Consider the following 57,428-nt stretch of genomic DNA (forward strand, 5'->3'; position numbering starts at 1 on the left):
GCTTCGTCCAGCTCGCCCCCGAGGTCGCCTTCTCGTACGACGGCTCCGGCTCCGGCACGGGCTCCTCGCCCGCCGGCGCGTTCCTGGGCCTCACCGGCGACTGGGCCTCCCAGTGGTCGCTGAAGGGCCGCGCGGCCGGCTCGACCGACGGCAAGCCGATCCGTATCCCCTTCGCCGAACTGCACGCCGACCCCGTCATCCAGGTCGGCCCGGTCCCGATCGTCGTCAACCTCGACCTCGTCTGCTACTTCCAGGTGGACGCCGACGGCCGCGTCACGGTCGACGTCGAGCAGGACCTCAAGGGCGACTTCAAGGTCGGCGGCAACTTCACCTGGTCCAAGGGCTGGCAGGGCGTCAGCGAGTCCCACATGACGGGTGAACCGCTGAAGACGACGGTCACGGCGGTGGGGGACGTGAAGGCGGCCATGGGCGCCGAGGCGACGGTCGGCCTCTACGGCACGGTCGGCGTCACCGCCGACGTGGCCCCCTACCTCCGCGCCGAGGCCGACGCGACCGTCGAAGGCTCGTCCGACGGTACTGGCTCCGCCTCCGGCTCCTGGGCCCTGTACGGCGGCATCGACCTCACCGGCACCCTCAACATCCAGCTCTCCGTCTTCGGCACACCGATCTTCCAGAAGAAGATCCCGCTCGGCGCGCTGCACGAGGAGTGGCTGCTGACGAAGGGCGAGGCGAAGACGTAGTAAGCCGCCCTGTTCCATGCGGGCGGGCCCTGTCCCCTACGGAGGGCAGGGCCCGCGGGACGGGGACCCCTCACCCGCGCGGGGGAGAGAATCACGCCATGGGGACCCCGAAACTCACCGCCCGCGCACTCAACCGTGCCACTCTGGCCCGCCAACTCCTCCTCGCACGCGAGCCGTTGACCGTACCGGAGGCGGTACGGCGAGTCGTGGCCCTGCAGGCCCAACAGCCGGCCTCCCCGTACATAGCCCTCTGGAACCGCCTGTCCCCCTTCGACCCGGCGGCCCTGGACGCGGCGCTCACCGACCACAGCCTGGTCAGGGCGACCCTGATGCGGATCACGGTCCACACCGTCCACGCGGACGACTACACGCCGTTCCGCGAGGCGATGGAACCCACCCTCCGAGGCTCCCGCCTGGGCGACCCCCGCTACCGCGCCTCCGGCCTGACCCCCGCCGACGCCGACACCTTCCTCCCACCCCTCCTGACCTACGCGGCCGGCTCCACGCGCACCGCCGCCGAACTCAGAACCTGGCTGGAGGACCACCTCGGCACCACCACCGCCCTGGACACCGGCGGCCACCGCATGCTCCGCCACTACGCGCCCCTGTGGCACGCCCCCACCGGCGGCCCCTGGTCCTTCGACACCCGCCAGTCGTACGTGGCGGCCACCCCCCGCCCGGCCCTCACCGACCCGGACGCCGCCGCCGAGGGCCTACGCACTCTCATCCGCCGCTACCTCCAGGGCTTCGGCCCGGCGTCGGTGGCGGACATGGCCCAGTTCGCACTGGTCCCACAGCGCCGCATCAAGACGGCACTGACCGCCATGTCGCAGGAACTGGAAACCCTCAAAGCCGCCGACACCGACCAGACCCTCCACGACATCCCGGACGCCCCCCGCCCCCCGGAGGACACCCCCGCCCCACCCCGCCTGCTGCCCATGTGGGACAGCACCCTCCTGGCCTACGCCGACCGGGGCCGCCTCCTCCCCGCCGAGTACCGCAGGTACGTGACCCGCATGAACGGCGACGTCCTCCCGACGCTGCTGGTGGACGGCTATGTGGCGGGGGTATGGCGCCCGCTCGCCGACGGGATCGAGGCCACGGCTTTCCATCGGCTCCCGGACGAGGTCTGGGAAGCCCTGGAGTCGGAGGCCACCACCCTGCACACCTTCCTCACCGCCCGCGGAGACGCGACCCCGTACGGCCGCTACGACCACTGGTGGACCAAGCCGTTCCCGGAGGCGGCGGAGACTCGGCTGTTCTCACTCTGAGAGAAGCCGGACCGTACTGAGCGTCCCCCCGCAGCAGCTCAAGAAATGCTCTGAACCGGGCTGGAACAGGGTTGTGCGCACCCCCGCCCGGCGACACTGCCGACAGCTGAAGTGCTGCGAAGGGGGGACGAGGAATGCGTCTGTTCCGGCGGTCGGCGGTGGTCGTGGGGGAGTCCGAGGCCCTGGACATGTATGACCTGGCTTTTTTGGCGGGTGGGGTGCAACGGGTTGCAGACAGCGCGGTGATCGCGTTGTCCGAGGCCGGGTTGCTCAGAATTCGTGCCTCACGGGTACGGGCTGTGGGCGAGGTCCGACCCGAGCATCCGGTCGAGCAGGCCGTGATCGCCTGGTGCCCGCGCAGCCGGACCGTCGCCTCCGTGTCCACCGCTCTGCGGACCTCCCCGGAGATCGAGGAGATCGGCCGTCGGCTGGCCGCACGAGGCCTGGTGACGGGGACCCGCCGCCGCCCGACCCGGGCGGGCAGACGGCGACTGCGGTCAGCCCAACACGACGAGAACCTGCCCACCTACGTCCTCGACGGCCCCGCAGCGCTCTCGAACGGCCCGGTCCGACGCGGCGTCCTCAGCGCGCGTCCCCTGCCGTCGGGCCTCGGCCGCACGCTGACCCGCATGGGCAGGGCCCTGGACCGCGACTCAGACCTCGACACCGACTCCACCCCGGACTGGGGCGGGGGCTTCAGCTGCGGGGGCGGGGGCGGGGGTGGTGGCGACTGAGGCCAGGCGCGTGGGGACGTAACCGTTCGGACGCGCCTGCGGGGTCACGCGAAGAGGAGGCTCGGCTCGGCGAGGATGTCCCGCCCCAGTTCGCTCTTGTAGATCACGGCTTCCTCTGCCTCAGAGCATCGATAAAGGGGCGCCAAGCATCACTGCCGACGGCGATGACGTGGCCGTTCGGATTTTTGGAGTCACGTATCAGTGCGTGATCGTCGGATATTGCGCACTCCACGCACTCGCCTCCCGCGCCGTTGCTGTACGAGGACGTGAACCACGTCGGACGGTCGTCGTCGCCGGTCCCTGCGATGTTCATCTGGCGCATTCCTTCAAGACGGACTTGATCAACTGGGCGGACCGCTGAGGGCTCAGAGCTGCTGCTCGCAGACCGTCGAACGCCCTCGTGTACTCACGAACATGATGCTCGCCTTCCAGGTAGACGGCATCGGTGATGCCGTCCCGGTAGACCAGATCAGGGTCTTCCGGGGCAGGGAAGCCGAGCATCGTGAACGAGCCTGTCGCCGGACAGGTCCCCGAGTCGAAGGGGAGGACCTGCAAGGTGACGGACGGCAACTCGGCGGACTCCACGACACGCTCCAATTGTTCCCGCATCAGCGCCCGGTCCCCGACGACGTTGCGCACGGCCCCTTCGTTCACGACGAACCAGGCATCGGGCGCGTCGGGACGAGCGAGCATGGCCTGGCGGTCCATGCGAACGCGTACGGCTCGGTCGATGTCCTGAACGGACATGTGCGCACCCGTCGTGTGGAGTTCGCGGGCGTACCCCTCGGTCTGCATGAGGCCCGGCAACAACTCGCACTGATACTGGCGGAGCACCGAGGCGTCCTGCTCCAACCCGATGTAGATGTTGAACCACTCGGGGACGCCCGCACCGTGCACCTGCCACCAGCCGCGGGTCTTGGCCTGCCGAGCCAGCGACTTGAGGAACTCGCGCAGCTCGTCGCTCGTGCCGTGGAACCGGCACAGGGCATCAATGTCGGACGGTTGTACCCGTCCGCTGCCCGTCTCCATCCGGTTGACCTTGGAGCCGCTCCAGTCCAGCGCCGCCCCGACCTGGGCGCACGTGAGACCGCTCTTCTCGCGAAGTTTCTTCAGCTCGATCGAGAGACGGCGACGTCGCGCCGTCGGTGAGCCGGCCATTTCAATCCCTTCAACCATCTGTCGACTAGCGGGCGTTCAGTCTTGCGCCAAGGGGTGTGCCTGCCAATCACTCGGAAGTGGGAATCCCGCCGTGCACATTGCATAGAGGGATGAGCTGGCTGCATTCTTGCTGCGGACACTACTCACTGTGAGTAGGCGTGACACTCCGTCGAGTGGGCGCGGTCGGGGTGGAGTGGGCAACCGACGAAAGAGGTTCCAGTGATCCAGAATCCGTGTGTGTCTCGGCAACCGTGGGACTTGACGTTCACAGCCGATCCCGAGGAAGTCGCCGCCCTGAGGCGCCTGCTGCGTCTGCACCTGGGACTCTGGGGCCTACGAGAGATCGCCGACGAGGCGCAACTCTGTGTCAGCGAACTCGTGTCGAATGTCATTACGCATGTCGGTCCCGGCACCCCGGCCATCCTGGCGGTCTCGATGAGTGGCGCCCGCCTGCGCATCGAGGTGCATGATCCCGACACCCGGGCCCTGCCCACACTCGTGATCGCGGATGCCGATGCGGAGTGCGGCCGCGGCATGGCCCTCGTCGATGCGGTGGCCGACCGCTGGGGTGTGCAGCTTCACGACGGCCGGAAGGTCACTTGGTGCGAGTTGGACACGGGGGTCATGCCGCCGATCGGTCGTTTCGACGGCCCTGGGGTGTCGAGAGCCGAGACGTTGCTCGGTGTGTACGCCATGACGAAGTCGCCGCCCGCTTCGCCCGTCGACAACAGGCTGAGCACGGCCATGGCCGAAGAGGCGGTGATCGGTGTGATCACCGACCTCCTGCACTGGCTCGGGGCACGCGGCAAAGACCCGGAGCAGGTTCTGGACCATGCTCAGACCAGGTTCGAGGCCCAGATTCACGCAACCGAGAAGACACGGCGCTCAGGCCAGAACCGTCCCGTGAAGACGCGGAGTTGACGGCGGGCGCGGAGCTTTGCGCCGTGCGGGCCGGCAGCAGGCTCAGCCTTCTCCTTCTGTCGGCCCGCACGGCACTGACGTCACTGGTCCAACAGACTTACGAAGAAGCCCAGACGAGGATCCTCGGGCGTCCCGACGAGCAGTGCGCGATCGAGCAGGATGTTGTTCTGCTCGCAACTCGTCTCAGGGAGCAACACGCACGCGTGGCACGCGGCGAGATTGGTTCCGCCCGTGCCGGACGCCTCGGACTCGATACAGAGCGGGTCGGAGGAGCACCACGCGGCACGGTGGACAGCCGAGCGGATCGCCTGGTCGAGACGCCTCGGCTCGCCCTGTGCGACGAGCCCGCCGAGGCTGCCTGCCGAGTCGCTCGTCGCGGTGTAGATGAGCACTCCGGCCATGTCGTCGGCGGTGTACAGGCGCTCGCGCAGGGAAGCGGCCGGATAGCCCGCGTCCAGGCTCCACTCGTTGATAAGTACATGCGCCAGCGTGTGCAGCAGCACCATGCGTGGGGTGGCCGGGGACGGGACGACGTTGATCGGGTCCCCGGCTCGCTGCTCCAGTACCCGCTGATGCGCGGTGCGCATCCGCTCGACCCGCGCGGCCACCGCCGTGGCCCTCTCCCAGGTGCCGAGCCGGTCTTCGTCCAAGCGGAAGAAGACCCCCTCGCCGCGCACCTCCATGGCCGGGAGCCAGCGCAAGGGGGAGCCGGAGAGCGGCATCTCCTTCGACTCGGTCGTGGAGTCGGGGTCGGCGAGTCGGGTGAAGGCTTTCAGGGCACGTACCTCGCGGAGCTTCTTCACCAGCATCGGCCCCGTGACGCCGAGCGGGCCGAGAATGCTCTCGTCGCCCAGCGGGGTCTCACAGACGAACTGCTCCTCGTGGGAGTCCTCACCCTCGTCGTTGCCCGAGCGTAGACGCTCGTACTCCTTGTTGCGGAGGGCGAGATAGCGATGGTCGAAAGTGGGGCCCGCTTCGCCGTCGGAGTCCTCCTCGCGCTCCGCGTCGAGAAGATCCATCACGTCGTCCAGAGGTACGGGACAGTCGCCCTTGAAAACACCCTTCAGATAGATCTCGACGTGCTCGCGGCTGTCGTACACGCGGAGCGCGTCCCAGTGCTCGGCCAGCGGGTCCGCGCGGCCGTTGCTCCAGGGAGGGATGGACAGCGCCGACTTCAGCACCGGCTGCCAGACCGCCGAGGAGCCGCGCTGAAGGGTGCGCAGCGGGAGCCCGCACTCCCGGGCGGGAGCGCCTGTGCCGAGCCACGGCCGGGGTCCGAAGCACTTGAGGCCCAGATCTTTCAGAGCGTTCCTGCGGAAGCAACCCTCCATCGAGACCTCGGGAGCTTTTCCGCAGGTGCAGGAGACGAGGATCGAACGGAGTGAGGACGTACGCCCGGACGTACGCAGCTTGAGCTTTCCCCCGCACTGCCCGCTCGTCGAGGCGCCCCGGTCCTTGGAACGGTGCACCCACTGCCAGTACGGGAACTCGCCGAGGTGCCCGGCCTCGCACGCGACGACGAAACGGGAGGGGACGAGGTCGACGTCACACGTGCCGCACACGCTACGACCGGCCAGCGGATTGAAGTCACGGTGACGCTGCAGATCGTTGCACTCGGGGCAGGAGTGCATCAAGGGGAAGCGCCGGACCCTGAGACCGTCCTTGCTGTTGTCTCCGGACGCGGGCGGCAGCCGGAAGTAGTCGACGCCGAGCAGGCGGGCCAGTCGTCGTTCGTGGATCCGAGGCGATTCGTCGGTGCTCCAGCTCTGATCGGCTTCGTCCAGGCCGGAGACGACGAAGGACTCCGCGTCGACGGCGATGAGCGATCCGATGCCGTACGTGGTGATCGCCTGGGCGCGGCGGACCGCACCGCGTCGCGGGAGGTTGTGGGCGGGGACGGACCCGTTCGCGCCGGTCCGACGGCGGCGGGCGGGGGGCGGGGTCATCGGGTTCCCTCCATGAACAGGGCGGACTCGGCGTCGACGTCGCGCAGACTCCACAGCGTGGCCCAGGCCTCGGCGTCCTCGGACTCGTCGTCGTACGCCTTCAGGAGCGAGGGAGCACGGCTGCCCCGTTTCGGCTCGAACAGCAGCTCACTGTGGTTGCTCGCCTCCTTGCACCACCACTCGACGAATTCGTCGAAGGCATGGGACGTGGCGTCGACCTCCTCGGGGCTCACCGCTTCCACGCGCTTCAGGAGCACGGACTTGATGCGACCTCGGAGGATGGGTTCGTAGGACTCGACCTTGCCCGCGTCAGGATTGTCGCGAGCCTCACGGATCAGGATGCGGGCCAGGGCGACGATCACGGCGTGCAGGCCCCGATCGCGTGCACGCGCGGAGAACGGTGTCACCGAGGTGGACTCGACCTCCCGGTAGAGCGCCCCGTGGAAGTGCTGGAAGCTCTCGTAGTGGGAGCGGTCCCGAGACCGGGTCGAGTTGAGCATGACTGTGACCAGGCCGGGGTGGGCGCGGCCGACACGGCTCGTCGCCTGGATGTACTCGGCGGTCGTCTGCGGCTGGCCCATCACGGCCATGAGACCGAGGCGCTCCACGTCGACACCGACGGCGATCATGTTGGTGGCGAGGAGAACATCCACGGCGTCATCGTCCGGGTACCTCTTCTCGATGCCTTTGAGCCGGGTCGGAATCTCGCTGGCGTCGACACGGCTCGTCAGCTCCGAGTAGTTGACGACCGGGCGGACCGCCACCCCCTCGCGCGCGCCGAGCAGCTCCAGATAGGCCACCACGTCGTCGTGGACCTGGAGTTCGGCTGCGGAGAGCAGCCGGAGGCTGTTGAAGTAGCCGACGAGACTCCAGTAGGCGTCACGCACCTCGTCGGTGGTCTCCGCTTGCTTGGCCCGGTGCAGCAAGGTGGCGTACGTGCGGATCAAGAGGGTGGACTGGCTGGTGCCGGGCGCCAGGAGACCGACGTAGCGGCGGCTCGCCTTCTCCTCACGTGGGGTCTCCACGGCGAACCACGAGTCACGGGCGTCAAGGCCGGCGGGAGGGAACTGGCGCACGTCGCGTGCGAAGAGGTGGCGCCCCTGGTCGGCGGCGCGACGGATCGTCGCCGTGGAGGCGATCACCTTGGGGCGGTCCGCCAGCGCGTCCACGGCGGTCTCGTACAAGCCGGTAAGGGTGCCCAACGGACCTGAGATCAGGTGGAGTTCGTCCTGAATGATCAGTTCCGGGGGCGGAGTGTCACTGTCCAGGTCGTCGAGGTTGAAGAGTGCCGCTGTCTCCGGACGCCACGGCATCGACGCGAACTTGTCGACGGTGGCGATCACCAGTGTCGGCCGTGCCTTGTACACCGCCTCGTCGATCAGGTGCACAGGCAGGCCGTGGGTGAACTCGCAGTCCGCGTTGGAACAGCGGACATGCATCCGCTTGGCGTCCACGTCGGCCTTGTAGTTCCGGGCGTCCAGGCGGGTTCCGCACCAAGGGCAGGCGTGCAACTGGACGGGGTTCTCGGTGGCGAGGCGCTTGTCGAGGTTCTTGCGCAGCTCGTCGAGCTTCTGGTCCGCCACGGCCAGTTTGTTGGGTGTGGCCGAGCGGCCCACCCACATGCCGATGGAGAACTCCTCGTGGCCCAACTCGGGAGTGCGGCGCCGCATGTTCTCCATGGCGCAGAGCAGGATCGCCGCGCGCTCGAACTGCTGGAGAGTCAGCAGCCGCAGCGTGTAGCGCATGAGGACGGTGACGCCACCGCCGTCCGCGCCCTTGCGGATACGACGCAGGAACGACGTGAGGGCGATAAGACCGAGATATGCCTCGGTCTTGCCACCACCGGTGGGAAACCACAGCAGGTCGGAGACATCGCGGTCTCGGTGCCCGGGGTCGTGGATGCCTGCCAGGCAGAGCAGCACGAACGCGATCTGGAAGGGGCGCCAGCGACCCGCGGCCGGGTCGGGGGCTCCGACCCGCCCGCTTTTCACCCAGGCACTGCGGGCGCGTTGGTCGGCCATGGCCTGGTTGGCGAGCCGGAACGCCCTCATCAGGTCGGGCTCGGTCCGCAGCAGCTCGATGCCCTCCCGGATCCGGTCGAGCGCCTCACGACAGGCCTCCACCTGGTCCAGCGCGGGCTGCTCGTGGGTGTCGCCCGTCAACGCGTCCGCTTCCGTCGCCTTCCGGTCGATCCAGGCCTCATATCCGGTGGCGAGATCCTCCAGAGCGGTCAGGACGTCGATCTCGGGCTTCTCGGCGAGCCCCAGCATGGACAGCGCCGAGCTGTCGATCTCCGGATTGGAGTCGGTGAGCAGTACTTCCACGGAAGGCACGAACTCGCTCCGTACCTCCGCGACCGCGGCCCTTCGGGTGTCGGTCATACCGACCGGTGGTGGCGTCCAGTCCCATTCGGCCGCGCAGCCGTGGCCGACAGCGAAGGTCGGAGCGTGGCGGTGCAGCAGCCTGCTGGTGGCGACCTCCGGGTCATGGGCGAACGTCGGCGCGGGGCGCTCGACGAACGCCGTGGAGCCGTTGACCGCTCGGACGGTCAGGCCGCACTGGAACAGGGAGAAGGCGTCCTGGAGTTCGCGTTCGCCGACCTGGTGGGTGTTGACGAGTGTGACGGTGACGGTGACCGTGCCGGTGGTCGGGTGGGGGTGTCGGACGTTGACCCTCAACCGGACCCCCGCACCGAGCTCGAACTTCCTGTCGGGGGCGGGAGCGGTCACGTCGACCTCGATATCCGGAAGCTCCAGTTCCCTGCGCCGCCACTGCTCCCGCTGGTCGGACGTGGTCCGAGCCTCGGCACGCCGTGCCTCGATCGGCTTGCCCTCCGGATCGGTGGGTTCGTAGAGGGCGGCTCGTGCCGAGACCACGATCGCGTCGCTTATGGCCGGGTCGACCGCGAAGGTCAGCCCCATCGACGACGGACGGCGGGAACCCGCGGCACCCACCTCCTGCGCCGTACCGGATTCCTCTACGCTGTCACCCGTACGCAGCGGAGCGATGTCCAGGCCGTCCTGCTCGGCATCGTCCTCACGGATCCGCTGCTCCGCGGGTGCGTCGGCCGATCGCGGATAGAGGACCCCGGTCAGGTACCGGTCGATCGGCGCGTCCTGGGCGAGGATCTCGTGTCGATCCTCAGCCGTGGCGTCCACAGCGGGGCCGAGAAGCTCGCGGCGGAGCCCTGCCAGCAGATCCTGGTCCCTGACCCGATAGTGCTCGGAGTGTCGGCCTGCCACCTGCGTCATGCGCGCTGCTCCTCGTTCTCGTCAGCCCGTCGGTACCTTCCGATGCCGGTGATCCGGGGGGCGATCCATGCCCCACGGTCACCGAGACCGGCGTTGGCGCCGGCCGCGGCGCTGCCCGTCACCGTCTCCAGGGTGTCGATCCGGGTGCCGTGGATCTCGTCGGGCCACCAGGGTTCCCATGTCCGGTTCACCTTCTGCACCTGGAACAGCTCCTCGCGGAACCGCTCCGACGCCTCTCCGATCTCCCGGCCGCCGTGCAACAAGGCGTACGGCGGGCTCTGGTACTCACCCATCGGTACATCGTGCCGCTTGCGCAGCACGACTTCCTGTCCGGGGCCCACCTGCGCCAGTAGGTACGCCTGGGTCGCCACCGCGTCGGTCTCGTGGCCCGGTGGGTTGTCCCGGCAGACGTCCCCCGCCTCGGCCACGAGGCCGAACCTGTCGTACGACCGCCATCCGCCGACATAGCGTCGGCCGTTCCTGCGCCCGCCGGCCCTTTTGAAGATCGGTAGCTCGGGTGTCCCTGCGTGATACAGGTCCTCGCGGGCGCGAGTCATCGCTACGTACAGGGCTCGGGCCTCGGCGGGGAGGTCCAAGTCGTCCTTGTGCTGCTTGCGCAGCTCGGCGATGGCCGGTGGGGTCAGAACGATCACCCGGTCGAATTCGAGCCCCTTGGCCCGATGCGCCGTGGAGACTACGAGGCGCGCCGTCTCCGGGTCGGCAGCGTCGTCGGGGAACCTGCCGTCGGCGACTGTATGCCGCAGCCGCTCCAGATCGAGCACACTGCGTCCGGCCGAGCGGGCGACCCGCCGCAGGACCGTCCACAGGACGCTCGTGTCGGGCTCGTACGGCAGAGGGATCTCCGCGAGCAGTGTGCGGAAGCGGTCCTCGGTGAGGCCGGTCGCCTCGGTACGGCGCAACAGCTCGGCCACCCAGTACGGCACCGGCCGCTCTTCCAAGGGACGCCGCAGCCGGTGCTCGACGCCGTGCTGGTGGAGCAGCTCGGAGACCACCAGGGCCTGTCGGTTGTCGCGGGTGAGGATCGCGCAGGTGTCGGGGAAGGTCCGCAACCCTTCCAAGGTGAACGGGTCGGTGAGGTCGCCCATGTCGTTCGTCGGATCAAGGAGCAGTTCGCGCAGTTCCTCGTACGCGTTCGCCGCCTCGTCCGCGTCGGTGACCCGTTGGAGCCGGTGACCGTGCGCCAATGCGATCCGCGCCTCGGGGGTGACGGCACGGAAGTTCTGTGTGAGGCGCAGCTCCACGAGTTCGTCCGGGTAGGAGACGCGCAGCCAGTCGAAGAATCGACCGGTCTCGTCGGCGCGTTCGGTCGGGTCCTCGATCTGGAAGCCGTAAACGGACTGGGCGGCGTCGCCGACGACGGTGAAGCCGGAGCTGTCCTGGTACCGGTCGAGCAGGGCCTCCACCAGCTCTCGTCGCCCGCCCACCAGGTCCTGTACCTCGTCGATCACGACATGGGCGGGCGGGACGGCGTCGCCGGTCTCCAGCGCGCCTTCCTCGACCGCCTGCGCGGCGGCGCCGATCCGCTCGTCGAAGCCGACCGCACCCCACTCGCCGTCCGGCCGCCACTGAAGGAGCACTCCGTACGCCCAGGCGTCGAATGTCTGCGCCCGTACCCGCCCGGCCCGCTCCCCGTGCCGGGCGATGCGCTCGCGCAACTCGCGGGCGGCGGCCCGGGAGAAGGTGAGCACCAGGATCTCGGCAGCTTCCAACGCCTCGTCGGGGTCCTCATGGCCGCACAGCGCGTCCAGCCGGCGCACCAGCGTGTGTGTCTTTCCCGCCCCGGCGCCCGCGGTGACCAGAACGCGTGCGTCCCAGGGCTGCTCGACCACGGCCCGTTGCTCGTCGGTGAGCGGTGGGCTGTCGAGGTAGGCGTCGGTCACTTACGGCTCCAGAGGTGCTCGAACTGGGTGAAGGCGAGCTGGGTGTCGAAGTTCGCGATGTTGTCGCTGACGTTGAGGATCAGGCAGGTGTCCTTGCCGCCGTTCTTGGGACCACGCAGGCCGCGGCCGATCATCTGTTGGTAGACGTTGGTGCTGTAGACCGGTCGTGCAACCACCACGGCGCGGGTGGCGGGTGCGTCGAAGCCCTGGGTCAGGACACCGTAGTTGGTGAGCACTCGGATGCGTCCGTTGCGGAAGTTCTCGATGCGGGTACGACGGTCCTGCGCACTCGTGGTCGAGTCCACGGCGGCGGACGGTACACCCCGGTCGTTGAGCATGGCCGCAAGGTACTTGGCGTGGTCGACCGAGGTGGCGAACAGCAACGTTGGCCATCTGTGCGGCAGGTCGGCCACCGAGTCGACGATGCGCATGCTGCGCGCATGGTCGTCGGCGAGCCGCTGCTCGGCGGAACGGGAGAGCATCGCCATGCGATCGGCGTGGGTCTTCTCGTCCTGGGTCAGTTCGATCCGACCGCCCTCGAGGGTGCGGTGCTCGACCTGGGCGAGCATCCCCCAGTTCTGGAGGTCGCGATACGGGTCACCTGAAGGGAAGACCCCTTGGTCGAGTCGCTTGTTGCCGAAGCGACTGACCAGACGTCGGGTCTCGTCCTCGTTGGTGTTGCGGAACGGGGTGGCGGTCAGCCCGAGCAGATGTCGACCGGTCTCGTACTGGGTGAGTCCCAACCGGCCAAGAATCTCGGTGTACCGCTTGGAGATGGCGGTGTGCGCCTCGTCCACGATCACCAGCGCGGCTTCGCGCAGCCAGGCGTACTGGTCGAGTCCCAGGCACCGCTCCAGCTTGGCGTCGGTGGCGATCACCAGGTGGGGCTGATCGACGACGTTCCCGACCTCGTTGCTGCTCCACAACCGACTGATGGTGAGCGAACGCTCGGCACCGACCTTGCTCCAGACGAACTTCCAGCTCTGGACGGCCTGCTCGCACAGCTCCTCGGTCTGCGCGATCCACAGCAGCGGACCCTTGAGGTCCCCGACGCGCTTGACCCAGCGGATCACGGCCTCGGCGGTGACCCGGGTCTTGCCCGCTCCCGTGGGCAAGGACAGCATGCCGCGCTGGGGAGCCAGCCGGTCGAGCATGGTGGAGATGTGCCGGACCAGGTCCTCCTGGTACTCGTGGAGGCTCGGGAAGTCCCGAGGGCCTTCGACGGTCTCGGAAGGCGGCGGCGACGGAGTCCTCGAACCGGCGAACGCGACAGGCAGCCTCAGTTCCGAGACGAACGCGATGGCCGCCGATGAACCCCCGTACGCGACAGGCGCGTTGGGGAAGCGTGCCTGGATGTCACGGGCGTGCTGTTGGAGCACCCCGTCGCCGTGCGCGTTGAACGCCATCTGCGCGATCCGCCGTCCGGACGGTTCCTCGCCGTCGGTCATATGGAGTTCGGCCTCCAGCAGCCCCTCGGGGAGGCCGGTCAGAAGTGCGTCCGCGCCGATCAGCAGCTCGATCTTGGCCACCACGTCCTCGGCCTCGCGTACCGCCTTCTGCCTGGCCTTCAGTTCACTGTCCCGGGCCATGCGCTCCTGGTGCTCCAACACCGAGCGGCAGCCCGTCGCGCCGAGGCCGAGGCCGAGTTCGCGGTCGACGAGACGCAGCATCGGCTCGGGCTCCAGAGGCACGCGGACCTTCACGACGCCGTCCTGGCGCACGGCGTCCAGAGGGGAGGCATGCGTGCCGTGGGGTGTGCGGGTGACCTCCTCCAGTTCGGTGCACCGTTGCACCATGCTGCCGCGGTTCCCGCTGTTCAAACGCTGTCGGAGAGCGGGGAACAGCTCGACCAGAGCCACGGGATCGCCCTCCGGGACCTCACGTGTCTCCCGGCTGATCACATCGGCAAAGCGGAGCATGCCCCACTTCTCGGCCATCAGCTCGGCGTCCTCGACGGTCGGTACGAGCAGCGCCGGGAGCTGCTCGGCGCGCAGGGCCCGATACTCGGCGGTGCCGACGGCGACAGTGATCTCGTCGTCGGGGCGCGTGTCCCAGACGTCACCGATCCGGCAACGCGTCAGGGAGTCCTCGGGGAAGTCGGCACCGAAGCGGGTCAGCATCACATAGGTGGCTCCGACGAAGGAGTCGTCCTCACTGCGGGACACCTCGCCGAGGAGCGCGTTCCAACGGTCCGAGGGAACCTCGTCGACGGTGGTCGGGAGGCGCAGCTTGCGGGCCTTCTCGGGGGAGATGTCGGCGACCGGCAGGACATCACGATAGGCGGCGAGTTGGGGACCGACGGCCTCCTTCAACGGCTTGATCCCCTGCGAGGTGGCGACCGTGCCGTACTTCATCAGCATCCACCGGATCGGCGAGGCCACCGCCTGCCGGGTACTGGCCTGCGCGCCGACCTGGCGCGTCCAGTTGTCCACCACGGCATCGTCGGGCAGCACCCTCAGGAAGGCGGCGCGGGACTCCTCGGAGAGGGCACGGAAGAGGTGGAGCGAGCCACCGATCGCTGCGCCCTCGACCTTCATCCTGTTGAGGGTGGGCCGGGGGGCTCGGGAGTCCAGGCCGCGCAGGTAGACAGCGTGGACGGCTTCCCGGTACTCCTCGAACCAGGCTTCGTCCGCCTTGGGCTGCACCCCGCCCGCAGGGCGTTCCTCCAAGCCGACCTGGGAGAAGAAGGCGATGTCGTCGGAGTGGAAGGACATGTCGACGGCGACGCTCGGGTCGCGCTGCGCGTCGACCACGACACCCGGCAGCATGCAGTCCTCGATCGGCCGGAACCTTCCACCGGCTGTCCGCACGCGCAGGGTCGAACGGGGCGCTGACACACGCTCCAGGACCTTGTGGGCCAGCCGACGAACCCCGGCCCGGCGGAACAGCTCCCAGAACCGCTTCCAGTCCGAGTCGCCGTAGTGGTCGAAGCCCTGGTCGAGAACGCTGACGAACCGGCCCTCGACGTCGGCCTCCCGGACACCGAGGACGTTGAGCGCGTGAGCCAGAGACGGGTCCTGTGCGAGGCCGTCGACCACGTACACGAGGGACTCCCGCAGTCCGCCCTCGTCGGCGCGGCGGAACACCTTGCCGTGGACGGGAGCGACGAAACCATGCTCCTCGGTGAGGACGATGCGGGCCTTGCGGGCCTCTTCGGCATACGGGGAGTGGGCCTCGACCATGTCCGCGAGGATCCGAACGGCCACCGCCGACGACTCCGCGGTACCGCTCTCCACCAGAGCCTCCAACCACGAGCGCACGTCGGTCCGCTCGTGTCCGGCCGCGTTGAGGACGTGCTCGACCTTGCCGGAGCGCAGTGCGTCCGCCTCGACGCTCGGGTGCAACCAGTTCGAGGGGCGTCCGGGGCACTCGTGCCACATCCGCAGCCAGCCGGACAGCTTCTTCGGATCCCCGAGTCGCGGATGGACCCGCAGCTCGGTCGGAACGCGCAGGACGCCGTCCTGGTCGGGCAGCGAGGGGTGGTTCGCGGTGCGGGCCCAGATCTCCCGGGTCAGGAATTCGTCGGCCCAGCTGATTGCCTCCTTCACACGGCCCGGGAGGAGGGGGAGATACGCGGCGGGGTCCTCCGCGGGGGCGAGGTCGGGAAGAGAGTCGATGACCAGGGCCGCGGCCATCCTGATCATCTCCTGGTTGAAGGGGGAGGAGTCGAGGAGGTTCTGACGGTCCTCGTTGGTCTTCCACGCGCCGTTGACGATGCCGCTCAACGACATTTCGTACTTGGTGGGGAAAAAGGACCAGAACGTGCCGCGGCCACGGGTCCGCGGGTTCACGTACAGGCCGGACTCCGGGTCCTTGCGGAGGGCGGGAACGGCCCAGGACAGATCGAGGGAGAGGCGGTCGTGAAGTTCGCCCGCGTCCGCGCGGGCGGCGGGCCCGGGCTCGTGGGAGATGGTGAACACTCGCCAGTCCTCGGACACGCCGACCTTGCCGGTCCTCTCCTCGACCACGGTGTGCAGATCACCCGACTGCCGCGTCGTGAGGACCCGTCGAGCCACCGGAAGGGGACGATGGTCCTCCAGGACAACCGTCGCGACGTGCGGTGAGAAGAGCTGGAAGCCGGTGGGGAACTCGTCGCGGGGCAGACCGTGGTCCTTGGCGCGCCCTCCGTGCATGTCCTTGCCCAGTCGGTCGGCAGCCCCGCGCAGCAGAGGCAGGCGGACGACGGTGGTGGCCCACGCCAGCAGCTCGTGCAGGACGGGGTCGCCGGCCCGCTCTGCCTCCATGTCCAGAGGGCGTGCCATGCGCAGTACGGGCGCGTCGAATTCAGATCCGAATCGGGCTGCCACATCGGGTACCGAACGGATCTTCTCGTAGGACCAGGCGCGATCGAAACCGAAGCTTCCGGTGATGCTGAAGAATTCCGGCGCATCGGTCACCACCAGGACAGACTTGACGCCGACACCGAACCGTCCGATCTGGCCGCCGCGCTTTCTCGACATGCTCATCCGCAGGATTGTCTCCGCACCCTCCGGAGTGACCGGATCTCCCTCGTTCGCGCAGTACAGATGGGTTTCCGTGAGGACCACGTGTACTTTTCCACCGGGCTCGGCGGCGATCTCGTCAGCTGCGTTCTGGACGAGTTCGAAAAGCTGTCGGTCGCCGTAGCCGCCTTGGGTGATGCGCCGTTCTCCATTGGCGTGCTCGGCGACGAGGCCGGGGTCGACGGCATAGGTCTGCAGGACACGGTTGGACTGTTCGAGAACAGTTTCGATGACAGAGGGGGACGGCGGTGTCGACATTTTTTCCTGCACTCCTGTTCAGGTAAAGATCCGAGAGAATGGGCGGGAGTGCGGGCCGGCGGTGTCATTCGCCGGCCCGTTCGCTTCCGTGGTGTCGCGTCGCCGGACGCCCCCCATCGCTCCGGACGTCAGGAGGGAGGGTGTGGTTCCGAACAGCGGCTTTGACGGTCAGAACTTCACTCAGGGGTGGGACGCTAGTCGGGCAGGTCGGCCACCTTCGCCGCCAGCTCGGGGAAGGTGTTGATGAAGTACTCCTCGGTCGTCACGAACCGTTCAAGGATGTCCTTCACCTGCACCTTGCTCACCGCCATCCAAATCTCCAGCTCGAAAGAGCTCAGGTCACGGTTCGAAAAAAGGTAATCGTCGTCGCTCTGTCCACTCATAATCGTGTAAACCCCCGCATCGATGCCGAAATCCCTGAATTTTGGACACGGGGGCTGCATTTAGGCATGCCAAAACCCGTGGATGAGTTGCTCTTTCTCGTTCGAGACGCTTACTGGAATTCCACGGTAGCGGGTCCGTATGGTGTTCCGCCAGTGCGTTGGGTGAGTGCTGATCGGCGGCGATTATGGAGTTGCTTCAGGCGCGAGAAATCTGGCGATGGACAGAGCTCTGGATATCAATCGACTGTCTTCTCTTGTGGAGAGACGGACGAGGCCTGGGTTCAAACCCTATCCGGTCCGCGCGGCTTCCGTCAATAGGATTTCAGTCGGCCCGGAAGGGGCTGCCCGATGCTTCGAAAGTTAGACAAAAGGGGCTAGGTGGGGGCAATTGGTGCCATAAAGGAAGAGTGATCTGAGCGTGAAGAGTCCGAGGTGCAATCAACCGTCAGTTGACAGTCGCAGTCGCGTCAAATTAGCCTCCTGTTCGTCACAGGCGCCCCGCCTGCGGCTCCGAGGAAGGAGCAGGTTGCACGTGGAGACAGGTGAGGAGTTCGGGCCCTGGCTGGCCCGGCAGCTCAAGCTCGCGGGCAAGAACCAGGCCGAGTTGGCCGAAGAACTACAGCTGACACGAGCGGCCGTCTCGGCGTGGATCACAGGCAGGTCGACGCCCCGCCCCACGGTCATGGCCGACATCGCCAAGGCGCTCGGTACGGACCTCGGCACGGTCCACACCCGTACCACCGACACCCAGGCCGGACTGCCGATCACCTGGTACCACCGCCCGGGCTACCCCGACGGCGGCCGCGACCTCGGCAACGCCGCGGCGTTCGCCTTCGACGCCGATGTACAGGTGCTCGCTCGGGAGACCTGCCAGAACAGCCTCGACGAACGCCTCACCGAGAACGGCAGGCCGGTCAAGGTCCGCTACACCCTGCACGAGCTGACCGGGGAGGCGCTCGACGACTTCCGTGAGGCGATTCTCTGGAACGATCTGTTCCCTCACTACTCCGCCGTCTCCGACGGCGCGGGCAGCCAGAAGGTCGGTCGCGTCGTGGACGCCGGTGTCCGTGACATGTACGAGAAGGGGCGTCTGCTCCTGCTCCGCATCGACGACTACAACGCCTCCGGGCTCACCGGCGACGACTACGGGGACGGCAAGTTCGCGGCCGTGGTCAGGCGACAGCTGGAGAGCCTGAAGTCGAGTCAGGGCGCGGGCGGTTCGTACGGCCTGGGCAAGGCTACCCTCTGGGCCACGAGCGCCTTGGGACTCGTGCTCATCAACTCCACCCTGTCGGTGCCGCACGAGGGACGCACGGAACGACGGGTCATCGGGCGTCTTGAACTGCCCTGGCGAAGGGTCGACGGAAAAGACTACGCCGGGCCCGCCTGGTTCGGACGTCCCGACCCCGAGTCACAGGGGGCCGAAGTCGTCCGCTCGTGGTGGGCGGACGAGGAGACCGTCACCCGTCTGCACCTCACGCGCGACAGAGACGAGCCCGGCACCTCCTTCCTCGTCGTCGGCGCGCACGATGTCGCCAGCCTCGACGAGAGGGCGTACGAGTTCGGGCCCGACGACGACCTGGACCAGGGTGACGAACACGAGGACACCCGCGACCTCAAGAAGATGCACCGTCGCCTGGTCGCCGCGCTGGGGCGGGACTTCTGGGCAGCGATGACCGGGGGCGGCAGCAGGCTCCCGCTGCTGGAGGCCTCGGTCCGCTCCCTGCGCAACGGTGAGGTCGTCGTCCCCGAGGAGCAGGTTGATCCCACTCGCGAACAGCCTTCCCGGGCCCGTGCCCTACGAGCGCATTACGAGGGTGCCACCGTCGAGCGGCTCACCGAGGCCGGCCAGGTGGCCGCACGCAGCGTCCCCCTGAAGCTGCCGCTCTCCGGAGGCGGTCGGGGAACTCTCGGCACGCACCCAGCGGTCCTTCTGGTCACCGAGGCAGAGGACCTGGACGGGGACAAGAACCAGGTGCACTCCCTGCGTGGCAACCGTATGACCGTCAAGAAGGCCGGCGTGCCGGGTCTGCCGGTCGGGACCAACCCCTTCCAAGCAGTCCTCCTGGTGGGCGAGGCCGCCGGGGACGCGGTTGCTTTCGCACATGAGGCCGAGGATTTCCTGCGCGCCGCGGAACCCCCCGAGCACGACCGATGGGGGCAGACCGAGGAGTTGACACTGCGCTGGTCCCCGTCCGCGTATCGACGGATCAACGCGTTGACCAGCGAGTTGAACAGCGCGGTCAAGGAGATCGTGGCCCGTCCGCGCCGTACGCGCGCCGAGGGAGGTGAAGCCCTTCGCAAGGCGCTGACCGTGCGCACCAAGCCTCAGGCCAAGGCGCCCACCGGGCCGGTGATCCCCGTACTCGACGGCCTGGACGCGGCGGTCGGCGACACAGGGGAGTGGCAGATCACTGCCGAGGTGACCATCCCGCGAGGCGACGAGATCACCCCGATGGTCCCGATCGCGCAACTCGACGTGCGCTCCGGAGGACGCCCACGACTGGACTGGGCCGAACTCGACGCGCTCGAAGGCTGCGAGGTGCAGGACGGGGTCCTCTACTTCCCGCCGGGGACTCGTCGCGCGAAGTTCCGGGGGGCCACCGACGTGTCGAGTCATCCGGTGCGGACCACGCTCAGCCGCCTCGTCGTCGAACTCCGCGCCGGCAAGGGGGAATGACAGCGTGAAGATCTACCCCTACAAGCGACTCAACCGACCGGTCTCGCTCAGGGTGACCTCCGTGTCGATCAAGCTCCTGAACGGCACCCGCGATCAGCTGGAGACCACCGCGTACTCCACGCAACAGCAGACCGTGGCTCTCGGTGTCGCGGGCCATGATGACTGGGTGAGCGCCGTGATCGGACTGTCGGCGACCCTGCCCCCCGGGGCCAACGCGCCGGACGCCGCGTGGTCCGACCTGGAGGTCCTCGCCGTACTAACCGACGGTGAGACCAATGTCCGGACTTCCGCACGGCTGGGCCGGGACACCGAGGACGGCCGTGACTGGTCCGGCTCGTTGGAGGTCTTCCGCGACGACCACGCGGGGCGGGCCTCGCTGGCCGTCCATGCCGTAGGCACCGTGGACGGCGTTCGCGGTAGGGCCATCGCCGAGACCGATCGGCACTGGATCGTCGACACGGTCTCCGAGGAACCCGTCCGCGGGCTCCAACTGGAAGTCCAGAAAGCCTCTTTCCAGAAGAGTGCCCGGGAATGGCTTCGGGCCTACGGCGACGCCCCGTGGGTCGTGGACCCCGCGGCCCGTGTCCCCACCGTGTGGGTCAATACCGATGTCGAAGACGTCATGGACCTTCTGCACAGTGGCGGTTCAGGAGTCGAGAGCAAGGTGCGTGATCTCCTGGTCGCCCAGATGGCCACCGATGTCTGGACCGCGGTGTTTCACGCAGCGGTCGGTGACCTAGAGGTGGACCCCGACGGCGGTCCGGTCTTCCCGACCGACTGGCAGGGCGAGGTGCTGCGGGAGATGCTCCCGGACGTGGTGCCCGGCGTACACGTCGAGGAGGCGCTGCGCCAGGTCCACCGCAGGCGAACCGGAGAGTCCGGCTGGCCGGAACTCCAGACCCGCATTCACTACGCGGCGATCCGCCGTGCCGAAGCCCGCCGAGCCCTCGGATTCGTCATCCGAGGCCTGGAGCAGATGAACCGAGCAGGTGAGGCATGATCACCCGACCGAACCACGTGCCGGAGCGACTGGGGCTGCTCGCCGCCGCAGCGATGGATCCGTTTCTCACCGAGCAGTTGATCAGCGGCGAACAGGTACACGGCGGCATCGACCTGACGAAAGTCGTCGAGCCGCTGCCCGATGACGACGCCCGATGGGCGGTGGAGCCGCTCCGCAGTCTGGTCGAGGACGTCATGTTCGAGTTCCGGGAGGACCGCACGCGGGCCGACGCCTGGCTCGCCCCACGGCTCCACGCGACCCTGCGGCTGACACGACGGGAGGCCGCGGACAAGCGTCTGTGGAACCACCTGGCCCTCGCCGTGGCCCCCGACTACGTCGCCTGGCGGCACCTCTCGGAGCCCACGGCGAAGAAACCCGAGAGGCGGATCGCCCTCGAGAGATTCCGCGGCGCGGCGGATCGCCAATGCTTCTCCCGTCTCTGGTGGGCGGCCGAACTCTTCCGGAACGGCCCGGACTACGAGCCGGTCGAGGTGGCCTGCGCGAATCAGGACATCATTCACAACACTCACCGGCTCGGACTGATCGACCATCGGCCCACAGCTCAGGCCATCGTCCGTCTGCTGAAGGACGGCCAGATCACCAAGGGGCGGGATTTCAACGGCCTCAGTGTTGCGATCAACGCGGCCGGCGCAACTCTGATCTACGACGTTCTGGGGCCGGACGACCCCAGGGACCCCAGTCGAATGCGGGACTGGGTCGCGGGCGCAGAGTCCGCCGACCCGGTGAGCCGGCACAGCCTCCCCCAAGGGCCCGACGAGGATCCCGCGCCGGAGGACTCCGTGACCGTGCTCACCGCCTACTTCGCGGAACTCTTCGAGACGGCTCCGGTCAGAGGGAGGAAGAACCAGGACTGACGAGTGTGTCCGGACGACGTGGCCCACTGATGGTCGGGCTCACATCCGTGACCGGAGGCTTGGAGCCTGCGGGGTTCTGGTCCTCCGGCCGAGGACACCGGTCGGTGCAGGCGTCGGAGTTCCCGCAGCCATGGCTGCGCAGCTTGGCCCGCTGACTCTCGGTGGCGGACTGCCAAGGTTTGCGCAGCACATCGGCGTCCGGTGCCGGTAGACCGAGCGCGGCACTCAGCAGGTGTGTACCGAACAAGGGCGGTACCGCGTTGCCCACCTGTTGAGCCTGTGCGGTGCCGGACCAGGGATAGTCCGGAGGAAAGCTCTGTAGCATCCCCGCCTCGTTCATGCTGAACCGCGGGCCCTCGCGCAGAACGACCTCGTTCAGGTGCTCGAAGACTACGAAGCGGGAGATGCGGCCGGTGACGGTGGTGGCAGGCTGCCGATCGCCGCGCACTCCGCGCCGGCCGGGATTCCCGGAACTGCCGTAGTTGGAACGGACCAGGAAGGGGACGGCCCGCCCCGGGTGCGTCCCTACGGGCTCCTCCAGTACCTCGCCCATCGACCGCCAGGGAAGCAGGGCCGAGTCGTCCGTCTCCTGGGCGTCCTCGATCTCTTCGCCGAGCATCGGCTGTCGAGCCTGAGCCGCCGACAGTTCGCGCCGGTTCCAGGCCTTGGGCTCGTAGGCGCGGTGGGTGGCGATCGGGAGGGCAGGCGGTTGGCCGAGCCCTTCACGCCGGGCGATCAGCACGGCCCGGGTGCGCGTCTGGGGCACCCCGTAGGTCTCGGTGGACAGGACTCCGACGGTGACGTCGTACCTGGTGCCGTCGGGCAGTCCGGTGTCCTTCAGCACCGTGGCGTAGTGCTCCCAGAGTGCGATGACCGCCGGGACCTGCTCCAGGACGATCACGTCGTAGGGGCGTCCGTTCCTGTGGGGACTCCTGGTCGCCTGAATCGCGTAGCGGAGAGGCTCCAGCACCATCGCGGTTCGAGGGTCGGGCAGGGCGCTCAGGCCCCTGTCGACGGCTTCGTCGGACTCACCCGCCGTCAGGCGCTCGATGAACGTCTTGACCTCGTCCAATGCCTTGCGTCCGGATCCCTTGCCCGCCACGGAGTACGTCTGACACGGCGGGCCACCGGCGAGCACGTTGATCTCCGGCGGCAGGGACTCGAAGGCGTCCCGACGCACTGCGCTCACGTCGGCGTGCAGGGTGTCCAGCCCGGCCGCGTACCGCGTGAGGCACGCGCTTCTGTCCCATTCGATCCCGAGACTCGGGATGTCGAGGGCATGCCCTGCGACGTCCAGGCCCCCGGGCCCCGCGAAGAGGTCCAGGACATAGGGTTTGTCGAGGATGGACTGCTGGGACGCCGTGCTGGTCATGATGCGGAAGTGTAGCCGGCCGTGAAGATCATCCTCCCCCGTTCAGTGCTGCCACGAGCGCATGCCCCAGCGCCCGCCCGACAGGAGGCGGTGTCGCCTGTCCGACCTGGCGGTAGCGGGCGGTCTTCCGGCCGGTGATCTCCCAGGTCTCGGGAAATCCCTGGAGCAGAGCCGCCTGCTCGACTGTGATCTTCACCATGCCGTCGCGGCCCGTCGCGGGGTTCCAGTCGAAATCGGGACCGGGGATCACATCGCCGACCGTGTGCGCGTTCACGCCCATCGTCGCCCAAGTGTTCTTGGCGCCAGTCGGTCCGAGGTCCGCGCCGCCCCGGTTGCGCGAGCCCCCGACGAGCGTCGGGGCGGGACGGTCCGCCTGCGCGGTCCACCGGGCGGCGTCCTTCCAGCCGCGGGAGGCCATGGAACCGGCCAGTGCCATCCCGACCGTCGTCGGTTCCTGGACGGTGGGTGCCGGCGGGCAGAACACTCCGGCTTGTTCCCGCTTCATGGCCACCAACACACCCTGCTTGCGGTTCTGCGGCACACCGAAATCGACAGCGTTGACCACCAGCCAGGTGAACTCGTATCCCAGATGGGCCAGTTCGGCTCGGGCGAACTCCCGGAACTCCTGATACTCGTCCGAGTGGGCGAGACCGGGGACATTCTCGATGAGTACTGCACGAGGGCTGATCGCGTGGACGAGATAGATCGCGGCCTTCAGCAGGCGCTCCTCCACCTGCGAATCCGCCCGTCCCGCGGTCGCGCTCGACCTGACTCGCGGCAGGCCGGCCGACAAGAGGTCCACGTCGAGGCTCACGGGGTGCTCAGCCGGATCGAAGTCCAGAAGGTCCGTGTGGAGCACGTTCCACTGTGGCCGGTTGGTCTGCAGGGTGGTGACGGCCACCTCGTCGTCGTCCAGAAGCAGACGCGGCTCGAACCCTGCCTGCTCAAGGCCGAGAGCGAGCCCACCCGCACCGGAACACACATCAACTAAGGTCAGACCGCTCATCCCTTTGTCCCCCTCATTCTCTCTCCACGCCGTTGCTCCACAGCGGCCACCACCTGTACGGCGACTGCTTCAGGGGCTTCGTGCTCCCAGAACCGCAGTACCGTCCAACCCTCCGCGACCAGATGCTCGGTCGTCTCCCGGTCCCGAGCCATGTTCCGGTCCAGCTTGTTGCGCCACCACTCCGCATTGGCCTTGGGGTGTGTCGCGTGCTCCGGGCACCCGTGCCAGAAGCATCCGTCGATCAGGATCGCCAGCTTCGCCCCTGGGAACGCCACGTCGATACGGCGTCGCGCCATCCCCGGAACCGGGTACTCCACGCGGTAGCGCAGCCCGGCAGCGTGGAGCAGGCGACGAACGGCCAGTTCGGCGGCCGTGTCCTTGCTGACCTGTCTGCTCATGCGTGCGGAGACGGCGGGCGACAACGGCTTCATCGTGCTCAAGGCGGCTGTGCCTCACGATCGCGGCTCGGTCCGGTCGGTTGCAGCTCGATTCCATCACAGCGGAGTGACAGCCGCTCCGGATCTTGGTGATCGAGGTGGCGGTGTGAGTGGGGACGGTGTTGTCGTGGTGCCGTTGGACCGCTCGCTTCTTGGCAGTGTCGCGCTTCCGCCGCCCGCCTCAAGGGCGCTTCGCGTCGCCTTCGGCGATGGCCCTGCGGGCCACCCTTGACCCGGGCCGCTCCAGCGCGGGGGGAGAAGCGAGCGAGCGGCCCGGAAGGGCGGGTGGTCCAGGTTGGGTGAGGTGAGGTCGACGGGGTTGTGGAGCGGGGTGCCTGGCGCGGTCTCGTCTCGCAAGCACGCCGGGATTGCTCAGCGGCCTGCGGTGAGTGGGGGTGGTTGCGGCTACGCGCCGTGACACGTCTCGTACGCCTGCCCCGACCCGCACCAGCAGACGCTTCCCCGCTGCGGCGGCCACTCCACAGCCAACCCCCGCGCCGCCAGCGTCGTCGCGTACTGCGGGAGCAGTGTCGCGTCGGCCGGGGACGAGCCCTCCGAGGCGGCGAAGGCCTCGTAGGACGGGACCGTGCCGGTGACGATGCCCAGGTTCGGGGTGCCGGAGGCCGACAGTTCGCGGAGGGACGCCTCTATCGTCGCGAGGTGTTCCTCGTGGGACGGGTATTCCGCGGACAGGCCCGGGTACGCCGAGACCAGCTCCGAGAGTTCGGTGGCCGGCCAGTGCAGGACCGCCACCGGGAACGGGCGGGAGAGGGCCTCGCGGTAGGCGCCCAACTCCGCGCGCAGGCGGGAGATTTCGGCCTGGAGCTCCGCCGGGTTGTCCGAGCCCAGGGACCAGACGCGCTTGGGGTCGTGCAGCTCGTCCAGGGAGACCGAGGAGGAGTGCTGGGTGTCCGCCACGGCGTCCCACTCGTCGTGCGCCGAGCCCAGCATGCGGCGCACCCGGTGGCGGCCGAACAGCAGGGCGCGGGTCGCGTACGGGGGCTCCGGGACGTCCGTCAGCAGGAGGGTCACGGCCGCGGTGAACGTGTCCTGGGCCGCCTCCAGCTCGTCGTGGGCCTCCAGGGCCTCGGCGACGATCACCCAGGGGGCCGGGTCGCGGGGGGCCGCCGCGCGGACGCCGTCGATGATTGCGCGGGCCTCCGCCTCGTGGCCGTACTCCCAGAGGTTGGACGCTTTCAGCGCTCGTACGAGGTGGGGGTTGTCCAGGGGCGTGGAGGAGGACAGCAGGCGGTCGTAGAGGGCTGTCGCCGTGGGGCGGTCGCCGGAGAGTTCGCGGTGGGCGGCGGCCTGGAGGAGGAGGTGCTCGGCGTCCTCGGGGTAGAGGTCGGCGGTCCGCTCCAGGCGTGCCGCTTCGGCGTTGTGGTCGACGTTCTCGGCAGGCGTGTCGGGGCGCATGGACGACACCGTACTGCCCGTGGGGGAGGTAGGGGGATGGAGGTGAGGTACGGGCTGAGGTGGGAGGGAGCGGGCCAGGGGCGCGTTCCCTCCCACCTCCCCTCCTTTGCCTTCGGATCTCTCCTGGACATGGGGCTGTGGCGTGCGGACCGGGGGCCGGCGCCCTCCGGCCCGCGCGCCGGTCCTTCTAGATCGTCACCCCGTCGATCTGCAGTGTCTGCACCGCGCCCGCCGCGAACGGCACCGCCACCGTCTTGCCGCTCAGGCGCGTGTCCGAGTACGCGCGGTAGCGGTCGGTGCCGCCCGAGGTGTGGGTGTTCCAGCGGGGGACCAGGCCGTTCGCGCCGCCCGTCACCGTCGTGAAGTTCGCGAGGTTGAAGGTGAAGGTCTGGGCGGAGGAGGCGGTGTTGATCGCCACGATCACCAGGCGCTTGGCCGCCGCGTCGTACGCCGCCGCCGTGAAGCTGGAGCCCGTGTCCAGGATCGTCATTCCCGGGCGGATGTGGCGGCTGAACTGGGCCATCACGTAGTACTTGGTCTGGACCGTCGTGGGCTGGAGGGTGTTCTGGTCGTACGCGATCATCGCCCAGCCCGCCGTCGGGTCCATCACCTGCCAGTAGACCCAGGCCGTGGGGTGCAGCCAGCGGAAGTCGTAACAGAGGTTCCGCGCGAGGGTCCAGCCCGTGCCGTCGCTGTCGCCCGTCTCCGAGTTCCAGAGCTTCTTGCCGGCGGTGGTGACCACGTCCGTGTAGAGGAGGTCGCGGCGGCCGTTCGCGCCCTGGTAGCCGTGTACGTTCACCTGGCTGACCAGGGCCTTCGTGGCGGAGTTGAAGGAGTTCCAGGTCGAGCGGGCCGTGTCGTAGTTGGTCTCGTCGGAGGCCGAGATACGGACCGAGTTCAACCCGCGCGCGTCCAACTCGCTGCGCATGTACGGGAGTACGGCGGCCTGGACCGCCGGGTCCATGTGGCAGCCCTCCTGGGTGCCGGTCGCCGTCCACCAGGTGGACGCCGGTTCGTTGAACGGGTCGACCGTCGCGAAGTTCACGCCCCAGTTGTTCTTGGCGTAGAGGGCCACCGCCGCGAGGTGGGAGGCGTGCTGGCGGTAGTTCCAGGTCTGGAGGTTGTTGCCGCCACCGGAGGCGCCCGAGGGGTTGTGGTTCGAACACATCCACCACATGGGGGAGTTGGCGAAGAGTTCCGTCGTCGCCCCGCGCGCCACCGCCTTCGTCAGGGCCGCGCGCTGGTTCGGGTCCGCCGTCCACTTCCAGGCCGAGGAGGTCGGGTTCTCGTTGGTGTAGTCCTGCCAGAAGCCCTCGATCTGCTTGAACGCGGGGATGTTGGGGGACTTCACCATCGACTCGCCGTCGATGGAGTTCGAGCTGCACGCGCCGAGGTTGTAGCGGGCGATGTTCATGCCCAGGCCGGGCAGGGCCGTGCCGTTGTACGTCGTCGTCTTGGTGGTGAACCACAGGTCGGCGAAGTCGTCCCGGGCTCCGAAGACGTTGGCCCACCAGGCCAGGGAGGTGCCCCAGCCCTCCCAGGTGCCGTACTTGGTGGCCGGGTTGACGGCGATGGTCGCGTCCGCGTGGGCCGTGCCGGTGCCGAGGGCCGTGCCGACCACCGCGCCGCCGGCCGCGGCGAGGAGGGCTCTGCGGCCGAAGGCGGCCGGGGGGCGTCCGGGCGTCGGGGTCTGCGCGGCCGGTCTCGTCCGCTCGTTCGTGGGCTCGGGGGATGCAGTCATGTCAGCTCCGGGGGATGCGGGTGCCGAGGGGAGGGAAAGGTGGGGCTGGGGGGCCGGCCACCTTCCGAACTGCTCAGGGGGACATCAGTGGGGACAACTGCTCTGTAGCGACATCGGAAGAGTCAGGGGTGAAAGGTGAGGTTGTCGAGAGGTGTGACAGCGCTTTCTCCTATTTCTTTCAAGGGTTGTGAGAAGGGGAGATGAAAGTCGCCCACCCCCGTGCGCTCCAGGTCGCCGCCGAGGCTGCCGTCACCCTCGGGCTCGTCCTCCTGCTCTTTCTCGCCCATCAGCTGTGGTGGACCAACCGGCAGGCCCAGGAGAGAGCGGCCCGCGAGGTGGCCGCGCTGGAGAGGGAGTGGGGCGCGGACACGGAGGGGAGCGGGAAGAAGGAGAGAGGCGGGGAGAGCGAGAGAGGCGGGGAGTGGGAGAGAAGCGGGGAGCGGGAGCGCCCGGCCAGGGCCTACGCCGTCCTCGCCATCCCCCGTCTTCACCTCCGCGTGCCCGTCGCCGAGGGGGTCGGCCGGGCGGACGTCCTCGACAGCGGGTACGTCGGGCACTACCCGGGGACCGCGCAGCCGGGCCGGCCCGGCAACCTCGCCCTGGCCGGGCACCGCAACACCCACGGCGAGCCCTTCCGCCACCTCGACCGGCTCGCGCCCGGTGACGAGGTCCACATCGAGACCCGCGACACCGTCCACACCTACGTCGTCGACCGGACGCTCCCGCAGACCGCGCCCGGCGACCGCGGGGTCCTGCGGCCCGTCCCGCGCAGTGATGTGCGGCCGTCGTACGGGTACGCCGAGCGTGGCCACTACCTCACGCTCACCACCTGCACGCCCGTGTACACCTCGACGTACCGCCTCGTAGTCTGGGGGAAGCTGCGCTCGGTGCGGCTCAGATGAGAGCATGTGTGCGACAGAGCGCGGTGTGGCAACCAGAGCACGGAGCAGGAAGGGGTGCGCGATGATCCGGAGCTGGATCGACCTGCGTCCCGCCGCCGTGCTGCTGCTGTTCCTCTTCGAGGTCGCCGTCCTCGACAGCGGCACGCTCTCCGCGGCCGTCGCCTTCGCCGCGACCGCCGCCGCCGGGTCCGCGTTCGCCGCCTGTGCGGTGATCGCCTCACGCTGCGCCCCCGTCGTGCCTCGTACGCGCGTACGGACGGCCATACGGGACCGTGAGCGCCGTACGGCGTTCCTGCCCCAACGCGATCCCGACGCACGCGGCCGTACGCGGCCCCGGGCGCCCGGACACGCCCTCCTGACGGCCACCGCGTAGGGCACGCCCCCTCTTCGAAGGCACGTGCTCCTCGCGCGGGCCGTCGCGCCGGTTCCTGACCCCGGTCCGTCCCGGACGGACGGGTCCCTGGCACGACGAGACCCCCTGGAGGGCTCCCACCCATGTCCGTTTTCGCCGACCTCGTCGGACACCTCGCCGATCTGCTCCAGCCGCTGTTCCACGCCTCCGCGACGGCCTTCGCGATCGTCCTGTTCACGGCCCTCGTACGACTGCTCGTGCACCCCCTGTCCCGGGCGGCGGCGCGGGGGCAGCGGGCCCGGATCGCCCTGCAGCCGCAGATCGCGGAGCTGCGGAAGAAGCACGCGAAGAACCCGGAGAAGCTGCAGAAGGCCATGCTGGAGCTGCACACCAAGGAGAAGGTGTCGCCGCTGTCCGGCTGCCTGCCCAGCCTCTGCCAGCTGCCCGCCTTCTTCCTCCTCTACCACCTCTTCTCCAACCGGACGATCGGCGGCGAGGCCAACGCCCTCCTCACCCACAAGCTCTTCGCGGCCCCGCTCGGCGACCGCTGGCACGACGCGCTCGGCGACGGCGGTGTGCTCGGGCCGCAGGGGCTCGTCTACGTCGGCCTCTTCGTGATCGTCGCGGGGGTCGCGACCTTCAACTTCCGCCGTACGAAGCGGATGATGGCGGCGGGTACGGCCGGCCTGCCGACGGGGTCGGACGAGCAGCTGCCCGGGATGGCGGCGAGCATGGGGGCCGTCAGCAAGTTCATGCCGTTCATGTCCTTCTTCACGCTGCTCAGCGTGGCGGTGGTGCCGCTGGCGGCCGCGCTGTACGTGGTGACCAGTACGACGTGGAGCGCGGTGGAGCGGGCGCTGCTCTACCCCTTGCCCACGGCGGCGGCCGGGGCCGCGGCGGGTACCGGCACCGGTGCCTCGTCGACCGCCACGGCGCAGTAGCGGGCGGCGGGCGGGGACGGGCTGTCACGAGCCGGGCGAGCAGGGCGGTCCACTACGTGAACCGGGTATTGCGGAGTGGACCGTGACCTTGGACGATCGACCAGTCCTCCGATGGCTGCACCCATCGGTCGGGCGGCGGACGACCGAGGGAGATGGCCATCATGAAGCTGCTGCGAGTCGGTACGGCGGGTGCGGAGCGGCCCGCGCTGCTCGACGGCGAGGGAGTCCTGCGGGACCTGTCGGGCGTCGTCCCGGACATCGACGGCGCGCTGCTCGCGGACGAGGAGGCGCTCGGGCGGGTCAGGGCCGCCGCCGAGAGCGGTGAGCTGCCCGTCCTGCCCGCGGCGGGGCTGCGCGTCGGGCCGCCGCTCGCCCGTATCGGCAAGATCGTCTGCATCGGGCTCAACTACCACGACCACGCGCGCGAGACGGGGGCCGAGCCGCCCGCCGAGCCGGTGATCTTCTTCAAGGCGGCGGACACCGTGGTCGGGCCCCACGACACGGTGCTCGTGCCGCGCGGGTCGACCAAGACCGACTGGGAGGTCGAGCTGGCGGTCGTGATCGGGCGTACGGCACGGTACGTCGAGTCGCGTGAGGCGGCGCTCGCGCATGTCGCCGGGTACGCGGTGTCGCACGACGTGTCCGAGCGGGAGTTCCAGCTGGAGCGCGGCGGCACGTGGGACAAGGGCAAGAACTGCGAGACGTTCAATCCGCTGGGGCCGTGGCTGGTGACCGCGGACGAGGTTCCCGATCCGCAGAAGCTGGGGCTTCGGCTCTGGGTCAACGGGGAGTTGAAGCAGGACGGGACGACCGGGGAGCAGATCTTCGCGGTGAGTGAGGTCGTGCGGTACGTCAGTCAGTTCATGACGCTCTACCCCGGGGATGTCATCAACACGGGGACGCCGGCGGGGGTGGCGCTGGGGGAGCCCGACCCCAAGCCGTTCCTTCGGGCGGGCGATGTGGTCGAGCTGGAGATCGACGGGCTCGGGCGGCAGAGGCAGACGTTCCTGGATGGGTGAGGGGTGAGGCTGCGGTTGGGGCGCGCGTGAGGGGCGGGGGCTGCGGTTCGTTGGCGGCTGCGGGTGCGTCGTGGCTTGTCGCGCAGTTCCCCGCGCCCCTGAAAAGCCTGCGGTTCCCTGCGTTTTCAGGGAACCCTCCAGCTCCTCGCGCCCCCGAAAGCCCGCAGTCCTCGGGGCCCTGAGCGCGGGGTGTCACGCGCCCCCACTGCGCAGTTCCCCGCGCCCCTGATCTGAAGGGGCGCGGGGCCCGGCCGGTGTTACAGCGTGCCCAGGAACTGTTCCAGCGCCTTCACCACCATGGCGTGGTCCTCCAGTTGGGGCAGGCCCGAGACGGTCACCGTGCCGATCACTCCTGCTCCTTCCACCGTCAGCGGGAAGGAACCGCCGTGGGCGGCGTACCGGTCGGGGTCCAGGTGGGAGGAGTCCTCGAAGGTCGTGCCCTTGGCCCGGAAGCGGGCGCCGACGAGGTAGGAGGAGGCGGCGTAGCGCTCCACGACCCTGCGTTTGCGGTCGATCCAGGCGTCGTTGTCCGGGGTCGAGCCGGGCAGGGCCGCGTGGAACAGCTGCTGGGGGCCGCGTCGGACGTCGATGGCGACCGGGGCCTCGCACTCGCGGGCCAGCTCCACCAGCAGGGAACCCAGCGCCCAGGCGTCGTCGTGCGTGAACCGGGGGAGCACCAGGCGGCGTTCCTGGGCTTCGAGTTCCTCGATCGTCGGGACCGGGACAGGGACAGGGGCAGGGACCGGGACAGGGGCAGGGACGGGGGCCGGGGTCGCGGGAGAGGTGGGGCCGGTGGTCGTCACAGTCGCACCGCCACGCCCTCGCGCGCCGACCTGCGCGCCGCCTCCAGTACGTCCAACGCGGCGGCCGCCTCGTACGCCGTCACCGGGTTCTCGCCGGCGCCGCGCAGGGCGGCGGCCACGGCCGCGTAGTACGCGGGGTAGTCGCCGGGGAGGGTCGGGACGGGGCGGCCGCCGCCGGTCAGGGGGGAGTCGCCGGCGCCGACGCGGCCCCAGAGGTCCTCGGGCTCCTGGCCCCAGTCGGCGCCGGGGACGGGGCGCTCGCCCTCGCGGAGGGCCGCTTCCTGGGGGTCGAGGCCGTACTTGACGTAGCCCGCCTCGGAGCCCAGCACGCGGAAGCGCGGGCCGAGTTGGGGGGTGACGGCGGAGGCGTAGAAGTGGGAGCGGACGCCGTTCGCGTGGGTGACGGCGATGAACGTGTCGTCGTCCGTCTCGGCGCCGGGGCGACGCAGGTCGGACTCTGCGTACACGAGGGTGGCGGGGCCGAAGAGGGCGAGGGCCTGGTCGACGACGTGGCTGCCCAGGTCGTAGAGGAGACCTCCGATCTCTGCGGGGTCGCCGGACTCGCGCCAGCCGCCCTTCAGTTGGGGGCGCCAGCGTTCGAAGCGGGACTCGAAGCGGCGGACCTCGCCCAGTTCGCCGTCGGCGAGGAGCCCTCGCAGGGTGAGGAAGTCGTTGTCCCAGCGGCGGTTCTGGAAGACGGACAGGAGTAGGCCGCGGGAGTCCGCGAGGGCGGCCAGCTCGCGCGCCTCGGCCGCCGTACCGGCGACGGGCTTGTCGACGACGACCGCGAGGCCCGCCTCCAGGGCGGCGGTGGCCACGGGGACATGCGTCTTGTTCGGGGAGGCGACGACGACCAGGTCCAGCTCGTCCGCCCGGCCCCACAGCTCGTCGGCCGTGACCGCGAACCGCACTTCCGGGAACTCGGCGCGGGCCTGGGCCCGCCGCTCCGGGTTCGATGTGACGACCGTGTCGAGGGCCAGGCCTTCCGTCGCGGCGATCAGCGGGGCGTGGAAGACGGAGCCGGCGAGGCCGTAGCCGACGAGCGCGACGCGAGGGGTTCTGCCTGTGCTGGTGCCTGTCATGCCGTCCACTTAAGCAACGCTGTTGCCAAAGTGCAAGCACGAGGGACAATGGAAGGGTGAACGGCAACGGGATCGGCAACGGGATCGGCAACGGTGGTGGTGCGGGCGGCGGCCTGGGCAACGGGGGCCGTCCCCCAGGGGTGACGGGTGTGAATCTGCTCGCCCTGCGCAGCCACAACGGCGCGCTGGTCCTGGACCTGCTGCGCGGCGCCGGGACGGCCGGGATAAGCCGGCTGGAGCTGGCCGAGCGGACGGGGCTCACCCCTCAGGCCGTCAGCAAGATCACCGCCCGGCTGCGGGCGGACGGGCTCCTGACGGAGGCGGGGTACCGGGCCTCCACCGGGGGCAAGCCGCGTACCGTGCTGCGGCTCGTGCCCGACGCCGGGCACGCGGTCGGTCTCCACCTCGACCGCGACGAGCTGACGGCCGTCCTGTGCGACCTGACCGGCACGGTGGTCGGGGAGCGGCAGGCGGAGCTGAACCTCGGGGCCGGGGCGGACGCCGTGGTCGAGGGCGCGGCCCGTGAGGTGGAGGCGCTGCTGGCGGAGGCGAGCGAGGGGCGTCCGGCGGCGTCGGAGGGCCCCGACGGCGATTCCCACGGCTCCTCGCTCCTGCCTGTCCTCGGCGTCGGCGTCGCCCTGCCCGGCCCCCTCGACCATCTGCACGGCGTGCTGCACCGGGTCACCGGGTTCCCGGAGTGGGACGGGTTTCCGCTGCGGGCGGCGCTGGTGCGGAGGCTGGGGATGCCGGTGGTGGTCGACAAGGACACCAACGCGGCGGCGCTGGGGCTCGCGGCGATCGCCGGGGCGCACGGGTCCTTCGCCTACCTGCACCTCGGTACGGGGCTGGGGGCGGGGCTCGTGATCGACGGGGCGGTGCACCGGGGAGCGCGGACCCGGGCCGGCGAGTTCGGGCACCAGGTCGTCCAGCTGGACGGGCCGCTGTGCGAGTGCGGGAACCGAGGGTGCATCGAGGCGCTGTGCCTCGCGGCGGTGGGGCGCGGGGACGTGGACGAGGCCGCGCGGGTGCTCGGTGCGGGGGTCGCGAATCTCGTGGGGCTGCTCGACATCGAGCTGGTGCTGCTGGGCGGGCGCACGGTCGAGGCGTGGCCCGACGCGTTCGTGCGGGGGGTGGGGTTCGTGCTCGACGAGTGGGCTCGGCGGCAGGGAGAGGATCCGGCGGTTCCGGTTCGGGTGGTGGGGGGTGGGGCGTCCGGGGTTGCGGAGGGGGCGGCTCAGCTGCTGCTGGCGCCGCTGTTCGGGCGTGATGACGGGTGAGGCGACGGGTGAGGTGAGGGGTGGTGGTCGGGGGCCTGGTGGGCGGGTGCGGGTCGGGTGTGGTTGCTCGGGCAGGTCCCCGCGCAGGTCCCCGCCCAGGTCCCCGCGCCCCGAAAGCCGGTGCTGCCGTGAGCGGCGTCCAGGGGTTCCAGCGGCGTCCAGGGGAATCCAGGGGAATCCAGGGGCCGATCCCCTGTGACTCCGCTGATCGAGCGGACTTGGCCCCGAACCCCGTCGCCCCAGGGCGTGGCGGCGCTTCCCCGCGCAAGTAGATGGCATGGTCATGTGTTCATGCGACCGTCTACCTGTCTGACCGCCCTTGTCCTTGTCGGCGCAGCCGTCCTCGTCAGTGGTCCCGCGGTGGCGCTCGGCAGCGTCCCCGTTCCCGGTGGGCCCGCGCGCGCGGTGCCGGACGACCGGCGGCCCACGTGTGCCGGTGCCGACAGGGGAGCCTTTCCCCTCCGGACCCGGATCCGTGGCGGGCCCGCCACCTATGTCGCCGGCGGCGGCTTCCACGACTGGGCGCTGGAGCTGACCAACACCACCACCCGGACCTGCGGGAACATCCACCCGGTGGTCGTGCTGGTGGACGCCGCGCGCACGCTGAAGCGGACGCAGCCGCAGCTGGAGTACTACGCGGACGCCGAGGACACGGCACCCCGGCCGGTGACCTTCGAGCGGACCGACTCCGACGAACTGGTCGGGGTCCTCGGCGGAGACGGAACCGGCTTCACCGTGCCCGCCGGCCGCACCCTCACCGTCCGGGTCCGTCTCTCCCTCACTTCCGACGCGGTCGTACCGAACGACGTCGTGGCCAACGCGGCCGTGGTCGAGCGGCGCGGCGACGACAGCGAGTGGGTCGGGGAGTCCGGCGACTACCGCTTCCGGATCACCGACGGCGAGGAAGGGGACGGGAGCGAGCAGGGGCAGGAGCAGGAGCAGGGTAAGGAGCGGCAGAACGGCCGGGACGGCGGCGGGCCCGCGAAGGAGGGCGGCGGCGTCGTACGCGGCGAGCCGCGGCCGTACCCCGAGGAGCGCCCGGGCGAGCTGGCCGCGTCGGGTGTGCGCGCGGCGCTGCCGTACGTGACCGGACTGCTGCTCCTGTCCGCCGGCGGGCTGTTGGTCGCGGCGGTCCGCAGGCGGGCAGGCTGACCCCGGGACGCGGCCCGACGCCTGCGAGCCGGACCCATCCCCCTGACCTGATGAGCGTGGTCTCAGCGGCCAAGATCGGCCTCCTCTTTTCGGCCAGGCCTCACTAGGGTTGGGGCGGGCCCGGACGTACGGGTGTACGGACGTACGCGGGAATCAGCACAGGCCGGCAGGAGATCGCACATGGCAGAGCGCAAGCCCATCGAGTCGTGGCTCACCGACATGGACGGTGTGCTCATCCACGAGGGCGTGCCGATCCCCGGCGCCGATGCCTTCATCAAGAAGCTGCGCGAGTCCGGGCGCCCCTTCCTGGTGCTCACCAACAACTCGATCTACACCCCGCGCGACCTGCACGCCCGTCTCTCCCGCATGGGCCTGGACGTGCCCGTGGAGAACATCTGGACCTCCGCCCTCGCCACCGCCCAGTTCCTCGACGACCAGCGGCCCGGCGGTACGGCGTACGTCATCGGCGAGGCCGGACTGACGACCGCTCTGCACGACATCGGGTACGTCCTCACCGACCACGAGCCCGACTACGTGGTCCTCGGCGAGACCCGCACGTACTCCTTCGAGGCCATGACGAAGGCGGTCCGGCTGATCAACGACGGCGCCCGGTTCATCGCCACCAACCCGGACGAGACCGGCCCCTCCGCCGAGGGCGCGCTGCCCGCGACCGGGGCCGTGGCCGCGCTGATCACCAAGGCGACCGGGAAGCAGCCGTACTTCGCGGGCAAGCCCAACCCCCTGATGATGCGCACCGGCCTGAACACGATCGGCGCGCACTCCGAGACCAGCGCGATGATCGGCGACCGCATGGACACCGACGTCCTCGCGGGCATCGAGGCCGGGATGCAGACCTACCTCGTCCTCACCGGCCTGACGACCCCGGAGCAGATCGAGAAGTTCCCGTACCGCCCGTCGAAGGTCGTGAACTCGATCGCGGACCTGGTCGACCGCATCTGAACACGACTCGGGCCATCTGAACACGACTCGGGCCATCTGAACGCGACTCCGGCAACCGGAGCGCGACTCCGGCCACCGGATAAACCCCCGGACACCCGTACGGAGCAGTCCCGGCCCCCTCCCGGGTGCGGCCCGGCGGGCGGCGGGGGAGTCTCAGGGTGTCTGGAGGTTCACCATGGGCTCACCACGAGTCACTTTCTGTGCCGGTGCGGTGGTCGCCGCCGCACTGACCGCGTCGGCGCCCCCGGCCCTCGCGGCCGACCCGGGAAACGTCTCGGTGGTACCGGCCTCGCCGTCACCCGGCAGCGACATCCGGGTGCGGGCCACGGGCTGCGGGGGGAGGACCGCGACGGCCGTCTCGGAGGCGTTCGTCGCGGACGCGCTGCTCACCCGGACCGGCGCCGAGGGCCTCGGCACACTCGCCGGAGAGACCCGCGTACGGTCCTCGCTCGAACCCGGCACCTACGAGGTGCGGCTCACCTGCGCCGGCGAAGTGGCCGCGGACCGGATCAGAGGGACCGTCAAGGTGGGCGACGGCAGGCCCGAAGCCGCCGGCCCCTCGGCCCTCAGGCCGCCGGGCACCGAGTCCGAATCCCCCCGGCGGCCCACGTCCCCCGCCTCCCCGGTCGCCCCCGTGCGCGCGGGCGGCGGCGGAGCCGCGGAACGGCTCGTGGCTGCCGGGCCGGTGGACGCGCGGGGCTCGGCCGACCCGGCCAGCTCCATGGACGACGCCCGGCACGCCGGTCCAGGCGCCCGCCACGCGGTGGTCGGCCTGGTCCTCGCGGGGGTCGCGGCGGCGGTGGTCGTGGCGCGGGGCGCGCGCCGCAGCCGCGGCCGCGGTACGGAGTAGGGGTCGCCGTGTCGAGACGGGACTACTCCGACGACGGGAGCACGCTCGGGGCGATCGCCGGAAGCCGGTCGGGCGGCGGAACCGGCCGCGTCGTCGCCGGTGTCGTCTGGGCCGTGCTGCTGCTCGGTCTGTGGCTGTGGGGCCGCGAGATCACCGACGTACGTGCGGGCGAGTCCGCGCCCACCACCGGTGACGTTGCGGCGGTCGGGCGCCCCGCCCAGGCCGAACTGCCGCCCGCCGCACAGCCGTTGCGAGACGCGCGGCCGCAGCGGCTGGACATCCCCGCGATGGGCGTACAGGCGCCGGTCGTGGCGCGCGGCCTCGACCGCGACGGGGCGATCGAACCGCCCTCCTACGGTCAGCCGGGCGTCGTCGGCTGGTACGCGGGCGGTGCGCGGCCGGGGGCGACGGGCGCCGCGCTGTTCGTCGGACACGTCGACACCGAGACCCGGCCCGCCGTCTTCTACAAGCTGAGCGCGCTGAGCGTCGGCGAGAAGATCCGGGTCACCCGCAGCGACGGCAGGATCGCCGAGTTCACCGTGGACGACGTCCAGGTCATCGGCCGCGACGACTTCGACGCCGAACGGGTCTACGGCGTACGGCAGTCGGGGCGCGCCGAACTCCGTCTCGTCACCTGCGGCGGCACCTTCGACAAGGCGACCCGCACCTACACGGCGAACGTCGTCGTCTCCGCGTACCTGAGCGGAACGGGACCTTGAGGGGTACGGGGCGCCTGAAGGGTGCGGCACCTTGAGGGGCCGCGGGAGTGACCCGGCGCCGGCACGGGAGGCTTGCGACGCGGAGGACCCGGGGCACGAGAGGCCGGGGGCGTCGAGGGGCCGGGGCCGTACCCCTGCGATTCCGGAGCGCGTGGGCGCCACCGGCCAGAGGTCGGCCGATGCCGGGCCCGACGCCCGTGACTGGGCGTCATGGTGGCGGCAGAGATGAGGAGTTGAGGCGGAAGCCGCTCGCTCCGATCGGTGCTCCGCGGGGCCGTACGAGCGGTTTCCGCCCCTGTCCGGACGTGTCGTCCCCCCATCGTGATCAGGAGTCGACAGCACCTGGCCAAGGCTGTGACGACCTCGTGGGCGAGACGGGATTTATGCCAGGATTGGGGCTTACGACACGGTGCACCCAAGGGGGAGTTGGATGTACGGCAGTAGGGGGGCCGGGGTTCGGGCGTCCGTGGCGGTGGTGGCGGCGATATCGCTCGCCGGCTGCTTCGGGGGGGACGACGGCGACGGCGAGAAGAACCGCGCCTCCGGATCCGGTATCACCCAACAGCCAAGCGGCACGGACCCGTTCTGGGTCAATCCGCGGGGGAACGCGGCGGCCCAGGTCGCCGCCTACGAGAAGGCGGGCAAGGACGAGGACGCCGAGCTGATCCGCATGATCGCCGAACAGCCCACCGGCGAGTGGATCGGCCCGGAGAACCCGGAGCGGGAGGCCAGAGGCTTCACCGAGGCCGCGAAGGAGGCGGACCGGGACGCCGTCCTCGTCCTCTACAACATCCCGCACCGCGACTGCGGCCAGTACTCCGGCGGCGGCGCGGCCGACGGCGACGCGTACCGGGCGTGGATCGACGGCGTGGCCCGGGGCATCGGGGACCGGGCGGCCACGGTCGTCCTGGAGCCCGACGCGGTGCTCCACGTGGTGGACGGCTGCACCCCGGAGGAGTTCCACGGCGAGCGGTACGACCTGCTGAAGGGCGCGGTCGAGAGGCTCGGCGCCCTGAAGAACACGAAGGTGTACCTGGACGCGGGCAACGCCGGCTGGGGCGACCCCGAGGAGATCTACGACCCCCTCAAGTGGGCCGGGGTCGAGCAGGCGGACGGCTTCGCCGTCAACGTCTCGAACTTCTACACCACCGAGGACTCCATCGAGTACGGCAGGCAGCTCTCCTCGAAGATCGGCGACAAGCCGTTCGTGATCGACACCAGCCGCAACGGCAACGGTCCCTGGACCGAGGGCGACGAGGACGAACGCTGGTGCAACCCCCCGGGGCGGGCCCTCGGGGAGACCCCGACGACCAAGACCCCGGACGAGCTGGTGGATGCGTATCTGTGGGTGAAGCGCCCCGGAGAGTCCGACGGCGAGTGCAAGGGCGGACCCCAGGCGGGGGAGTGGTGGCCGGAGTACGCGCTGGCCTTGGCGAAGGCGTCCGACTGAGGCCCGGGGCGCCTGAGGGGGGTGAGGGCGAGGGGAGTTGGGCGACCGCGGGTCCGGTGGGCGCTGGTCGCGCAGTTCCCCGCGCCCCTGAAAAGCGGGGGCTGCGCCCCCTGCTCTTCTGCCCAGCAACCTGTTCAAGACCCACCGGCCCGTCGCTTCACGGCCCACCGGCCCGTCGCCTTCCAGCCGCTCCCGCCCGTCGTCTTCCAGGCCCGCAAGGGCCTGGTCCTTCAGGGGGCGCGGGGAACTGCGCGACCAGCCCCCACGCACCCGCACCCGACAACGAACCCTGTCCCGGCCCCGCCCCTACGGCACCTTCACCCACCGCGCCTTGCTCGGCGTCCCCGCCTCGTCCGTCACGAACAGCATGTACCACCCCGACTGCACCAGATTCCGGTTCTTCGGCACGGTCACCGTGATCCGGTCGCCGTCCGCCACGAAGTCCACCTCGATCGACTTCTGGTCCACGTCCGTCACATGCGTCGACGCACTCGGCCGGATCAGCCGGGCCGACCTGACCGCCGAGGCGTCCCGCGCACCGAACGTCGCCGTCCCGCCGCGCGCGACCGTCTTCGGCCCACCCGTCAGCGTCGGCCGTGCGTCCCGGAACAGATACGGCGGCGTGTAGATCTCGATCCGCTGCTCGAACTCCCCCGGCTTGGTGTTGGCCTTGTCGGCGTACAGGGAGTCCGACCCGAAGAAGACGACCCGCCCGTCCGGCAGCAGGATCGACCCGGAGTGGTAGTTCCGGCCGACCAGCGGGTCGGCCACCCGCCGCATCCCGCCCGTCCTCGCGTCGTACAGCCGCGCCTCCAGGATGTTGGAGTCGCCGCGCCCGCGATAGTCCTCCGAGCCCCCGGAGATGAGCACCGTGTCGTCGGGCAGGATCGAGGCCTGCGGATACCGCGTGCCCTTCGCCATCTCCGGCCCGTCCACGAACCTCGGCTCGTCGGCCAGCAGGTCGACCAGCCGGGTCCTCTTGCTGGACCGCTCCGACTCACCGACCCCGCCACCCCCGATGACCATGTACTTCTCGTCCTGCGCCGGAGGCAGCAGCACGGTGCCGGCGGTCTCCAGCAGCTTCCCGTCGCTCATGCCGGGCAGCTTCGTGAACGTGTTGGTCCTCAGGTCCCAGACACCCGGGTCGCGCCCGATGTCGTCCGGCCCGTACCCCGCGTTCGCGCCGGAGTAGAACAGCTTGCCGTTCTGCATCAGGGAGATCGCCGGGTACGTCGGGAACTGCTGGACGCCCTTGGTGTACGTCCACTTCCTCGTCCCGGGGTCGTAGATCTCGTTCTTGCCCGGCACGAGCTGACCGATCTCGTCGAGGCCGGACAACGACAGCACGGTGCCGTCCGACAGCGTCGTGAGCGTCGGGTACCAGCGGGCCTCGTTCATCGGGTCGACCTTGATGTACTTCTCGGCGACCGGGTCGAACTCGTAGGCGTCCCTGATCCCCTGGAAGTCCTTCTTGTCGAGAGCGAGCTTCTGCGCGATGCCGTACGTGTTCCGCGCGTCCTCGCCCTTCAGGCCCACGACCCGGTAGTTGTCCTCCGTACCCGTCTCGTACCTCCTGCCGCGCCTCTCGGCCTCGACGTAGGCGCGCGCGATCCCCGGCTTGTTGCCGGTGAACTTCCCGGTGTCCGGATCGAAGGTCTTGACGGCCTTCTTGATGTCGACGGTGTCCTTGAGGACGAACGTCCTGCCGTTCTCCTTGCCGACGAACCGGGTCCCCGCCTCGATCCTCATCCGTTTGTCGGGGTTCTCGTTGTGGATGATCATCAGCCCGCCGGCCTTGGTGACGTCACCCTTCAGCTTCTCGTAGCGCTTGGTGCCGCCCGCGATCAGCAGATTGCCGTTGGACAGCTGGGTGTGCCCCGTGCAGAACAGGTCGGCCGGGGTCGGCACCCGCTTGATCGTCTGCTTGACCGGGTCCCAGACGCGGGTGTCGAACTTCTTCTTGTCGAAGTTGTCGGCGTCGTTCCCGGAGCCCGCGATCAGCAGGATCTTGCCGGTGTGCAGAAGCGCGGCGTGGATCGTGTTCTGCCGGTACTCCGGCGGGAACTCGACGACCTTCCACTGCCCGTTGGCGGCCTTGTACTCCGGCCTGTCGATCTTGTACTCGTGGTACTTCTCCGTACTGAAGCGGTACACCCAGGGCCCGTTCGTCCCCGCGAGCGCGAGGACCACCGCCCCGCCGATCGCGAGGCGACGGGCGCGGCGGCGGCCTGCACGGTCCTTCATTCCTTACGTCCCCCCAGTCCGCCCAGGGCGATCTGCATGGTCTGCTCGCTACCCCCGCTGCCCGACCCGGACGCGGCCCAGCTCGGCTTGTGATGGGGAGCGTGGGGTGCGGGTGGGGCGTGTGGTGCGGGCTGTGGCGCGAAGGGCGCGGGTGCCGCCTCGGGCGGTGCCACCATCGAACCCCGCAGCTCGGCGGTCGCGGCGGCCTTCTTTTTGTCCTGCCGCAGCATGTAGCGCCAGGCGACGATGGGCAGAGCGGTGATCATCATGGCGAAGACGGCCCAGATGATCATCGCGGGGTGCGAGTTGCCGAAGACGAAACCGGCGGCGATCGAGGCCCCGAAGATGAGGATGAAGTACCAGTGGTACCGGAAGGTGCCGAACCACCGGTCGGGGCTCGCCGAGTCGCCCTTGGGCGTGACCACGAACTTGCTCTTGCGGCGCAGGGCCGAGTCGATCAGCGCCTTCGCGTAGAGCGGCGCGGACAGCGCGGACATCACCATGCCGGCCACCCCTCCGGAGCCCTCCGGCTCGTGCGGGGAGACGTTGTGCCGGCGGTTCCAGACGTACAGGCCTATCTGGAGCGCCGAGGCGTTGCCGTAGAGCATCAGCCACACGGTCGGATCGATGTTCACGCCCGAGGCGCCCAGGCCCAGGAACAGGGCGCAACTCAGCGCCGCCAGGATCCAGTTGAGGGCGGACATCGGGTAGAAGATGATCATCATGGTGTAGTTGAAGAGCTTGCTCGGCGGCAGCGAGTACCAGCCCTTCCAGTACTGCTTGAGAATCGTCTCGTAGGTGCCCCGCGACCAGCGCATCTGCTGGGTGAAGAAGTCCGTCCAGGCGCTGGGTCCCTCGCCCACCGCGAGCACGTCCGGCGTGTAGACCGAGCGCCACTTCTTGCCCGTGGCCGGGTTCTTGTGACGGTGGATCTCGAAGCCGGTCGCCATGTCCTCGGTGATGGAGTCGTAGAGCCCGCCGATCTGCTTGAGCGCCCTGATCCGCACGGCGTTGGAGGTGCCGACGAACATGGGGGCGCCGTACCGGTTGCCGGCGCGCTGGATCAGCGCGTGGAACAGGAACTGCTGGGACTCGGCGGCCTTGGTGACGAAGTTGTCGTAGTTGCCGTACACCTGGGGGCCGATCACGAAGCCGATGTTCGGGTCGCGGAAGAAACCGAGCATCCGCTCCAGGTAGTTGGGCAGCGGGATGTGGTCGGTGTCGACCGAGGCGAAGAAGTCGTAGTCGTCGCCGTGGGCGTCCAGCCAGGCGTTGTAGTTGCCGTGCTTGGTCTTGGCGCGATGCGGGCCCTTCGGCTGGTTCCACTTCGCGATGCCCTTGCGGGAGAAGTGGTGCACGCCGAGGCGCGCGCAGACCGCCTTCACGGCCGGGTCGTCGCCCTCGTCGAGCAGCCATACGTGCAGCAGCCCGCGGTGGCGCAGCCGCACCGCGGCCTCCAGGGTCTTCGTCACCATCTCCAGCGGCTCCTTGCCGGGCACGAAGGAGGTGAGGAAGGCGACTCTGGTGCCGGTCTCGGGCACCACCGGGATCGGGTCGCGGGCGACCAGGGTGGCGTGCGCGTTCGACAGGACGTTCATGCAGCGGAAGAACTCGATCAGGCCGATCGAGACCAGCATGACCATGTCGAGGGCTGGCAGGAAGTCGTACTCGACGTAGTCGCGCTTGGTCCAGTGCTCCTGCTGCAGCAGCCAGCCGAGCAGGACCAGTGAGAGCAACGGCGCCGCTGCCAGCATCAGGGCGACCCGCAGCCGGTGCGGCTCCTGGGAGATCAGGGAGCGGTACTGCACCGTGTAGGGCTTGGTCGGATCGGGCTGGGTGAGTGGTCCCGCGAGGCGGCTGTAGTGCTCGTAGTCGTATCTGGGAAGGTTCTTGCGCAGCTTGCGGAATGCTCCGGTCCGGTGCGACGGCATCTTGAGCCGGGTCGTTTCGGATGGATCGTTGTTGTGCCGGGCGCCCGTCGGCGTCGACGTCATGAGTCATTCCCCCCGCACACACATCGAGTGTGTGTTCGTCGGTCTTTCATCCGAATCGGTCCCCCTCGACCGTTACGGACCCATCAGTGCGTCATCGTCACCATGTGATCTACACCATGGAGACACGGGACGACGGCCATCCGGTTGCATTGATGCCCCCTCGGCATCTTTTGTTCCTGAGCGCCTACGTCATGTGTTTTAGTGCGGGCGTGTCTTCGGTACTTACCGGTCGTAACGCCCTCATGGGGGCATTGCCGGAGAACCCGTGGGGGCGTGTACGGAGAGGCGCAAGCGGAGAGGGCGCGCCTGCGGATAGGCGCCTATCCGGAGGGATGTGCATGCGGAGAGATGTGCATGCGATGCGAGAGATGTGCATGCGGAGAGGCCCCTCGCGTCACCTGCTCGCGAGGGGCCTCTCCGGGTGGTGCGCCGCCAGGGACTCGAACCCCGGACCCGCTGATTAAGAGTCAGCTGCTCTAACCAACTGAGCTAGCGGCGCGCGAGGAAAAGTCTAGCGGAGGGGCGGGGGTGCTCCTGACCGCGTGCGCCCGGCGCATCGGCCGGGAAACGGCCGGTCGCCCGGCTCCCGGCGGGGGAGGGGATCTCGTTGCTCTTGTCGGCGACCTGGCGCTGGGCCAGGACGTGACCGATGTGGTTCATCGCGGTGAGCAGGGTGATGTGCCCGGTGACGTGGGTGCGTGAGCCGCGCGGGGCTTCGCCGTCAACGGCGAACGCCCGCAGTCCGGGGCCGGCCGGGGTGGCGCGGGCGGTGCGGAAGGCGCCGTTCGCCCGGTCCATTCCGTGATCGCGGTGAGCGAGCGGACACCGGCCAGGACACTCGCGGCGGCTGCGGCGACCAGGGCGGACAACCGGTAGCGACGGCCACGGATGCCTCGCGGGTCGGGCACCAGGTCCAGGAAGCCGGACAGTGTGACCGCGTCCGCCAGCGGGACCGGCGCGGCAGCCCGGCCCAGTTGGGCGGCCGCGGTGGGCATGGGAGAAGAGGCAGGAGCAGGCGCGGACTCGCCAGGTGTACATGGGACTTCGGCACTCGCATGATCACTGAGACCGTGCCCGCACTGCGTCCGCCCCCGCCCGAACCGGGACTTCCCCTCCAAGACGGCCCGGCACGGCGCTCCGGACGAAACGTGGTCCGCAACGGCCTCTGAGCCGAAGTCAGTGATCCGCGCCATGCTCGTCACCCCGGCTTACGGGTGACGAGCATGGCGCGGATATGAGGTCAGAGCTTACCGTTCACCGCGATCCCGTCATACTCTCGCTCCCGGATGTTGGCCTGCCAGTAGCCCCATCTCACGTTCGGGTCCCAGGTGTATACGTGACCGGCCTGGTTGAGGCCAAAGGTGCATGCCCTGTTCTGGCTGACCCATCCGCCCACGTAGTCGCCGCTCTTCCATCGGCGCTGGACCACCTGCCACGGCTGACCAAAGCCCCCAGGGGGGACCGGCTGCTCGAATGTCTCCGTGGTGCTGATCGTGGACGACTTTTGGATCGAGGGGATGAGGGACAAAACGAAGTTGTACCATTTCTTGCTCGGCGAACTAGCGTTACCGAGGCTGACCTGACCACCTACAGCCCAACCGAAGTTTGTGGTCTTGTTGACGCTCCAAGAGTAATTGCAGTTGGCTGGAGAGTTGGATGCGCACTTCTTTTCAGTCCCCCTCCAGACCACGTCTTGCCAGCTGTTCCGGTCTTGCTGCCGCGCCACGGCCCTGGCTTGTTCCTTGAATGAAGAAGCTTTCGGAGCGATTTTTACCTGGTCCGTGTCCGAGTCTCGGAGGCAACCTCCCACCGCGTGGGCGGGGTCCGCCGAGAAAAGAATCACGGCGGCTAGGAACGGAGCCGTAGCCAGTGGACGGGTCCACAGCTTCTTGTTCATTCTCGTCCTCTCTCCACGGAAAAACTGACGCATGCAGATGGGTGCGAGTCTGCATGACAGGAATCACGTGGACATGATGGCACTACCGGGGCCTCATCGCTCCGAATGCGTTCCAGTGCGGAAGGAACCTCTGCATTCGAGGGGTGATGCCTTCTGACGTGATGAATATGGCACTCATCAACTTATGCAGTCAACACTGTCGGACAGTTTTGAATGGGTTTCAGTGAGTGTACAGGGAATGCATTTTTCGGGCAGGCTGAAACGGCATTCTCTCTTTTCGCGAATGATGAAACCGGAGCGCGAAAAAGTGCACGGGAAGGTGAGTGAGGTCTTGCGTGCACGGGTGTGGGGGTCGGGTAGGGGTGCCGCAAGCGCAAAGGCTATGTAGGCAAAGGGAGTTGACGGCTCTGCGATCGCGATCTTGTAGCAAGCGGTCTCTGGCGTCAAGCGCTGGGCGAGGAACGAAAAGAACGAAACACCACCGGGACCGCGTCTCGATCGAACCGAACGGTAACTTGATGCCGGCGATTCGAGTGCACGATCGCAGCCTCCCTCTCGGTGCTCCTCGGTCGCCGATGCGGCCGGCGGACTCGGAGCGTCAAGGTCGGTCACCAATGGACTGAATGAACGAAAGGCTACCCGGCAGTCACCTTCGAGTAATTACCGGACTGTCCGGTAACCCGTAATTACTGGGCCATTCGGTCATAGTGAGTTGCTGAAAGGTTTCTTCATCCTGGCGGTGAACCACAGGCGACAGCCGGGGCCCGTCGGAGCCCCGGACCAGCCCCGCCGAGGTCGCCGGCCGACGCACCGAGCGATGCCGAGGGGCACCGAGCGGCACCGCGACCTCGTCGCGGACCCGCGCCGACCGGGACACGGCCGCCCCCGGTCGTGTACATCATTTGGACCGTCAGCATGCGACACCGGAGGACAGTTGAGAAACTGACGTGCGTGCAGAAGCGTGGAATTCTTCGGTCGGTTCGCGAGGGGAATCGTATGGGGACTCCGGTATTCGAGGAGATCGATCCGGGGATCGATTGCGAATGCCCCGGCTGTGTCCACTGGCGACGGGTCATGCCCTACTCGGCCCAGTACGCCCATGCGAGTCACCCGGCGGCCAGAACTGTCAGGAACGCCCTCGTCGTGGCCACCGCCGCCGGCGCCGCACTCGGCGCGGGGCATGTCGTGCCGGCCGTCGCGGCGGCCCATGCCCCGGCTCGCCCCGGCGCTGTTCCCGCAGGTGAGGGCCCTGACACCCCGCAGGGCAAGAAGGCTCCGCTGCACGGCCCCCGCGGTCGTCCGGCGGACGGGGAGAAGCCGCCGAGGGAGGTGACCATGCCGCCCACCACCCGCGCCGAAATCATCAGGAGGGCCAAGAGCTGGATCGAGGCCGAGGTGCCGTACAGCATGCGCGAGTACTGGTCCGACGGTTACCGGCAGGACTGCTCGGGGTTCGTCTCGATGGCCTGGAACCTCCCCGGGAACGAATGGACGGGAAGCCTCGACAAGTTCGCGCAGCGCATTTCGAAGGACCGGCTGGAGCCGGGCGACATGCTGCTCTTCCATAATCCGAAGGACCCTCAAAAGGGCTCGCACGTCGTCATTTTCGGCGGCTGGACGGACGACGCGGAGACCCACTACATCGCCTACGAGTCGGCCCGCCCGTACGCCCGCAGACAGGCCACCCCGTACGGGTACTGGGACAACGCCGCCCGCTATGTGCCGTACCGCTACAAGGGGCTGATCACGGACGACGGCGCCGATCGGCCGGACGACGGGACGGACACCGCCGGGGGCACCGGCACGCCCGCCGAACCGCCGAAGACACCCCGGACGCCGGGCGCGAAGGGGGCCGCCGGGCCGTCCGGCGGGGACCGCTTTCCGGGCCCCGAGGCCTTCGGGCCCGGCGCGCGGAACACGTACGTGGCCCGGCTGGGGCAGATGCTGGTGCAGCGCGGCGGGGCCCGCTTCTACACCGGCGGGCCGGGGCCGATCTGGTCGGACGCCGACCGTAGGGCCACCCGGGCCTTCCAGCGGGCGCAGGGCTGGTCGGGCCACTTCGCCGACGGGATTCCGGGGCCGCTGACCTGGTCGTATCTGGTCACCGGGCGGGGCCGCGACATTCCGCCGGCAGGGAACCCGGGCCCGGGCGGGAACCCGGGCCCGGGCGGAAAACCGGCGGCGCCCAAGCCGCCGGGGGTGCACCGGCCGTCGGGAAGGCCCGCCCCGCCCGGCGCGCCGCAGCGGCCCGCGATCCCCGGAAAGTCCGCCCCGCCGAGGAGCGCCGGGGAACCCATGGCTCCCGGGACCCCCCTGGCTCCCAGGGCCCCCGTGCCGCCCGCCTCGCACGGCGTCCTCGGCTATCCGGGGCGTGGCATGTTCCGGCCGGGCGCGGACAACGCGTATGTCACCCGGCTGGGGAAGCAGCTGGTGAAGAAGGGATTCGGCAAGTACTACACCTCGGCCCCGGGGTCGCGTTGGGGCGAGTCGGACCGGCGGAACGTGGAGGCGTTCCAGCGGGCCCAGGGATGGCGTGGCGGCGCGGCGGACGGCTATCCGGGCCCCGAGACCTGGCGCCGGCTGTTCTCCTGACGGCTCACGGCTCACGGCTGATGGCCGATGGCCGGTGCCGACGCCTGACGGCCGATGGCCGATGGCCGATGGCCGATGGCCGGACCCGCTCCCCCGGAACGCGGATCCACCCCTCGCCGTCTCCCACCCCCGGCCCCTTCCACGCTCTTCCCCCTCTCCACCGAAAGCTCTCAGCACGGTTCTTCCTGCGCGGAGGCATGGAGGCACATATGAGTACCACCACCTCACCCACACCGGAGCCCGAGGGGCCCGTGCGGCCCGCCCGGCTCATCCAGAACGAGACCACCACCGAGATCCCCGTCCACCTGCTCTTCCGGGACGACCCGGTTCCGGTCGCCGTCCCGGTCACGCCCGCCGTCGTGGGCCGGCGGCGCGGGACCGGCGAGCAGCCGCGGGTGCGGCAGGGGCCCGCGTCCGCCAAGCCGCGCCCCGCCGTCGAGGTCGACCCCGAGCTGGTCGAACGGCCGGCACGGGTGGTGCCCGGAGTGCTGGGAGTGCTGGGCGGGGCCTGTGGTGTGGCCGGATGCGTCCTCACCTCCTGGTGGGCCGGGGTGCTGCCGGAGCTCGCGGCGCGGGGGCTCGGACTACCGACGGCGTCCGCGGGTGCCGGACTCGGGCCGGCGCAGTGGGCCGCGTACGCCGGGGCCGGGGCCCTGACGATGTTCGGGTTCGGCGGGCTGGCGCGGGGGCGGACCGGAGGGGCCTGGGTGCTCGGTCTCTTCGGGCGGTACCGGGGAACGGTCCGCCGCACCGGCCTGCTCTGGGTGAACCCGCTGGTGCTGCGCCGCCGCGTCGACGTACGGCTGCGGCACTGGCGCAGCGAGCCGATGGCGGCCGTCGACGCGAACGGGGTCGCGATGCGCGTCGTCGTCCTGGTGGCGTGGCGGGTCAGGGACACCGCGCGGGCGGTGCTCGGGGTCGAGGATCACGAGCGGTATCTGCGGGAGTGCGTGGAGGCGGCGGTCTCCCGGGTGCTGGCGCAACTGCCGGCGGACGTGCCGCCGGGCGCGCTGGTCCGGGACGCGACACTGCGGAACACGGAGGCGGTGGGCGAGGCGCTGACGCGGCTGGTGGCGGCGGACGCGGCGCCGGTCGGGGTGGAGGTCTTCTCGGTCCAGCCGACCCGGATCGAGTACGCGCCCGAGGTGGCCGCCGTGATGCAGCGCCGCCGGATCGCCGCGCTCGACGCCCAGCACCGCGACACCGTCCTCACCTCCGTCGTCGACTCGGTCGAGGACACGGTGACCCGGCTGACCCTGCGCGGCCTGGTCGAACTGGACGACTACGAGCGCAAGGCGCTGGTGAAGGACCTGACGGTGGCGTTCTACACAGGGCGCCGCGAGGTGTCGCCCTGAACTGCCGGAGTCGCCGTGAACCGCTGAGATCGCCCCGCACCGCTGAATCGACATGGCCGTGCTTTTGATATGGACACGGTCAACGGTCGCCCATAATCTGGGACTTGGTCTAGACCTGGAAACTTCCCCACGTACTCCAGGGAGCGGCAGCATGCGCCATCACGCGCGTAACAGGACCAAGTGGTACGCGGCCGCGGTCGGCCTGGCCACCACCGGAGCGTTCGTGCTCTCCAGTGGTGGCGCCACCGGCCACGGCTACACCGACCTCCCCGTCAGCCGGCAGAAGCTCTGCCAGAACGGCACCGTGACGAACTGCGGCGACATCCAGTGGGAACCGCAGAGCGTCGAGGGACCGAAGGGCTTCCCGGGCTCAGGGCCGGCTGACGGCCAGCTGTGCTCCGGTGGCAACAACAGGTTCAACCAGCTCAACGCGTCCACCAGGCCGGGCGGCGGCGCCTGGCCCACCACCAGGGTGACGGGCGGTCAGAACTACACGTTCCGGTGGCAGTTCACCGCCATGCACGCCACCACCGACTTCAAGTACTACGTCACCAGGGCGGGCTGGAACCAGAACCACGCCCTGGCCCGCTCCGACCTCAACCTGACCCCGTTCTTCACCGTCCCCTACAATGGTCAGCGCCCCCCGTCCACGCTCTCCCACACCGGCCGTCTGCCGTCCGGGCTGAGCGGCCACCACGTCATCCTCGCGGTCTGGACGATCGCGGACACCACCAACGCGTTCTACGCCTGCTCGGACGTCACCTTCTGAGCCTCGGCACCCCCGGCCCCGCGAGTTCTGAGCATCGCTTGAGCTGCGCGGGGCCCCCACCCGGGTAGGTTCCCCACACGCCGCCTACCAGGGTGGCCGCCGAACTCGGGGGAACCGCCATGGATGTCTTCTTCTACCTCATTCCCGTGGTCATGATGACCGTCATCGGCTTCATGGCGTACCGCGTCCTGAGCCGTTGGCTGCGCGTCAGAAGCGCCTGGAACAGCGGACTGACGGCCGAGGCGCGCTGCCTGCGGACATTCACCACCGTCAGCAGGAACATGGGCGAGCGCAGCAGCGTGCGCACGACGGTCCACCACGTGTACGAGTTCACGGCCCGGGACGGCCGCGCCGTCCGCTTCGAGGAGGAGGACGGGCCGATGACGACGGTCGAGGGCGACTTCGTGACCGTGTACTACACCGACGGCCCGGACGTGGTCGCCACCGCCCACGCACCCGGCGAGCGGGTCAAGCAGGCCGCGGCCGGACTCGGCATCCTCGCGTTCCTCGGGGTGGCCTTCGCGTTCTGCGTGTTCCTCATGGTCTCCTTCCACCAGCTCTCCACGGACGCCGCGTTCCCGACACCGTGACCCTCCTCAACTGACGGTAGGTCAACTACCGTGCGCCGACATGGAGTCCACGAGGCGCACGGTCGCACAGCTCGTCGCCGACCGGTGGGACGACCACCGGCCCGGGCTGTGGTTCGAGGAACAGGTCCTGACCCACCACGAGGTCACCGCCGGAGCCGCCGCCCGCGCGGCCCTGCTCGCCGACCTCCTGCCACCGGGCGCCGAACCGCACATCGGCGTCCTCCTCGACAACACCCCCGAATTCCCCCTCTGGCTGAGTGCGGCGGCCCTCGCGGGTGCCGCCGTCGCCGGTATCAATCCCACCCGCCGGGGCCCCGAACTGGCCCGCGACATCCTGCACACCGAATGCCGGCTCCTCATCACGGAACGGGCCCACCTGCCCCTGCTGGAGAACCTCGAACTCATCGGCGTGCGCGTGTTGGTGACGGACACCCAGGCCTACGCCGACCTGCTCGCCCCGTACGCCGACGCCACCCCCGACCCGACCCGCGCCACCTCCGCCGACCGCCTCCTCCTCTACTTCACCTCCGGCTCCACCGGCGCCCCCAAGGCCGCCCTCTGCTCTCAGGGCCGGCTCGCGGCGGCCGGCGGGGCCCTGGTGGACCGCTTCGGGGTCCGGCGGGACGACGTGCACTACATCTGCATGCCGCTCTTCCACGGCAACGCGGTCATCGCCGACTGGGCCCCCGCCCTGGTCGCCGGCGCCGGGATCGCGCTACGGCGCCGGTTCTCCGCCTCCCGGTTCCTGGACGACGTACGGGCGTACGGGGCCACGTACTTCACCTACGTCGGACGGGCCGTTCAGTACGTCCTCGCCACCGAACCCCGTCCCGACGACCGCGACAACCCCCTGCGCATGGGCTTCGGCACGGAGGCGGGGGCCGTGGACGCGGCGGCGTTCGAGAAGCGGTTCGGGGTCCGGCTCGTGGAGGGGTACGGGTCGTCCGAGGGCGGGGCGGCGATCCAGCGGACGCCCGGGGCGCCGCCGGGGGCGATCGGCCGGGCGGCACCCGGCGACGACCTCGCGGTGGTCGACCCGGAGACCCGGAAGGAGTGCCCGCCCGCCGTCTTCGGCGAGGACGGCCGCCTGCTCAACGGCACGGCGTCGATAGGCGAGTTGGTCAATCGCGGCCCCAACCCCTTCGAGGGCTACTGGCGCAACCCGGAGGCCGATGCCGCCCGACGCCACGACGGCTGGTACTGGACCGGCGACCTCTTCTACCGCGACCCGGACGGCTTCCTCTACTTCGCCGGCCGCACCGACGACCGCCTCCGCGTCGACAGCGAGAACCTCGCCGCCGCCGTCATCGAGAACATCCTCGCCCGCTACGAGGGCGCCGAGGCCGTCGCCGTCTACGCCGTCCCCGACCCGGTCGCCGGGGACCAGGTCATGGCGACGATCGCGGGCGAATTCGACCCCGACGGCTTCGCCGAGTTCCTGGTGTCCCAGCCCGACCTGGGGACCAAGATGACCCCCCGCTTCGTACGCGTCGTCGCGTCCATGCCCGTCACCGCCACCAACAAGATCCAGCGCGCCACCCTGCGCCGCGAGGGCTTCCGCTGCCCGGACCCGGTCTGGTGGCGCCCACCGGGGAAGTGGGCGTACCGGAAGTTCTCGGCGGTGGATCAGGCACGGCTGGTGACGGAGTACCGGGCTCGGGGGCGGGAGGAGTTGCTGACGAGGTAGGGCTGGGCATACCTCCGGACACCACCTGGGCCCATGGCCGCCGGCCGCCGCCCCCGCCTACCGTGATCCCATGATCCGAACGGTCCTGCGGGAGCTTCCGCGCGCGGTGGCCTACCTGCTGAGCGGTGTCCTCGTCGGCGTCCCGCTGTTGGTGGTGCTGCTGGTCCTCGGGGTCCTCGGGCTCGCCCTGACCCCGGTCCTGGTGGGACTGCCGCTGCTCGCCGTGGCCGTCCTGTCGGGCATCCCGGTCGGCGCGCTCGAACGGCGGCGACTGGCCCTGACGCGCACCCCGCCGCCCGGCCCGCACGCCACCCCCGCCGAGCCCGGTCTCGCCGCCTGGACCCGGCTGCGGCTGGCCGAGCGGGCGACCTGGCGGGAGCTGGCGTACACCGCCCTGCTCGCGTTCGTGCTGTGGCCGTTGGACGTGGTCGTGCTGTTCGTCGCGCTGGCCGTGCCGGGCGCGATGATCGGAGCGCCCGCGCAGCTGGCGACGACCAGCAGTGCCGGCGGTGACGCCCGGATCGCCAAGCTCTGGCTGATCGACTCCTACGGCCAGGCCCTGCTGTGCACACTCGCCGGCGTCGTCCTCCTCCTCGCCCTGCTGTGGCCCCTCGTCCAGTACGCGCGGGCCCGTGCCGCGCTCGCCCGGCTGCTGCTCGGCCCGAGCGAGGCCGAGGCGGAACGGCGGCTGGCCGAGGTGACGCGGTCGCGGGCCCGGCTGGTGGCGGCCTTCGAGGCCGAGCGGCGCAGGATCGAGCGCGATCTGCACGACGGGGCGCAGCAGCGGCTCGTGTCGCTGAGCATGACCCTGGGCCTGGCCCGGCTCGACGCCCCGCCGGACCTGGCCGGCCGGTTGGCCGCCGCCCACCAGGAGGCCGACCAGGTCCTGGGCGAACTACGCGAGTTGATCCACGGCATCCACCCCCAGGTCCTCGCCGACTACGGCCTTCCGGAGGCCCTCGCCGACGCCGCCGACCGGTCCGCCGTACCCGTGGAACTGGACGTCGACCTTCCCCGGTTCGCCGAATCCGTCGAATCCGCCGCGTACTTCGCGGTCCGGGAGGCCCTCGCCAACATCGGCAGGCACAGCGGGGCTTGTCGGGTCCGGATCGTCGGACGTTACGCGGGCGGGCTGCTGCGGGTGGAGGTGGAGGACGACGGGACGGGCGGTGCCGACCCCGCACGGGGGACCGGCCTCACCGGACTCGCCGACCGGCTCGCCGTGCTCGATGGGACACTGTCCGTCCACAGCCCGGCCGGCGGCCCGACCGTCCTGTCCCTGGAGATCCCGTGCCCGCAGCGCTGAAGATCGTGCTCGCCGAGGACAGCGTGCTGCTGCGGGAAGGACTCGTGGGTGTCCTGACCCGGTTCGGGCACGAGGTCGTCGCGGCGGTCGGGGACGCGGAGTCGCTGATCACGGCCGTACGGTCGTACGTTCCCGACCTCGTCGTCACCGACGTACGGATGCCGCCCGGCCTCTCCGACGAGGGGCTGCGCGCCGCACTCGCACTGCGCGCCGCGCACCCCGCCCTGCCCGTGCTCGTCCTCAGCCAGTACGTCCAACGGGCCTACGCGGCCGAGCTGTTGGACACCGGGGACGGCACCGGCGTCGGCTATCTCCTCAAGGACCGTATCGGCCAGGTCGAACAGTTCGCGGAGGCGGTGGAGCGGGTCGCGGCCGGGGGGACGGTCGTCGACCCCGAGGTCGTACGGCAGCTGCTGCGGCGTCGGCGTGATCCGCTGGCGGCGCTCACCCCGCGCGAGCGGGAGGTGCTCGCGCTGGTCGCCGAGGGGAGGTCGAACGGGGCGATCGCCCGCGAACTCGTCGTCACCGAGGCGGCCGTCGGCAAGCACATCGGCAACATCCTGGGAAAGCTGGACCTGCCCCCGGCCGAGGACACACACCGCCGGGTGCTGGCGGTCCTGGCGTATCTGCGGGGGTGACGTGACGCGCGGGGGTGGAGACACGCGGAAGGCCCCTCGCCGGAGCGAGGGGCCTTCTTGCTGTGCGCCGCCAGGGACTCGAACCCCGGACCCGCTGATTAAGAGTCAGCTGCTCTAACCAACTGAGCTAGCGGCGCAGACTCTGTCGCCTTCGCGCTTTCGCGGCCGGCGACAGAGAAAATACTACCTGGTCCGCGGGGGTGCCTTCGACCACTTAAACGTGAGCTGGATCTCCGGCGGGCGGCGGGCGACCGGTGGACGGCGGATCACCGACGAGTCGCCCGGCCCCGCTAGATCGCCAACGACAGCAGCACCGGCGCCGCCCCCCGGTTCAACGTGTTCGCCGCCGCGCGCAGCCGGTGCGCGTGCTCCAGCGGGAGGGACAGCGCGAGACAGCCGACGGCGGAGCCCGCGGTGATGGGGACGGCCGCGCAGACCGTGCCCGGCGCGTACTCCTGGAGGTCGAGGACCGGGACCGTGGGGGTCTGCGCGTCGAGCTTGCTCAGCAGCACCTTCTCGTTGGTGATCGTGCGGGCGGTGAGCCGGGCCGGGCGGTGGCGCGAGAGATGGTCGCGCCGGCCGTTGAGGTCGAGCTGGCCCAGCAGGCCCTTGCCGAAGGCGGTGGCGTGGGCGGAGGAGCGGAAGTCGACCCACTCGTGGACCGCGGGCGTGTCCACGCTGTCGGCCCAGCCGGTGACCTGGATCTCCCCGTCCAGATAGCGGGTGACGTAGACGGCGGCGCCCACCGAGTCGCGCAGCCGGTCGAGGGTGTGCTGGAGTTGCTCGCGCAGGGCCTGGTCATGACCCTCCGCGGAGCCCAGCCGGGCGAGTGCGGCACCGCTGACGTAGGCGCCGTCGGTGGTCTGCTCCACATACCCCTCGCGCCGCAGCATCCGCAGGAGCGCGGTCAGCCGCTCACTGTCGACGCCGGTGCGACGGGCGATCTCGGCGTCGGTGACGCCACCTGCGTGCCGCGCCACCGTCTCCAGGACACGCAGGGCGTCCTGGGCCGAGTGGTACGGCGCGGTCGGCTCGTGCTTGAGCGCCACGGTTTCCCCCTGCGCTTCTCGGGCCGTTTTTCGGACAGCTTGCCGGTTCCCACGATACGGCCCAAGAGCCGTACGCGGAGGGGTTGTTCACGAGAATTTCCGCCCGCCCCCGAGCCTCCCAACTGCCGGACCAGCACTCTGGCATATGCCGAAGGCATGGCCCGGCGGACGGACCTCGCATGTTCCCACGCGTTCGCCCGTTCACTCGGTGTAGTCAGATGACCGCACCGAGGAATTCGCGCGTACGTTCGTGTGACGGATCGCCGAAGATCTTCTCGGGACTGCCCGATTCGATCACCTGGCCGGAATCGAACATCAGAACTTGATCCGAGATGTCCCGGGCGAAGTTCATCTCGTGGGTCACGCAGAGCATCGTGATGTCCGTGGTGCGCGCGATGTCCCTGAGCAGGTCGAGGACGCCCGCGACCAGCTCGGGGTCGAGCGCGGAGGTCACCTCGTCGAGGAGCAGCACCTGCGGGCGCATCGCCAGCGCCCGTGCGATGGCCACGCGCTGCTGCTGTCCGCCGGAGAGCTGGCTCGGGTAGGAGTCGCACTTGTCGGCGAGCCCCACCATGTCGAGCAGCTCACGGGCGCGCGCCTCGGCCTCGTCCTTGGACAGCCCGAGGACGTTGACGGGCGCCTCGGTGATGTTGCGCAGCACCTTCATGTTGGGGAAGAGGTTGAACTGCTGGAACACCATTCCGATGTTCTTGCGGACCTCGCGGCACTGCTTGTCGCTCGCCGGGTACAGCTGCTGCCCGCCGACGGTGATCCTCCCCTCGTCGGGCTTGGTGAGGGTCATCAGCAGCCGCAGGATCGTCGTCTTGCCGGAGCCGGACGGGCCGATCAGCGTGACGTGCTTGCCGGCGTCGACCGAGAAGTCCAGCCGGTCGAGGACGGTGTTGCTGCCGAATCGTTTGGTCACGTTCTCGAAGCGGATCAGTTCCTTCGTGTCCGCCACGCGCTCGTCGGAGGAATCGGGTTCGTTCATCAGCGGGGTGTCAGCGGACAAGACGACGCTCCAGGGCTCGCAGGAGGAGGGAGGCGGGGTAGGCGATGACGATGAAGGCGATGCCGACGGTCACGATGGCCTCGTTCATCTGGAAGGTCCGGGAGCCGAACTGGCGGGCCTCGCCGAGCATCTCCAGCACGCCGATGGTCATGAGCATCGGCGAGTCCTTCAGCATCGCGATGACGTAGTTGCCGAGGGCGGGCACGACCCGGCGCAGCGCCTGCGGCAGGATCACCGCGGTCCAGGTGCGCGAGCGCGGCAGGCTGAGCGCGGTCGCCGCCTCCCACTGGCCGGCGGGCACACCGTCGATTCCGGCGCGGTACACCTCGGCGGTGTACGTCGAGTAGTGCAGCCCGAGACCGAGCACGCCGGTGGCCAGCGCGGACAGGGTCAGGCCCCACTCGGGCAGCACGTAGAAGAGGAAGAACAGCTGCACCAGCAGCGGGGTGTTGCGGATGAACTCCGTGACCGCCTTGACCGGCCAGCGCACCGCCTTCAGCGACGAGCGCTGGGCGAGGGCCCAGACCAGGCCGAGGGAGAAGGCGAGCAGCGCACCCCACAGCAGGGCTTGCAGGGTGACCAGTACGCCGTCGCGGAAGGCCGGCATGAAGTCGCCCAGCGTGGACCAGTTCCATGTCATGAGGCACCTCCGGGAGCCGACGTCTTCGAGGCCGCTCCGGCACCACCGGCTGCGGCACCGGCTTCGGCACCACCGGCCGCGGCGCCCGCTCCGGCCAGGTCCTGCGGGCGTCCGGTGACGGCCGCGCGCGGCCCGGGGACGCCCTTGGCGGGGGCCCGGCCGACGCCGGCCTTGGCCCGCCGCTCGACCTGCCGCATCACCCGGGTGATGGCGAAGGCGAGGAGGAAGTACATGACGAGGATCACCGTGTAGACCGGCGCGCTCTGTCCGGTGGCGTTGCGCACCAGCTGCGCGGCGAAGGTCGTGTCGGCGACGCCGAGCACGGACACCAGGGCGGTGCCCTTCAGCAGCTCGATGAGCAGGTTGCAGAACGGCGGCACCATCTCCGGCCAGGCCTGCGGCAGCACGATCTTGCGCATCCGCTGGGCGGGCGTGAAGCTCAGCGCCACCCCCGCCTCGCGCTGCGCCGCCGGCACCGCGGCCACCGCGCCCCGCACGATCTCCGAGCCGTACGCGCCGTAGGTGCAGCCCAGGGTGAGCACGGCGGCCCACATCGGGACGAGCTGCCAGCCGAGGGTCAGCGGCACCACGAAGA

General features: G+C 69.7%; 45 protein-coding genes and 2 tRNA genes (2 of these 47 cut by a window edge). 24 read left to right on the plus strand and 23 right to left on the minus strand.

The features are described 5' to 3' along the window. The 3 genes from ACWCRJ_RS16395 to ACWCRJ_RS16405 all read left to right on the plus strand — a co-directional run. A protein-coding gene (locus ACWCRJ_RS16395; RefSeq protein WP_450939905.1) for a hypothetical protein crosses the window boundary here: on the plus strand, positions 1-701 show its final stretch. It extends 796 nt beyond the left edge of the window; only the last 701 of its 1,497 coding nucleotides appear in the window; its start codon lies beyond the left edge, outside the window; the stop codon is at positions 699-701. 98 nt (positions 702-799) lie between these two features. Beyond that, entirely contained in the window at positions 800-1,972 is a 1,173-nt protein-coding gene (locus ACWCRJ_RS16400) for a winged helix DNA-binding domain-containing protein (protein ID WP_450939906.1), read from the plus strand. A gap of 134 nt (positions 1,973-2,106) precedes the next feature. Next, on the plus strand, positions 2,107-2,706 hold the full coding sequence (locus ACWCRJ_RS16405; RefSeq protein WP_450939907.1) for a TIGR04222 domain-containing membrane protein: 600 nt from the start codon (positions 2,107-2,109) through the stop codon (positions 2,704-2,706). Between the two features lie 103 nt (positions 2,707-2,809). Here ACWCRJ_RS16405 and ACWCRJ_RS16410 read toward each other — a convergent pair whose 3' ends face one another. Next, on the minus strand, positions 2,810-3,019 hold the full coding sequence (locus ACWCRJ_RS16410; protein WP_450939908.1) for a DUF397 domain-containing protein: 210 nt from the start codon (positions 3,017-3,019) through the stop codon (positions 2,810-2,812). Then, positions 3,016-3,864: a helix-turn-helix domain-containing protein gene (locus ACWCRJ_RS16415; protein WP_450939909.1), complete on the minus strand. Its 849-nt coding sequence runs from the start codon at positions 3,862-3,864 to the stop codon at positions 3,016-3,018. The genes ACWCRJ_RS16410 and ACWCRJ_RS16415 overlap by 4 nt, the downstream gene beginning before the upstream one ends. A gap of 258 nt (positions 3,865-4,122) precedes the next feature. Between ACWCRJ_RS16415 and ACWCRJ_RS16420 the strand changes: the two genes are divergently transcribed. Then, positions 4,123-4,785, plus strand: coding sequence for an ATP-binding protein (locus tag ACWCRJ_RS16420; protein ID WP_450939910.1), 663 nt, complete (start codon positions 4,123-4,125; stop codon positions 4,783-4,785). Positions 4,786-4,865: 80 nt separating this feature from the next. Here ACWCRJ_RS16420 and drmB read toward each other — a convergent pair whose 3' ends face one another. From drmB to ACWCRJ_RS16440, 4 genes are read right to left on the minus strand one after another with little or no spacing between them, the layout of a single operon-like run. Further along, positions 4,866-6,731, minus strand: a complete 1,866-nt coding sequence (gene drmB, locus ACWCRJ_RS16425) for a DrmB family protein (RefSeq protein WP_450939911.1) — start codon at positions 6,729-6,731, stop codon at positions 4,866-4,868. Then, positions 6,728-9,982 carry a helicase-related protein gene (locus ACWCRJ_RS16430; protein WP_450939912.1) on the minus strand — a complete coding sequence of 1,085 codons (3,255 nt, stop codon included), beginning with the start codon at positions 9,980-9,982 and terminating at the stop codon, positions 6,728-6,730. The genes drmB and ACWCRJ_RS16430 overlap by 4 nt, the downstream gene beginning before the upstream one ends. Further along, positions 9,979-11,883 carry a UvrD-helicase domain-containing protein gene (locus tag ACWCRJ_RS16435; RefSeq protein WP_450939913.1) on the minus strand — a complete coding sequence of 635 codons (1,905 nt, stop codon included), beginning with the start codon at positions 11,881-11,883 and terminating at the stop codon, positions 9,979-9,981. Before ACWCRJ_RS16435 ends, ACWCRJ_RS16430 begins: the two co-directional genes overlap by 4 nt. Further along, a complete protein-coding gene (locus tag ACWCRJ_RS16440; RefSeq protein WP_450939914.1) occupies positions 11,880-16,643 on the minus strand; it encodes a DEAD/DEAH box helicase in 4,764 nt (1,587 codons plus the stop codon). The genes ACWCRJ_RS16435 and ACWCRJ_RS16440 overlap by 4 nt, the downstream gene beginning before the upstream one ends. Before the next feature lie 915 nt (positions 16,644-17,558). On the opposite strand from ACWCRJ_RS16440, the gene ACWCRJ_RS16445 reads away from it, so the two are divergent. The 3 genes from ACWCRJ_RS16445 to ACWCRJ_RS16455 are packed head-to-tail and all read left to right on the plus strand — an operon-like array spanning position 17,559 to position 21,581. Continuing rightward, a complete protein-coding gene (locus ACWCRJ_RS16445) occupies positions 17,559-19,706 on the plus strand; it encodes a helix-turn-helix domain-containing protein (protein WP_450939915.1) in 2,148 nt (715 codons plus the stop codon). Positions 19,707-19,710: 4 nt separating this feature from the next. After that, the gene (locus ACWCRJ_RS16450) at positions 19,711-20,706 is read left to right on the plus strand and encodes a hypothetical protein (protein WP_450939916.1); all 996 of its coding nucleotides are present in this window, start codon (positions 19,711-19,713) and stop codon (positions 20,704-20,706) included. Further along, on the plus strand, positions 20,703-21,581 hold the full coding sequence (locus ACWCRJ_RS16455; protein ID WP_450939917.1) for a DUF6339 family protein: 879 nt from the start codon (positions 20,703-20,705) through the stop codon (positions 21,579-21,581). Before ACWCRJ_RS16450 ends, ACWCRJ_RS16455 begins: the two co-directional genes overlap by 4 nt. On the opposite strand, the gene ACWCRJ_RS16460 is transcribed toward ACWCRJ_RS16455, so the two are convergent. The 5 genes from ACWCRJ_RS16460 to ACWCRJ_RS16480 form a co-directional block, all read right to left on the minus strand. Beyond that, entirely contained in the window at positions 21,556-22,953 is a 1,398-nt protein-coding gene (locus ACWCRJ_RS16460) for a DNA cytosine methyltransferase (RefSeq protein WP_450939918.1), read from the minus strand. The genes ACWCRJ_RS16455 and ACWCRJ_RS16460 overlap by 26 nt on opposite strands. A gap of 28 nt (positions 22,954-22,981) precedes the next feature. Next, positions 22,982-23,959 (minus strand): DNA cytosine methyltransferase, encoded by a 978-nt coding sequence (locus tag ACWCRJ_RS16465; RefSeq protein WP_450939919.1) that lies wholly within the window; start codon positions 23,957-23,959, stop codon positions 22,982-22,984. Beyond that, positions 23,956-24,357 carry a very short patch repair endonuclease gene (locus tag ACWCRJ_RS16470; RefSeq protein ID WP_450939920.1) on the minus strand — a complete coding sequence of 134 codons (402 nt, stop codon included), beginning with the start codon at positions 24,355-24,357 and terminating at the stop codon, positions 23,956-23,958. Before ACWCRJ_RS16470 ends, ACWCRJ_RS16465 begins: the two co-directional genes overlap by 4 nt. 444 nt (positions 24,358-24,801) lie before the next feature. Further along, positions 24,802-25,812: an SEC-C metal-binding domain-containing protein gene (locus ACWCRJ_RS16475; RefSeq protein WP_450939921.1), complete on the minus strand. Its 1,011-nt coding sequence runs from the start codon at positions 25,810-25,812 to the stop codon at positions 24,802-24,804. Between the two features lie 187 nt (positions 25,813-25,999). Continuing rightward, complete coding sequence (locus ACWCRJ_RS16480; protein ID WP_450939922.1) at positions 26,000-27,553, minus strand: beta-1,6-galactanase; 1,554 nt, start codon at positions 27,551-27,553, stop codon at positions 26,000-26,002. A 200-nt stretch (positions 27,554-27,753) separates the two neighbouring features. Between ACWCRJ_RS16480 and ACWCRJ_RS16485 the strand changes: the two genes are divergently transcribed. From ACWCRJ_RS16485 to ACWCRJ_RS16500, 4 genes are all read left to right on the plus strand, one after another. Then, positions 27,754-28,455, plus strand: coding sequence for a class E sortase (locus tag ACWCRJ_RS16485; protein ID WP_450939923.1), 702 nt, complete (start codon positions 27,754-27,756; stop codon positions 28,453-28,455). 61 nt (positions 28,456-28,516) lie between these two features. After that, a complete protein-coding gene (locus ACWCRJ_RS16490; RefSeq protein ID WP_450939924.1) occupies positions 28,517-28,828 on the plus strand; it encodes a DUF6412 domain-containing protein in 312 nt (103 codons plus the stop codon). Positions 28,829-28,950: 122 nt separating this feature from the next. Beyond that, positions 28,951-29,748: a YidC/Oxa1 family membrane protein insertase gene (locus ACWCRJ_RS16495; RefSeq protein WP_450939925.1), complete on the plus strand. Its 798-nt coding sequence runs from the start codon at positions 28,951-28,953 to the stop codon at positions 29,746-29,748. 161 nt (positions 29,749-29,909) lie between these two features. Further along, the gene (locus ACWCRJ_RS16500) at positions 29,910-30,767 is read left to right on the plus strand and encodes a fumarylacetoacetate hydrolase family protein (RefSeq protein ID WP_450939926.1); all 858 of its coding nucleotides are present in this window, start codon (positions 29,910-29,912) and stop codon (positions 30,765-30,767) included. A gap of 257 nt (positions 30,768-31,024) precedes the next feature. Here ACWCRJ_RS16500 and ACWCRJ_RS16505 read toward each other — a convergent pair whose 3' ends face one another. Together ACWCRJ_RS16505 and ACWCRJ_RS16510 are read right to left on the minus strand one after the other, a co-directional pair. Beyond that, complete coding sequence (locus ACWCRJ_RS16505) at positions 31,025-31,477, minus strand: heme-degrading domain-containing protein (protein WP_450939974.1); 453 nt, start codon at positions 31,475-31,477, stop codon at positions 31,025-31,027. 89 nt (positions 31,478-31,566) lie between these two features. Next, positions 31,567-32,652, minus strand: a complete 1,086-nt coding sequence (locus ACWCRJ_RS16510; protein ID WP_450939927.1) for a Gfo/Idh/MocA family protein — start codon at positions 32,650-32,652, stop codon at positions 31,567-31,569. Positions 32,653-32,708: 56 nt separating this feature from the next. Between ACWCRJ_RS16510 and ACWCRJ_RS16515 the strand changes: the two genes are divergently transcribed. From ACWCRJ_RS16515 to ACWCRJ_RS16540, 6 genes are all read left to right on the plus strand, one after another. Beyond that, positions 32,709-33,929 (plus strand): ROK family protein, encoded by a 1,221-nt coding sequence (locus ACWCRJ_RS16515; protein WP_450939928.1) that lies wholly within the window; start codon positions 32,709-32,711, stop codon positions 33,927-33,929. A gap of 291 nt (positions 33,930-34,220) precedes the next feature. Then, a complete protein-coding gene (locus ACWCRJ_RS16520) occupies positions 34,221-35,081 on the plus strand; it encodes a cell wall protein (RefSeq protein WP_450939929.1) in 861 nt (286 codons plus the stop codon). Positions 35,082-35,261: 180 nt separating this feature from the next. Then, positions 35,262-36,041: an HAD-IIA family hydrolase gene (locus ACWCRJ_RS16525; protein WP_450939930.1), complete on the plus strand. Its 780-nt coding sequence runs from the start codon at positions 35,262-35,264 to the stop codon at positions 36,039-36,041. A 175-nt stretch (positions 36,042-36,216) separates the two neighbouring features. Next, complete coding sequence (locus ACWCRJ_RS16530) at positions 36,217-36,891, plus strand: hypothetical protein (RefSeq protein ID WP_450939931.1); 675 nt, start codon at positions 36,217-36,219, stop codon at positions 36,889-36,891. 8 nt (positions 36,892-36,899) lie between these two features. Continuing rightward, the gene (locus tag ACWCRJ_RS16535) at positions 36,900-37,610 is read left to right on the plus strand and encodes a class F sortase (RefSeq protein WP_450939932.1); all 711 of its coding nucleotides are present in this window, start codon (positions 36,900-36,902) and stop codon (positions 37,608-37,610) included. Between the two features lie 430 nt (positions 37,611-38,040). Further along, positions 38,041-39,060, plus strand: coding sequence for a glycoside hydrolase family 6 protein (locus ACWCRJ_RS16540; RefSeq protein ID WP_450939933.1), 1,020 nt, complete (start codon positions 38,041-38,043; stop codon positions 39,058-39,060). Between the two features lie 306 nt (positions 39,061-39,366). On the opposite strand, the gene ACWCRJ_RS16545 is transcribed toward ACWCRJ_RS16540, so the two are convergent. From ACWCRJ_RS16545 to ACWCRJ_RS16565, 5 genes are all read right to left on the minus strand, one after another. Continuing rightward, positions 39,367-41,304: a galactose oxidase-like domain-containing protein gene (locus tag ACWCRJ_RS16545; protein WP_450939934.1), complete on the minus strand. Its 1,938-nt coding sequence runs from the start codon at positions 41,302-41,304 to the stop codon at positions 39,367-39,369. After that, positions 41,301-43,298, minus strand: a complete 1,998-nt coding sequence (locus ACWCRJ_RS16550; RefSeq protein ID WP_450939935.1) for a glycosyltransferase family 2 protein — start codon at positions 43,296-43,298, stop codon at positions 41,301-41,303. Before ACWCRJ_RS16550 ends, ACWCRJ_RS16545 begins: the two co-directional genes overlap by 4 nt. A 422-nt stretch (positions 43,299-43,720) precedes the next feature. After that, a tRNA-Lys gene (locus ACWCRJ_RS16555) sits at positions 43,721-43,797 on the minus strand. Further along, positions 43,788-44,096, minus strand: a complete 309-nt coding sequence (locus tag ACWCRJ_RS16560) for a hypothetical protein (RefSeq protein ID WP_450939936.1) — start codon at positions 44,094-44,096, stop codon at positions 43,788-43,790. The genes ACWCRJ_RS16555 and ACWCRJ_RS16560 overlap by 10 nt, the downstream gene beginning before the upstream one ends. 442 nt (positions 44,097-44,538) lie before the next feature. Next, positions 44,539-45,195, minus strand: coding sequence for a hypothetical protein (locus tag ACWCRJ_RS16565; protein WP_450939937.1), 657 nt, complete (start codon positions 45,193-45,195; stop codon positions 44,539-44,541). A 996-nt stretch (positions 45,196-46,191) separates the two neighbouring features. On the opposite strand from ACWCRJ_RS16565, the gene ACWCRJ_RS16570 reads away from it, so the two are divergent. The 7 genes from ACWCRJ_RS16570 to ACWCRJ_RS16600 all read left to right on the plus strand — a co-directional run bounded on the left by ACWCRJ_RS16570 (position 46,192) and on the right by ACWCRJ_RS16600 (position 54,132). Continuing rightward, the gene (locus ACWCRJ_RS16570; protein WP_450939938.1) at positions 46,192-47,787 is read left to right on the plus strand and encodes a peptidoglycan-binding protein; all 1,596 of its coding nucleotides are present in this window, start codon (positions 46,192-46,194) and stop codon (positions 47,785-47,787) included. Between the two features lie 209 nt (positions 47,788-47,996). Continuing rightward, positions 47,997-49,142, plus strand: coding sequence for an SPFH domain-containing protein (locus ACWCRJ_RS16575; protein WP_450939939.1), 1,146 nt, complete (start codon positions 47,997-47,999; stop codon positions 49,140-49,142). A 151-nt stretch (positions 49,143-49,293) separates the two neighbouring features. Further along, on the plus strand, positions 49,294-49,911 hold the full coding sequence (locus ACWCRJ_RS16580) for a lytic polysaccharide monooxygenase auxiliary activity family 9 protein (protein ID WP_450939940.1): 618 nt from the start codon (positions 49,294-49,296) through the stop codon (positions 49,909-49,911). Between the two features lie 119 nt (positions 49,912-50,030). Beyond that, entirely contained in the window at positions 50,031-50,501 is a 471-nt protein-coding gene (locus ACWCRJ_RS16585; RefSeq protein WP_450939941.1) for a hypothetical protein, read from the plus strand. 40 nt (positions 50,502-50,541) lie between these two features. Beyond that, positions 50,542-52,188 (plus strand): long-chain-fatty-acid--CoA ligase, encoded by a 1,647-nt coding sequence (locus ACWCRJ_RS16590; RefSeq protein ID WP_450939942.1) that lies wholly within the window; start codon positions 50,542-50,544, stop codon positions 52,186-52,188. A gap of 70 nt (positions 52,189-52,258) precedes the next feature. Beyond that, entirely contained in the window at positions 52,259-53,494 is a 1,236-nt protein-coding gene (locus ACWCRJ_RS16595) for a sensor histidine kinase (protein ID WP_450939943.1), read from the plus strand. Continuing rightward, positions 53,479-54,132 (plus strand): response regulator transcription factor, encoded by a 654-nt coding sequence (locus ACWCRJ_RS16600; protein ID WP_450939944.1) that lies wholly within the window; start codon positions 53,479-53,481, stop codon positions 54,130-54,132. Before ACWCRJ_RS16595 ends, ACWCRJ_RS16600 begins: the two co-directional genes overlap by 16 nt. Before the next feature lie 63 nt (positions 54,133-54,195). On the opposite strand, the gene ACWCRJ_RS16605 is transcribed toward ACWCRJ_RS16600, so the two are convergent. The 5 genes from ACWCRJ_RS16605 to ehuC form a co-directional block, all read right to left on the minus strand. Next, positions 54,196-54,269: transfer RNA gene (locus ACWCRJ_RS16605), tRNA-Lys, on the minus strand. Between the two features lie 153 nt (positions 54,270-54,422). Next, the gene (locus tag ACWCRJ_RS16610) at positions 54,423-55,181 is read right to left on the minus strand and encodes an IclR family transcriptional regulator (RefSeq protein ID WP_450939945.1); all 759 of its coding nucleotides are present in this window, start codon (positions 55,179-55,181) and stop codon (positions 54,423-54,425) included. 214 nt (positions 55,182-55,395) lie between these two features. Further along, a complete protein-coding gene (gene ehuA, locus ACWCRJ_RS16615; protein ID WP_450939946.1) occupies positions 55,396-56,172 on the minus strand; it encodes an ectoine/hydroxyectoine ABC transporter ATP-binding protein EhuA in 777 nt (258 codons plus the stop codon). 10 nt (positions 56,173-56,182) lie between these two features. After that, positions 56,183-56,833 (minus strand): ectoine/hydroxyectoine ABC transporter permease subunit EhuD, encoded by a 651-nt coding sequence (ehuD, locus tag ACWCRJ_RS16620; RefSeq protein ID WP_334658450.1) that lies wholly within the window; start codon positions 56,831-56,833, stop codon positions 56,183-56,185. Further along, on the minus strand, positions 56,830-57,428 hold the 3' portion of the coding sequence (gene ehuC / locus ACWCRJ_RS16625; RefSeq protein ID WP_450939947.1) for an ectoine/hydroxyectoine ABC transporter permease subunit EhuC. It continues 310 nt past the right edge of the window; only the last 599 of its 909 coding nucleotides appear in the window; its start codon lies beyond the right edge, outside the window — the gene reads right to left on this strand; the stop codon is at positions 56,830-56,832. The genes ehuD and ehuC overlap by 4 nt, the downstream gene beginning before the upstream one ends.

The sequence above is a fragment of the Streptomyces sp. NPDC002324 genome (genome assembly GCF_053593335.1).

What these genes read in the sequence shown, in the direction of transcription:
- ACWCRJ_RS16400 (WP_450939906.1), top strand. Translation starts at nt 800, where the DNA reads ATGGGGACCCCGAAACTCACCGCCCGCGCACTCAACCGTGCCACTCTG.
- ACWCRJ_RS16405 (WP_450939907.1), top strand. Translation starts at nt 2,107, where the DNA reads ATGCGTCTGTTCCGGCGGTCGGCGGTGGTCGTGGGGGAGTCCGAGGCC.
- ACWCRJ_RS16410 (WP_450939908.1), bottom strand. Translation starts at nt 3,019, where the DNA reads ATGAACATCGCAGGGACCGGCGACGACGACCGTCCGACGTGGTTCACG.
- ACWCRJ_RS16415 (WP_450939909.1), bottom strand. Translation starts at nt 3,864, where the DNA reads ATGGCCGGCTCACCGACGGCGCGACGTCGCCGTCTCTCGATCGAGCTG.
- drmB (WP_450939911.1), bottom strand. Translation starts at nt 6,731, where the DNA reads ATGACCCCGCCCCCCGCCCGCCGCCGTCGGACCGGCGCGAACGGGTCC.
- ACWCRJ_RS16430 (WP_450939912.1), bottom strand. Translation starts at nt 9,982, where the DNA reads ATGACGCAGGTGGCAGGCCGACACTCCGAGCACTATCGGGTCAGGGAC.
- ACWCRJ_RS16440 (WP_450939914.1), bottom strand. Translation starts at nt 16,643, where the DNA reads ATGTCGACACCGCCGTCCCCCTCTGTCATCGAAACTGTTCTCGAACAG.
- ACWCRJ_RS16455 (WP_450939917.1), top strand. Translation starts at nt 20,703, where the DNA reads ATGATCACCCGACCGAACCACGTGCCGGAGCGACTGGGGCTGCTCGCC.
- ACWCRJ_RS16460 (WP_450939918.1), bottom strand. Translation starts at nt 22,953, where the DNA reads ATGACCAGCACGGCGTCCCAGCAGTCCATCCTCGACAAACCCTATGTC.
- ACWCRJ_RS16465 (WP_450939919.1), bottom strand. Translation starts at nt 23,959, where the DNA reads ATGAGCGGTCTGACCTTAGTTGATGTGTGTTCCGGTGCGGGTGGGCTC.
- ACWCRJ_RS16470 (WP_450939920.1), bottom strand. Translation starts at nt 24,357, where the DNA reads ATGAGCAGACAGGTCAGCAAGGACACGGCCGCCGAACTGGCCGTTCGT.
- ACWCRJ_RS16475 (WP_450939921.1), bottom strand. Translation starts at nt 25,812, where the DNA reads ATGCGCCCCGACACGCCTGCCGAGAACGTCGACCACAACGCCGAAGCG.
- ACWCRJ_RS16480 (WP_450939922.1), bottom strand. Translation starts at nt 27,553, where the DNA reads ATGACTGCATCCCCCGAGCCCACGAACGAGCGGACGAGACCGGCCGCG.
- ACWCRJ_RS16485 (WP_450939923.1), top strand. Translation starts at nt 27,754, where the DNA reads ATGAAAGTCGCCCACCCCCGTGCGCTCCAGGTCGCCGCCGAGGCTGCC.
- ACWCRJ_RS16490 (WP_450939924.1), top strand. Translation starts at nt 28,517, where the DNA reads ATGATCCGGAGCTGGATCGACCTGCGTCCCGCCGCCGTGCTGCTGCTG.
- ACWCRJ_RS16495 (WP_450939925.1), top strand. Translation starts at nt 28,951, where the DNA reads ATGTCCGTTTTCGCCGACCTCGTCGGACACCTCGCCGATCTGCTCCAG.
- ACWCRJ_RS16500 (WP_450939926.1), top strand. Translation starts at nt 29,910, where the DNA reads ATGAAGCTGCTGCGAGTCGGTACGGCGGGTGCGGAGCGGCCCGCGCTG.
- ACWCRJ_RS16510 (WP_450939927.1), bottom strand. Translation starts at nt 32,652, where the DNA reads ATGACAGGCACCAGCACAGGCAGAACCCCTCGCGTCGCGCTCGTCGGC.
- ACWCRJ_RS16520 (WP_450939929.1), top strand. Translation starts at nt 34,221, where the DNA reads ATGCGACCGTCTACCTGTCTGACCGCCCTTGTCCTTGTCGGCGCAGCC.
- ACWCRJ_RS16525 (WP_450939930.1), top strand. Translation starts at nt 35,262, where the DNA reads ATGGCAGAGCGCAAGCCCATCGAGTCGTGGCTCACCGACATGGACGGT.
- ACWCRJ_RS16530 (WP_450939931.1), top strand. Translation starts at nt 36,217, where the DNA reads ATGGGCTCACCACGAGTCACTTTCTGTGCCGGTGCGGTGGTCGCCGCC.
- ACWCRJ_RS16540 (WP_450939933.1), top strand. Translation starts at nt 38,041, where the DNA reads ATGTACGGCAGTAGGGGGGCCGGGGTTCGGGCGTCCGTGGCGGTGGTG.
- ACWCRJ_RS16545 (WP_450939934.1), bottom strand. Translation starts at nt 41,304, where the DNA reads ATGAAGGACCGTGCAGGCCGCCGCCGCGCCCGTCGCCTCGCGATCGGC.
- ACWCRJ_RS16550 (WP_450939935.1), bottom strand. Translation starts at nt 43,298, where the DNA reads ATGACGTCGACGCCGACGGGCGCCCGGCACAACAACGATCCATCCGAA.
- ACWCRJ_RS16560 (WP_450939936.1), bottom strand. Translation starts at nt 44,096, where the DNA reads ATGGACCGGGCGAACGGCGCCTTCCGCACCGCCCGCGCCACCCCGGCC.
- ACWCRJ_RS16565 (WP_450939937.1), bottom strand. Translation starts at nt 45,195, where the DNA reads ATGAACAAGAAGCTGTGGACCCGTCCACTGGCTACGGCTCCGTTCCTA.
- ACWCRJ_RS16570 (WP_450939938.1), top strand. Translation starts at nt 46,192, where the DNA reads ATGGGGACTCCGGTATTCGAGGAGATCGATCCGGGGATCGATTGCGAA.
- ACWCRJ_RS16575 (WP_450939939.1), top strand. Translation starts at nt 47,997, where the DNA reads ATGAGTACCACCACCTCACCCACACCGGAGCCCGAGGGGCCCGTGCGG.
- ACWCRJ_RS16580 (WP_450939940.1), top strand. Translation starts at nt 49,294, where the DNA reads ATGCGCCATCACGCGCGTAACAGGACCAAGTGGTACGCGGCCGCGGTC.
- ACWCRJ_RS16585 (WP_450939941.1), top strand. Translation starts at nt 50,031, where the DNA reads ATGGATGTCTTCTTCTACCTCATTCCCGTGGTCATGATGACCGTCATC.
- ACWCRJ_RS16590 (WP_450939942.1), top strand. Translation starts at nt 50,542, where the DNA reads ATGGAGTCCACGAGGCGCACGGTCGCACAGCTCGTCGCCGACCGGTGG.
- ACWCRJ_RS16595 (WP_450939943.1), top strand. Translation starts at nt 52,259, where the DNA reads ATGATCCGAACGGTCCTGCGGGAGCTTCCGCGCGCGGTGGCCTACCTG.
- ehuA (WP_450939946.1), bottom strand. Translation starts at nt 56,172, where the DNA reads ATGAACGAACCCGATTCCTCCGACGAGCGCGTGGCGGACACGAAGGAA.
- ehuD (WP_334658450.1), bottom strand. Translation starts at nt 56,833, where the DNA reads ATGACATGGAACTGGTCCACGCTGGGCGACTTCATGCCGGCCTTCCGC.